The sequence below is a fragment of the Streptomyces alboniger genome, assembly GCF_008704395.1.
Lineage (GTDB): Bacteria > Actinomycetota > Actinomycetes > Streptomycetales > Streptomycetaceae > Streptomyces > Streptomyces alboniger.
The window spans coordinates 2,846,537-2,902,474 of the sequence record NZ_CP023695.1; the positions used below are offsets into that span (position 1 = coordinate 2,846,537).

53 protein-coding genes and 4 tRNA genes (1 of these 57 running past the window's edge) are annotated in these 55,938 nt (G+C 71.8%); 38 read left to right on the plus strand and 19 right to left on the minus strand.

Features of this window, described 5'->3' with window-relative positions:
- The 3 genes in view from CP975_RS12445 to CP975_RS12455 are tightly spaced (each overlapping or abutting the next) and all read left to right on the plus strand, a layout consistent with a single transcriptional unit that may run on beyond the window.
- Positions 1–1,118, plus strand: partial view of a lysine N(6)-hydroxylase/L-ornithine N(5)-oxygenase family protein gene (locus CP975_RS12445; RefSeq protein ID WP_055529095.1) — the 3' portion only. It extends 190 nt beyond the left edge of the window; the window shows 1,118 of its 1,308 coding nt (coding positions 191–1,308); its start codon lies beyond the left edge, outside the window; it ends in the stop codon at positions 1,116–1,118.
- Positions 1,115–1,696 carry a GNAT family N-acetyltransferase gene (locus CP975_RS12450; protein WP_246201482.1) on the plus strand — a complete coding sequence of 194 codons (582 nt, stop codon included), beginning with the start codon at positions 1,115–1,117 and terminating at the stop codon, positions 1,694–1,696. The genes CP975_RS12445 and CP975_RS12450 overlap by 4 nt, the downstream gene beginning before the upstream one ends.
- Positions 1,693–3,459 carry an IucA/IucC family protein gene (locus CP975_RS12455; RefSeq protein WP_055529093.1) on the plus strand — a complete coding sequence of 589 codons (1,767 nt, stop codon included), beginning with the start codon at positions 1,693–1,695 and terminating at the stop codon, positions 3,457–3,459. Before CP975_RS12450 ends, CP975_RS12455 begins: the two co-directional genes overlap by 4 nt.
- A 59-nt stretch (positions 3,460–3,518) precedes the next feature.
- Here the strand turns inward: CP975_RS12455 and CP975_RS12460 are convergent, their stop codons facing one another.
- Positions 3,519–5,081, minus strand: coding sequence for a beta-N-acetylhexosaminidase (locus tag CP975_RS12460; RefSeq protein WP_281292883.1), 1,563 nt, complete (start codon positions 5,079–5,081; stop codon positions 3,519–3,521).
- Positions 5,082–5,311: 230 nt separating this feature from the next.
- Here CP975_RS12460 and CP975_RS12465 point away from each other — a divergent pair, with 230 nt between their 5' ends.
- From CP975_RS12465 to glmS, 3 genes are all read left to right on the plus strand, one after another.
- Complete coding sequence (locus tag CP975_RS12465) at positions 5,312–6,205, plus strand: DUF4429 domain-containing protein (protein WP_150476870.1); 894 nt, start codon at positions 5,312–5,314, stop codon at positions 6,203–6,205.
- Positions 6,206–6,326: 121 nt separating this feature from the next.
- Positions 6,327–6,584 (plus strand): hypothetical protein, encoded by a 258-nt coding sequence (locus CP975_RS12470; RefSeq protein WP_030790077.1) that lies wholly within the window; start codon positions 6,327–6,329, stop codon positions 6,582–6,584.
- A gap of 10 nt (positions 6,585–6,594) precedes the next feature.
- Complete coding sequence (gene glmS / locus CP975_RS12475; protein WP_055536422.1) at positions 6,595–8,412, plus strand: glutamine--fructose-6-phosphate transaminase (isomerizing); 1,818 nt, start codon at positions 6,595–6,597, stop codon at positions 8,410–8,412.
- 105 nt (positions 8,413–8,517) lie between these two features.
- Here glmS and CP975_RS12480 read toward each other — a convergent pair whose 3' ends face one another.
- A complete protein-coding gene (locus CP975_RS12480; protein ID WP_055536423.1) occupies positions 8,518–9,042 on the minus strand; it encodes a universal stress protein in 525 nt (174 codons plus the stop codon).
- A 355-nt stretch (positions 9,043–9,397) separates the two neighbouring features.
- Here CP975_RS12480 and CP975_RS12485 point away from each other — a divergent pair, with 355 nt between their 5' ends.
- From CP975_RS12485 to CP975_RS12500, 4 genes are all read left to right on the plus strand, one after another.
- Positions 9,398–9,769, plus strand: a complete 372-nt coding sequence (locus CP975_RS12485) for a hypothetical protein (protein ID WP_425474248.1) — start codon at positions 9,398–9,400, stop codon at positions 9,767–9,769.
- A gap of 424 nt (positions 9,770–10,193) precedes the next feature.
- Positions 10,194–11,423: a helix-turn-helix domain-containing protein gene (locus CP975_RS12490; protein ID WP_055535332.1), complete on the plus strand. Its 1,230-nt coding sequence runs from the start codon at positions 10,194–10,196 to the stop codon at positions 11,421–11,423.
- A gap of 10 nt (positions 11,424–11,433) precedes the next feature.
- Entirely contained in the window at positions 11,434–12,036 is a 603-nt protein-coding gene (gene orn / locus CP975_RS12495) for an oligoribonuclease (RefSeq protein ID WP_055535330.1), read from the plus strand.
- A gap of 122 nt (positions 12,037–12,158) precedes the next feature.
- Positions 12,159–12,231, plus strand: a tRNA-His gene (locus CP975_RS12500).
- 66 nt (positions 12,232–12,297) lie between these two features.
- Here the strand turns inward: CP975_RS12500 and CP975_RS12505 are convergent.
- Entirely contained in the window at positions 12,298–13,353 is a 1,056-nt protein-coding gene (locus CP975_RS12505) for a LacI family DNA-binding transcriptional regulator (protein WP_055535327.1), read from the minus strand.
- A gap of 299 nt (positions 13,354–13,652) precedes the next feature.
- Here CP975_RS12505 and CP975_RS12510 point away from each other — a divergent pair, with 299 nt between their 5' ends.
- The 4 genes from CP975_RS12510 (at position 13,653) to CP975_RS12525 (ending at position 18,363) form a co-directional block, all read left to right on the plus strand.
- Positions 13,653–14,960 (plus strand): ABC transporter substrate-binding protein, encoded by a 1,308-nt coding sequence (locus CP975_RS12510; RefSeq protein ID WP_055535324.1) that lies wholly within the window; start codon positions 13,653–13,655, stop codon positions 14,958–14,960.
- Between the two features lie 5 nt (positions 14,961–14,965).
- The gene (locus CP975_RS12515; protein ID WP_055535322.1) at positions 14,966–15,982 is read left to right on the plus strand and encodes a carbohydrate ABC transporter permease; all 1,017 of its coding nucleotides are present in this window, start codon (positions 14,966–14,968) and stop codon (positions 15,980–15,982) included.
- Positions 15,979–16,836, plus strand: coding sequence for a carbohydrate ABC transporter permease (locus CP975_RS12520; RefSeq protein ID WP_055535320.1), 858 nt, complete (start codon positions 15,979–15,981; stop codon positions 16,834–16,836). The genes CP975_RS12515 and CP975_RS12520 overlap by 4 nt, the downstream gene beginning before the upstream one ends.
- A 120-nt stretch (positions 16,837–16,956) precedes the next feature.
- Positions 16,957–18,363, plus strand: a complete 1,407-nt coding sequence (locus tag CP975_RS12525; RefSeq protein ID WP_055528016.1) for a GH1 family beta-glucosidase — start codon at positions 16,957–16,959, stop codon at positions 18,361–18,363.
- Positions 18,364–18,485: 122 nt separating this feature from the next.
- Here the strand turns inward: CP975_RS12525 and CP975_RS12530 are convergent, their stop codons facing one another.
- Both CP975_RS12530 and CP975_RS12535 read right to left on the minus strand, forming a co-directional pair.
- On the minus strand, positions 18,486–19,862 hold the full coding sequence (locus CP975_RS12530) for a sensor histidine kinase (RefSeq protein ID WP_055528014.1): 1,377 nt from the start codon (positions 19,860–19,862) through the stop codon (positions 18,486–18,488).
- A complete protein-coding gene (locus tag CP975_RS12535) occupies positions 19,859–20,563 on the minus strand; it encodes a response regulator transcription factor (RefSeq protein WP_055528012.1) in 705 nt (234 codons plus the stop codon). Before CP975_RS12535 ends, CP975_RS12530 begins: the two co-directional genes overlap by 4 nt.
- 121 nt (positions 20,564–20,684) lie before the next feature.
- On the opposite strand from CP975_RS12535, the gene CP975_RS12540 reads away from it, so the two are divergent.
- Positions 20,685–21,236: a hypothetical protein gene (locus tag CP975_RS12540; protein WP_150476871.1), complete on the plus strand. Its 552-nt coding sequence runs from the start codon at positions 20,685–20,687 to the stop codon at positions 21,234–21,236.
- 9 nt (positions 21,237–21,245) lie between these two features.
- On the opposite strand, the gene CP975_RS12545 is transcribed toward CP975_RS12540, so the two are convergent.
- Together CP975_RS12545 and CP975_RS12550 are read right to left on the minus strand one after the other, a co-directional pair.
- Positions 21,246–22,106, minus strand: a complete 861-nt coding sequence (locus CP975_RS12545) for a spermidine synthase (protein ID WP_055536465.1) — start codon at positions 22,104–22,106, stop codon at positions 21,246–21,248.
- A gap of 55 nt (positions 22,107–22,161) precedes the next feature.
- Positions 22,162–22,674 carry a hypothetical protein gene (locus CP975_RS12550; protein ID WP_167532689.1) on the minus strand — a complete coding sequence of 171 codons (513 nt, stop codon included), beginning with the start codon at positions 22,672–22,674 and terminating at the stop codon, positions 22,162–22,164.
- Between the two features lie 334 nt (positions 22,675–23,008).
- Here CP975_RS12550 and CP975_RS12555 point away from each other — a divergent pair, with 334 nt between their 5' ends.
- Entirely contained in the window at positions 23,009–24,487 is a 1,479-nt protein-coding gene (locus tag CP975_RS12555) for an NsdA family TPR-like regulatory protein (protein ID WP_150476872.1), read from the plus strand.
- A 70-nt stretch (positions 24,488–24,557) separates the two neighbouring features.
- Here the strand turns inward: CP975_RS12555 and CP975_RS12560 are convergent, their stop codons facing one another.
- On the minus strand, positions 24,558–25,151 hold the full coding sequence (locus CP975_RS12560) for a histidine phosphatase family protein (protein WP_150476873.1): 594 nt from the start codon (positions 25,149–25,151) through the stop codon (positions 24,558–24,560).
- A 339-nt stretch (positions 25,152–25,490) separates the two neighbouring features.
- Between CP975_RS12560 and CP975_RS12565 the strand changes: the two genes are divergently transcribed.
- The 7 genes from CP975_RS12565 to CP975_RS12595 all read left to right on the plus strand — a co-directional run bounded on the left by CP975_RS12565 (position 25,491) and on the right by CP975_RS12595 (position 32,268).
- On the plus strand, positions 25,491–26,510 hold the full coding sequence (locus CP975_RS12565; protein WP_055536234.1) for a phosphatase PAP2 family protein: 1,020 nt from the start codon (positions 25,491–25,493) through the stop codon (positions 26,508–26,510).
- Positions 26,437–27,636, plus strand: a complete 1,200-nt coding sequence (locus CP975_RS12570) for a hypothetical protein (protein WP_150477868.1) — start codon at positions 26,437–26,439, stop codon at positions 27,634–27,636. Before CP975_RS12565 ends, CP975_RS12570 begins: the two co-directional genes overlap by 74 nt.
- A 199-nt stretch (positions 27,637–27,835) precedes the next feature.
- Positions 27,836–29,431, plus strand: coding sequence for a hypothetical protein (locus tag CP975_RS12575; RefSeq protein ID WP_150476874.1), 1,596 nt, complete (start codon positions 27,836–27,838; stop codon positions 29,429–29,431).
- On the plus strand, positions 29,431–30,792 hold the full coding sequence (locus CP975_RS12580; RefSeq protein ID WP_055536134.1) for an AAA domain-containing protein: 1,362 nt from the start codon (positions 29,431–29,433) through the stop codon (positions 30,790–30,792). The genes CP975_RS12575 and CP975_RS12580 overlap by 1 nt, the downstream gene beginning before the upstream one ends.
- A gap of 293 nt (positions 30,793–31,085) precedes the next feature.
- Complete coding sequence (locus CP975_RS12585; RefSeq protein ID WP_055536133.1) at positions 31,086–31,433, plus strand: hypothetical protein; 348 nt, start codon at positions 31,086–31,088, stop codon at positions 31,431–31,433.
- A 171-nt stretch (positions 31,434–31,604) separates the two neighbouring features.
- On the plus strand, positions 31,605–32,204 hold the full coding sequence (locus tag CP975_RS12590) for a bifunctional DNA primase/polymerase (RefSeq protein ID WP_070321319.1): 600 nt from the start codon (positions 31,605–31,607) through the stop codon (positions 32,202–32,204).
- Positions 32,195–32,268 (plus strand) — tRNA-Lys (locus CP975_RS12595). Before CP975_RS12590 ends, CP975_RS12595 begins: the two co-directional genes overlap by 10 nt.
- Positions 32,269–32,401: 133 nt before the next feature.
- Here CP975_RS12595 and CP975_RS12600 read toward each other — a convergent pair.
- The gene (locus tag CP975_RS12600) at positions 32,402–33,736 is read right to left on the minus strand and encodes a M6 family metalloprotease domain-containing protein (RefSeq protein WP_150476875.1); all 1,335 of its coding nucleotides are present in this window, start codon (positions 33,734–33,736) and stop codon (positions 32,402–32,404) included.
- A gap of 326 nt (positions 33,737–34,062) precedes the next feature.
- Here CP975_RS12600 and CP975_RS12605 point away from each other — a divergent pair, with 326 nt between their 5' ends.
- On the plus strand, positions 34,063–35,880 hold the full coding sequence (locus CP975_RS12605) for a putative bifunctional diguanylate cyclase/phosphodiesterase (RefSeq protein WP_055536130.1): 1,818 nt from the start codon (positions 34,063–34,065) through the stop codon (positions 35,878–35,880).
- A 250-nt stretch (positions 35,881–36,130) separates the two neighbouring features.
- Here CP975_RS12605 and CP975_RS12610 read toward each other — a convergent pair whose 3' ends face one another.
- Positions 36,131–37,246, minus strand: a complete 1,116-nt coding sequence (locus tag CP975_RS12610) for an LLM class flavin-dependent oxidoreductase (RefSeq protein ID WP_246201484.1) — start codon at positions 37,244–37,246, stop codon at positions 36,131–36,133.
- A 94-nt stretch (positions 37,247–37,340) separates the two neighbouring features.
- Here CP975_RS12610 and CP975_RS12615 point away from each other — a divergent pair, with 94 nt between their 5' ends.
- Both CP975_RS12615 and CP975_RS12620 read left to right on the plus strand, forming a co-directional pair.
- Entirely contained in the window at positions 37,341–37,589 is a 249-nt protein-coding gene (locus CP975_RS12615) for a hypothetical protein (RefSeq protein WP_055528039.1), read from the plus strand.
- Between the two features lie 65 nt (positions 37,590–37,654).
- Entirely contained in the window at positions 37,655–37,846 is a 192-nt protein-coding gene (locus tag CP975_RS12620) for a hypothetical protein (protein ID WP_055528055.1), read from the plus strand.
- Here the strand turns inward: CP975_RS12620 and CP975_RS12625 are convergent.
- The gene (locus tag CP975_RS12625; RefSeq protein WP_055528041.1) at positions 37,836–38,573 is read right to left on the minus strand and encodes a maleate cis-trans isomerase family protein; all 738 of its coding nucleotides are present in this window, start codon (positions 38,571–38,573) and stop codon (positions 37,836–37,838) included. The genes CP975_RS12620 and CP975_RS12625 overlap by 11 nt on opposite strands.
- Positions 38,570–39,424, minus strand: a complete 855-nt coding sequence (locus CP975_RS12630; protein WP_055528043.1) for a maleate cis-trans isomerase family protein — start codon at positions 39,422–39,424, stop codon at positions 38,570–38,572. Before CP975_RS12630 ends, CP975_RS12625 begins: the two co-directional genes overlap by 4 nt.
- A gap of 244 nt (positions 39,425–39,668) precedes the next feature.
- Between CP975_RS12630 and CP975_RS12635 the strand changes: the two genes are divergently transcribed.
- The gene (locus CP975_RS12635; protein ID WP_055528044.1) at positions 39,669–40,649 is read left to right on the plus strand and encodes a D-2-hydroxyacid dehydrogenase; all 981 of its coding nucleotides are present in this window, start codon (positions 39,669–39,671) and stop codon (positions 40,647–40,649) included.
- Positions 40,650–40,683: 34 nt separating this feature from the next.
- Positions 40,684–42,087, plus strand: a complete 1,404-nt coding sequence (locus CP975_RS12640; RefSeq protein WP_055528046.1) for an amidase — start codon at positions 40,684–40,686, stop codon at positions 42,085–42,087.
- Positions 42,088–42,089: 2 nt separating this feature from the next.
- Here the strand turns inward: CP975_RS12640 and CP975_RS12645 are convergent, their stop codons facing one another.
- Positions 42,090–42,590 (minus strand): DUF3830 family protein, encoded by a 501-nt coding sequence (locus CP975_RS12645; protein ID WP_030792048.1) that lies wholly within the window; start codon positions 42,588–42,590, stop codon positions 42,090–42,092.
- A 109-nt stretch (positions 42,591–42,699) separates the two neighbouring features.
- On the opposite strand from CP975_RS12645, the gene ehuB reads away from it, so the two are divergent.
- The 9 genes from ehuB (at position 42,700) to CP975_RS12690 (ending at position 49,377) form a co-directional block, all read left to right on the plus strand.
- Positions 42,700–43,632, plus strand: a complete 933-nt coding sequence (ehuB, locus tag CP975_RS12650) for an ectoine/hydroxyectoine ABC transporter substrate-binding protein EhuB (RefSeq protein ID WP_055528047.1) — start codon at positions 42,700–42,702, stop codon at positions 43,630–43,632.
- Positions 43,632–44,363, plus strand: coding sequence for an ectoine/hydroxyectoine ABC transporter permease subunit EhuC (ehuC, locus tag CP975_RS12655; protein ID WP_199782890.1), 732 nt, complete (start codon positions 43,632–43,634; stop codon positions 44,361–44,363). Before ehuB ends, ehuC begins: the two co-directional genes overlap by 1 nt.
- The gene (gene ehuD, locus CP975_RS12660) at positions 44,360–45,007 is read left to right on the plus strand and encodes an ectoine/hydroxyectoine ABC transporter permease subunit EhuD (protein ID WP_055528049.1); all 648 of its coding nucleotides are present in this window, start codon (positions 44,360–44,362) and stop codon (positions 45,005–45,007) included. Before ehuC ends, ehuD begins: the two co-directional genes overlap by 4 nt.
- A 34-nt stretch (positions 45,008–45,041) precedes the next feature.
- Entirely contained in the window at positions 45,042–45,812 is a 771-nt protein-coding gene (gene ehuA, locus CP975_RS12665; RefSeq protein WP_425474315.1) for an ectoine/hydroxyectoine ABC transporter ATP-binding protein EhuA, read from the plus strand.
- A 146-nt stretch (positions 45,813–45,958) separates the two neighbouring features.
- Positions 45,959–46,717, plus strand: a complete 759-nt coding sequence (locus tag CP975_RS12670) for an IclR family transcriptional regulator (protein ID WP_055528052.1) — start codon at positions 45,959–45,961, stop codon at positions 46,715–46,717.
- 49 nt (positions 46,718–46,766) lie between these two features.
- Positions 46,767–46,840 (plus strand) — tRNA-Lys (locus tag CP975_RS12675).
- Positions 46,841–46,908: 68 nt separating this feature from the next.
- A complete protein-coding gene (locus CP975_RS12680) occupies positions 46,909–47,574 on the plus strand; it encodes a DedA family protein (RefSeq protein ID WP_055528053.1) in 666 nt (221 codons plus the stop codon).
- A 22-nt stretch (positions 47,575–47,596) separates the two neighbouring features.
- Positions 47,597–48,742: a sensor histidine kinase gene (locus CP975_RS12685; protein WP_246201486.1), complete on the plus strand. Its 1,146-nt coding sequence runs from the start codon at positions 47,597–47,599 to the stop codon at positions 48,740–48,742.
- The gene (locus CP975_RS12690; protein WP_055528054.1) at positions 48,733–49,377 is read left to right on the plus strand and encodes a response regulator transcription factor; all 645 of its coding nucleotides are present in this window, start codon (positions 48,733–48,735) and stop codon (positions 49,375–49,377) included. Before CP975_RS12685 ends, CP975_RS12690 begins: the two co-directional genes overlap by 10 nt.
- A 41-nt stretch (positions 49,378–49,418) precedes the next feature.
- Here the strand turns inward: CP975_RS12690 and CP975_RS12695 are convergent, their stop codons facing one another.
- From CP975_RS12695 to CP975_RS12720, 6 genes are all read right to left on the minus strand, one after another.
- A complete protein-coding gene (locus tag CP975_RS12695; RefSeq protein ID WP_150476876.1) occupies positions 49,419–49,727 on the minus strand; it encodes a hypothetical protein in 309 nt (102 codons plus the stop codon).
- A gap of 67 nt (positions 49,728–49,794) precedes the next feature.
- Positions 49,795–50,469 carry a LuxR C-terminal-related transcriptional regulator gene (locus CP975_RS12700; protein ID WP_055536500.1) on the minus strand — a complete coding sequence of 225 codons (675 nt, stop codon included), beginning with the start codon at positions 50,467–50,469 and terminating at the stop codon, positions 49,795–49,797.
- On the minus strand, positions 50,433–51,737 hold the full coding sequence (locus tag CP975_RS12705; RefSeq protein WP_150476877.1) for a sensor histidine kinase: 1,305 nt from the start codon (positions 51,735–51,737) through the stop codon (positions 50,433–50,435). Before CP975_RS12705 ends, CP975_RS12700 begins: the two co-directional genes overlap by 37 nt.
- A 101-nt stretch (positions 51,738–51,838) precedes the next feature.
- Positions 51,839–52,441, minus strand: a complete 603-nt coding sequence (locus tag CP975_RS12710; RefSeq protein ID WP_055536408.1) for a lytic polysaccharide monooxygenase auxiliary activity family 9 protein — start codon at positions 52,439–52,441, stop codon at positions 51,839–51,841.
- Positions 52,442–52,650: 209 nt separating this feature from the next.
- Complete coding sequence (locus CP975_RS12715) at positions 52,651–53,982, minus strand: SPFH domain-containing protein (protein ID WP_150476878.1); 1,332 nt, start codon at positions 53,980–53,982, stop codon at positions 52,651–52,653.
- Between the two features lie 165 nt (positions 53,983–54,147).
- Positions 54,148–55,557, minus strand: a complete 1,410-nt coding sequence (locus tag CP975_RS12720) for a peptidoglycan-binding protein (protein WP_055531970.1) — start codon at positions 55,555–55,557, stop codon at positions 54,148–54,150.
- A gap of 229 nt (positions 55,558–55,786) precedes the next feature.
- On the opposite strand from CP975_RS12720, the gene CP975_RS12725 reads away from it, so the two are divergent.
- Positions 55,787–55,860 (plus strand) — tRNA-Lys (locus CP975_RS12725).
- Positions 55,861–55,938: the final 78 nt, after the last annotated feature.

Below are 55,938 nucleotides of genomic sequence, written 5' to 3' on the forward strand. Positions count from 1 at the left end.
CCCCGTTCATGTCGGACCTGGTCACGCTGGCCGACCCGACATCGCCGTACTCCTTCCTCAACTACCTGAAGGAATCGGGACGGCTGTACTCCTTCTACATCCGCGAGAACTTCTACCCCCTGCGGACCGAGTACAACGACTACTGCCGCTGGGCCGCCGCCCGGCTCTCCTCGATCCGCTTCAGCACGACGGTCGATGAGGTCACCTACGAGGACGACCTCTACGTCGTACGGACCACCGACGGCGACCTCTTCCGCGCCCGCCGCCTCGTCCTCGGCACCGGCACCCCGCCGCACCTGCCCGCAGCCTGCGACGGCCTGGGCGGAGACGCGATCCACAACTCCCGCTACCTCCAGAGCAAGGCGCAGCTCCAGAAGAAGGAGTCGATCACGCTCGTCGGCAGCGGCCAGTCCGCCGCCGAGATCTACTACGACCTCCTGAGCGAGATCGACGTCCACGGCTACCGGCTCAACTGGGTGACCCGCTCCCCGCGCTTCTTCCCCCTCGAGTACACCAAGCTGACGCTGGAGATGACCTCTCCGGAGTACATCGACTACTTCCACGCGCTGCCCGAGGCGACCCGCTACCGCCTGGAGACGGCGCAGAAGGGTCTGTTCAAGGGCATCGACGGCGAGCTGATCAACGCCATCTTCGACCTGCTCTACCAGAAGAACCTCACCGGGCCCGTCCAGACCCGGCTGCTGACCAACACCGCACTGACCGAGGCGACGTACGACAGCGAGAGCCGCACGTACACGCTGGGACTGCGCCAGGAGGAGCAGGAGAAGGACTTCCGGCTCCGCACCCAGGGTCTGATCCTCGCCACCGGCTACCGGTACCAGGTCCCCGAGTTCCTCGCGCCGGTCCGCGACCGCATCCGCTGGGACGGCCGGGGCCGCTACGACGTGGCGCGCAACTACAGCATCGACACCACCGGGAGCGGCATCTACCTCCAGAACGCCTCGGTCCACACCCACTCGATCACCAGCCCCGACCTCGGCATGGGCGCGTACCGCAACGCGTCCATCGTCCGCGAGCTGGCCGGGCGCGAGGTCTACCCGGTCGAGAAGTCCATCGCGTTCCAGGAGTTCGCGGCCCCGGAGGGAGTCCTCATATGACCACCGATCGCGATATGACCACCGATCGCGGCGCGGGCGGCGACTTCACGTTCCGCCCCCTCGATCCCCTGACCGACGCCGAGATGCTGCACGGCTGGGTCACCCACCCCAAGGCCTCCTTCTGGATGATGCAGGACGCCTCGCTGCCCGACGTCGAGCGCGAGTACATGGCGATCGCGGCCGCCGAGCACCACGACGCGTTCATCGGCCTGCACAAGGGCGTCCCCACGTTCCTGATGGAGCGGTACGACCCCGCGCACGTCGAACTCGTCGGCCTGTACGAGCCGCTCCCCGGCGACGTCGGCATGCACTTCCTCACCGCGCCCTCCGACGTCCGCATCCCCGGCTTCACCCGCGGCGTGATCACCGCGGTGATGCGGGAGCTGTTCGCCGACCCGGCGACCGAGCGCGTCGTCGTCGAGCCGGACGTGCGCAACACGGCGGTGCACGCCCTCAACGAAGCCGTCGGATTCCGCCCCGAGCGCGTCATCCACAAGCCGGAGAAGGAAGCACTGCTGAGCTTCTGCACCCGCGAACAGTTCGAAGCAGCAGTACGTGAAAGGGAACTGGCGATATGACCCTGTCCGACGCCGTGGCGCACCTGTCCCCGGAGCGCTGGGCCACAGCCGACCGCCTGCTCATCCGCAAGGCGCTCGCCGAGTTCGCCCACGAGCGGCTGCTCACGCCCGAGCCGCTGGGCGAGGGCGCGTACGTGGTCCGCAGCGACGACGGCCTCACCCGTTACCGCTTCACCGCCGCCGTGCTGCGCCTGGACCACTGGCAGATCGACGCCGAGTCGATCACCCGTCACCGCGACGGCACCGAACTCCCGCTGAACGCCCTGGAGTTCTTCACCGAACTGCGCGGCGCCCTCGGCCTGAGCGACGCGATCCTGCCGGTCTACCTGGAGGAGATCTCCTCCACCCTCTCCGGCATCTGCTACAAGCTCACCAAGCCCGCGGTCCCCGCCGCCGAGCTGTCCCGCTCCGGCTTCCAGGAGATCGAGACGGGCATGACCGAGGGCCACCCCTGCTTCGTCGCGAACAACGGGCGGCTCGGCTTCGGCGTGCACGAGTACCTCTCGTACGCGCCCGAGACGGCGAGCCCCGTACGCCTGATCTGGCTGGCGGCGCGCAAGGACCGGGCCGCCTTCACCGCGGGCGCCGGCCTCGACTACGAGTCGTTCCTCCGCGCCGAACTGGGCGAGGAGACCCTGGCCCGCTTCGACCGCGTCCTGCGCGACAAGGGCCTGGACCCGGCGGAGTACCTGCTCATCCCCGCCCACCCCTGGCAGTGGTGGAACAAGCTGTCGGTGACCTTCGCCGCCGAGGTCGCCCAGGGCCGCCTCGTCTGCCTCGGCGAGGGCGACGACGAGTACCTCGCGCAGCAGTCGATCCGCACCTTCTTCAACCGGACCTCCCCGGAGAAGCACTATGTGAAGACGGCCCTGTCCGTCATCAACATGGGCTTCATGCGCGGTCTGTCGGCCGCCTACATGGAGGCGACCCCGGCGATCAACGACTGGCTCGCGAACCTCATCGAGACCGACGAGACGCTGCGCGGGACCGGCCTGACGATCATCCGCGAGCGCGCGGCCGTCGGCTATCGCCACCTGGAGTACGAGGCCGCCACCGACCGCTACTCCCCCTACCGCAAGATGCTCGCCGCCCTGTGGCGGGAGAGCCCCGTGCCGTCCCTCGAAGAGGGCGAGCAGCTGGCGACGATGGCCTCGTTGCTGCACGTCGACCGCGACGGCGGGAGCTTCGCCGGGGCGCTCATCGAGCGCTCGGGCCTCGCTCCCACCGAGTGGCTGCGCCGCTATCTGCACGCGTACCTGACGCCGCTGCTGCACAGCTTCTACGCGTACGACCTGGTCTTCATGCCGCACGGCGAGAACGTGATCCTCGTCCTGAAGGACGGCGTCGTCCAGCGCGCGATCTTCAAGGACATCGCCGAGGAGATCGCGGTGATGGACCCGGACGCCGTCCTGCCGCCGGTCGTCGAGCGCATCCGCGTGGAGGTCCCGGAGGACAAGAAGCTCCTGTCGATCTTCACGGACGTCTTCGACTGCTTCTTCCGCTTCCTGTCGGCGAACCTCGTCACCGAGGGCCTCATCGACGAGGACGCCTTCTGGGGATCCGTCGCCGCGTGCGTGACGGCCTACCAGGAGGCGACCCCGCACCTGGCCGACAAGTTCAAGCAGTACGACATGTTCGCCCCGGAGTTCGCGCTGTCCTGCCTGAACCGGCTCCAGCTGCGCAACAACGAGCAGATGGTGGACCTCGCGGACCCCTCGGGGGCGCTGCAACTGATCGGGACGCTGAAGAACCCGATCGCCTGAGCCGGGCGGGGCTCCCGGGACGGTCCCCGGGAGCCCCGCCTTCCTGCCCGCCTCCGTGTCTACCGGGCGGGCCAGGGCACCTGCGGCGACCTGTAGAAGCCGATGCCGAGCGCGTCCCAGCGCGGGGCCTGCGCGGCGAGCCGCCCCTTGTACTGCTCCCAGTCGTGCGTGGCCGCGGGCGACCAGCCGAGTTCGGCGATGCCGGGGAGCCGCGGGAACGCCATGTAGTCGAGGTGCGCGGAGGTCGACAGGGTCTCCGTCCATAGCGGTGCCTCGACACCCATGACCGCGTCGGCGGGCACCCCCTGGAGATACGTCCCCGGGTCCCAGTCGTAGGAGCGCCGCACCTCGACGAGGCCCGCCCAGGACAGGCCGAGCGGCGTGTCCGCGGTGTACTTCATGTCGAGGTAGGAGCGGTCGGCCGGGGAGAGGACCAGCTTGGTGCCGTTCCTCGCGGCGTTCACGACCTGCTCGCGCTCGGCGGCGCCGGTCCTGTCGTAGCCCCAGTACTGGGCGACGGCGCCCTCGGCGGGCTCGGCGCCGGCGAGCTGGTGCCAGCCCATGACCTTCTTGCCGTACTTGGCGACCACCGGCTGCACCTTGTCCATGAAGGCGACGAAGTCCTCGTGGCTGGTCGAGTGCGCCTCGTCGCCGCCGATGTGGAGGTACTCGCCGGGCGTCATGGCGGCCAGCTCCCGGACCACGTCGTCCACGAAGTCGTACGTCACGTCCTTCTTCACGCACAGCGAGCTGAATCCGACCGCGGTACCGGTGTAGAGCGGCGGGGCGACGCCGTCGCAGTTCAGTTCGGCGTACGAGGCGAGCGCGGCGTTGGTGTGCCCCGGCATGTCGATCTCGGGGACGACCTCCAGATGCCGCGAGGCGGCGTAGGCGACGATCTCCTTGTACTGCGCCTTCGTGTAGTAGCCGCCCTTGCCGCCGCCGACCTGTGTGGAGCCGCCGTACGTGGCCAGGCGCGGCCAGGAGTCGATGGCGATGCGCCAGCCCTGGTCGTCGCTCAGGTGCAGGTGCAGCTTGTTCATCTTGTAGAGCGCCGCCTGGTCGATATAGTGCTTGACCTGGTCGACGGTGAAGAAGTGCCGCGAGACGTCGAGCATCGTGGAGCGGTAGCCGTAGCGCGGCATGTCCTTGATGGTGCCGCCCGCGACGCGCCACGGGCCGCGCTGCTTCGTCTTCTTCTCCACGGCCGCGGGCAGTTGCTGGCGCACCGTCTGGACGCCGTGGAAGAGCCCGGCGTCCGACCAGGAGGTGATGGTGAGGGAGCCGCGCGTCGAGATGACCCGGTAGCCCTCGCCGCCGAGGACCTTGTTCTCCGGCTCGGCGCTGATCCGCAGCCGGATGCCGTCGCCGCCCTCACCGGTGGTGACCGGGAGTTCGTAGCCGGTGGAGGGGCGCAGCACCTTCGCGAGGTACTCGCCCACGCGCCGCTCCTCGGGGCTGCCGACGCGGATCCGGGTCCTTGCGGTGATCTCGTAACCGGCGCCGCCCGCCTCGGCCTTCATCGGCGCGGGCACGATCCGGCCGAGCGGGGTGAGCGGGGCTTCGGCCGCGCCCGAGGGGGCGGGGGCGGCGGCGAACGAGGAGACTCCGGCGGCCGCCACGAGCAGCAGCGAGCCGAGGAGGCGTGCCGTTCGTACCGGCCGTGCGCTTCGTACCGGCCGTGTGGTTCGTACCGGCCGTGTGGTTCTGTGGCGCGTTCTCACAAGCGGATCCCTTCGACGGGGGCGCAACTGAGGTGCATCGCATGCGAACGGTCCTCTTGGTAACCCGGCCCGTACAAGGGGTCAAGGGGTGTAGACCGACCGTCCCGGGGCGGTGCGAGAATCCCCGCATGGCGGAAATCATCCAGCGTGACGGCACCTGGACCTTCGACGGAGAGACACTGCGGCTCGTTCCGGGCCACGACAAGAGCGTGTCCCTGCTGCGCAAGACGCTGGGCGAACTGGCCATACCGGTCGGCGCGTTGGCGGGCATAGCCTTCGAGCAGGGCAAGAAGTCGGGCCGGTTGCGGCTGCGCCTGCGGGACGGCGCCGACCCGCTGCTCCAGGCGGCCGGCGGACAGCTGACGGACGCCGCCGACCCCTACCAGCTGGTGGTGGAGCCGGACCGGTACGGCGTGGCGGAGTACCTGGTCGACGAGGTGCGCAACGCCCATCTGATCGAACAGGTACCGGCCGCGCCCTGCACCGCCTACCTCCTCGCGGGCCCGGCCGTGCCGCTGTCCGTCTCCGCGGGGGACGGCACGGTGAGCTTCGACGGGGAGCGCGTCCGGCTGGAGTGGAACTGGAAGACGGAGGACGCGAAGTCCGCGTCCGGCACGAGGTCGCTGGCGCTCGCCGATGTCGCCGCGGTGGAGTGGCAGCCCGCGGTCGGCCTGGAGAACGGCTATCTGCGGTTCACCGTGAAGAACGCGCCGACCAAGGCGCCGCCGAAGTACGACCCGAACTCGGTCGAGCTGTGGGGCTTCAAGAAGGACCCGCTGATGGCCCTGGTCGCCGCCGCGGTCCAGGCCCGCCTCCCCCACCCCTCGGCCCCCGTGCCCCCGGCCGCCCCGGTGGACACGCCGCCCGACGGCCCCAAGAGCCTCACCCCGGCACCGGCCCCGGCCGACGACCACGACGCCCTGCTGCGCCGCCTGCGCGAGCTGGGCGAACTCCACCGGTCCGGCATCCTCACGGACGAGGAGTTCGCGGCGGCCAAGCAGGCGGTCCTGCGCCGCATGTGAACGCCGATCGCGGCCGCATGTGAACACTGTTCGCGCCACGCATTGGCCCGTTCCGACACGACCCTGCCCGATTTCGGGCAGGATTCTTGCGAAAGCGTATGCGATACCCCAGGATCATCGAGTGCACGACGACCTGGTGGACCACCTCACCCGCAGCACCCCGCTCCAGCGGGGCGAAGCGCTGCGGGTCATCCAGGACGTGCTCGCCTACTTCGACGAGACGACCGAGGAGTTCGTCCGTCGCCGCCACCGCGAGTTGCAGGGTCAGGGCCTGCTGAACGCGGCGATCTTCGAACAGATCTCGGCGGATCTCGCATACCGCGCGGTCGCGCCGCCGGAGCTGAGCCTCCGGCAACTGCGCCGCATCATCTACGGCTAGGACACCCTCTATGTGTGGAATCGTCGGTTATATCGGCAAGCGTGACGTCGCCCCGCTGCTCCTCGAAGGCCTCCAGCGCCTGGAGTACCGCGGCTACGACTCGGCGGGCATCGCCGTCACCAGCCCCAAGGCCTCGGGCCTGAGGACGGTCAAGGCCAAGGGTCGCGTCCGCGACCTGGAGGCCAGGGTCCCCGCCCGCTTCAAGGGCACCACCGGCATCGCCCACACCCGCTGGGCCACCCACGGCGCCCCCTCCGACGAGAACGCCCACCCGCACCTGTCCCAGGACGAGAAGGTCGCGGTCGTCCACAACGGCATCATCGACAACGCCTCGGAGCTGCGCGCCAAGCTCACCGCCGACGGCGTCGAGTTCCTCTCCGAGACCGACACCGAGGTCCTCACCCACCTCATCGCCCGCTCCCAGGCGGACACCCTGGAGGAGAAGGTCCGCGAGGCGCTGCGGCACATCGAGGGCACGTACGGCATCGCCGTCCTGCACGCCGACTTCCACGACCGCATCGTCGTCGCCCGCAACGGCTCCCCGGTCGTCCTCGGCATCGGCGAGAAGGAGATGTTCGTCGCCTCGGACGTCGCCGCGCTCGTCTCGCACACCCGCCAGGTCGTCACCCTCGACGACGGCGAGATGGCCACCATCAAGGCCGACGACTACCGCACGTACACCACCGAGGGCTCCCGCACGACCGCCTCGCCGACCACCGTGGAGTGGGAGGCCGAGTCGTACGACATGGGCGGCCACGACACGTACATGCACAAGGAGATCTTCGAGCAGCCCGACGCGGTGGACCGCGTCCTGCGCGGCCGCATCGACGACCGCTTCTCCACCGTGCATCTCGGCGGCCTGAACCTCGACGCGCACGACGCCCGCAAGGTGCGCCGCGTCAAGATCCTCGGCTGCGGCACCTCGTACCACGCGGGCATGATCGGCGCCCAGATGATCGAGGAGCTGGCCCGTATCCCCGCCGACGCCGAGCCGGCGTCCGAGTTCCGCTACCGCAACGCGGTCGTGGACCCCGACACCCTCTACATCGCGGTCTCCCAGTCCGGTGAGACGTACGACGTACTGGCCGCCGTCCAGGAGCTGAAGCGCAAGGGCGCCCGCGTCCTCGGCGTCGTGAACGTCGTCGGCTCCGCGATCGCGCGTGAGGCGGACGCGGGCGTGTACGTCCACGCGGGCCCGGAGGTCTGCGTCGTCTCCACCAAGTGCTTCACCAACACCACCGTCGCCTTCGGCCTGCTCGCCCTGCACCTGGGCCGCATCCGTGACCTGTCGGTCTCCGACGGCAAGCGGATCATCGAGGGCCTGCGCAAGCTGCCCGGCCAGATCTCGGAGATCCTCAAGCAGGAGGACGAGATCAAGAAGATCGCCAAGAGCTACGCGGACGCCCGTTCGATGCTCTTCATCGGCCGTGTACGGGGCTACCCCGTCGCCCGTGAGGCCTCCCTCAAGCTCAAGGAGGTCTCGTACATCCACGCCGAGGCCTACCCCGCCTCCGAGCTGAAGCACGGCCCGCTCGCGCTCATCGAGCCCGCGCTCCCCACCGTCGCGATCGTCCCGAACGACGACCTCCTGGAGAAGAACCGCGCGGCCCTGGAGGAGATCAAGGCCCGCAGCGGCAAGATCCTCGCGGTCGCGCACCAGGAGCAGGAGAAGGCCGACCAGACGATCATCGTCCCGAAGAACGAGAACGAGCTGGACCCGATCCTGATGGGCATCCCGCTCCAACTCCTCGCCTACCACACGGCGTTGGCGCTCGGCCGGGACATCGACAAGCCGCGCAACCTGGCGAAGTCCGTCACCGTGGAGTAGCCCCTGCCCAGCGGCGGATGACAGATGAACGGCCCCCTGCGCGTGCCACCAGCACACAGGGGGCCGTTCCTCAGGGGCCGGGGTCGCCCATTACCCCGACCCGCGCTACGGAATGACGATGACGGGCCGCTGCGCCCGCCGCGCCAACCGCCCGGCGACGGAGCCGAAGATGCGGCCGACGATGCCTTGCGTGGAGCCGACGACGATCGCGTCCGCGCTGTACTCGCGGCCGACCTCCTCCAGCTCGTGGCAGATGTCGCCGCCGCGCTCGACGAGGATCCACGGCACCTCGGTCAGATAGTCCGCGCAGGCCAGTTCGAGTCCGAGCACCTCGGTGCGGTGGTCCGGCACGTCGACGAAGACCGGTGGCTCGCAGCCCGCCCACACGGTGGTGGGCAGCCGGTTGGCGACATGCACGATGATCAGGCCCGATCCCGAGCGATGGGCCATGCCGATGGCATATGCGAGAGCCCGCTCACTGGAGGTCGAGCCGTCGAAGCCGACGACGACGCCGTGCCGGAAGGCCGGATCGCAGGGATGACGTGGTTCTTCCGCCGCGCGGGGGGTCGTCGTCGGATCGGCGACCTGCCGCTTGCGGTCCGCGGGTTCGGAGAATTCGTGACCGGCCATGGGTGTCTCGGCGAAGGAGTCCTCTGTGGGAGGGTCTGCGTTTTCAGGTGAGGCGAAAGTTCAGGACCTGGAAGGTCGTCCGGGAATCATCTTCCCAAGCCCATACCCCCAAGGGTACGGCGACACTCCCCTCCTGCCCAGAGCCCGCGAAGAGCCCGTGCGGGTTCGCACCGGGCCGCACACAGGGCATCCCGGCGTTCACCGGAGCATGCATGAGCCTCGCCCGTATGGCAATGGTTGCTGCCTCCTACAGGCGGTTTGCGCACCCGTCCGGCGGCCACCCGGCACCTCGCCAGTGACCGGCCGCCCGACCGCGCGTTGAACCCCCGTACGCCACCGCCACAGGGAGCACGCCGTGCCTGGATCCTCGACCGCGTCCCCACCCGCCCGCAAGCGCCGTCCGGCCCCCGGCCCCGGCCCACGGGAGCCACGGCGGGCGGCCCCGCAGGACTCGGCGGGCGATGTGGTCCGCTGGGCCGCGTTCAGCTGCGTGCTGGTTCCCGTCGTCCTTGTGGGGTACGGGATCTCCCTGGCGGGGGCCGGCGGCGCGGCCCTCGGCCTCGCGGCCGTCACCGGGGTCTGCCGGGTGCTCCTTCGCCAGTCCGAGCGGGGCGCCGCGCGGCTGATCGCGGAACAGAACAGCGGGCACCGGGGGCGGCACGGCAGAACGGGCACGGGGGCGCACCGGGGCACGCGGCACAGCGCCGAGAGAGCGCCGGTCGACTGACTGATTCGCACACACGCTCCCGTAGCTTTTCAGCCAACTTCCGAGAACCGGGCATTCCTTGGCCGAACGGGCCCCCAACCCCCGTCCGACCAGGGCTGAAAGGTGCTCCGATGGCGTGCGCACCCTACGGGGACCGGCCATGGAGCGCAGGCGCACTTCCCTGCACCGGCCCACGAGTGCAACGCTTCGTGATCGAATGCTTCACGCCAAGTTGCCATGTCGACAATCTGCCGGGTGCTGAACTGGTCACCCCGGCAGCACGGGACACAGTAGATTCGATCTTGACTGTAGTACGGCGGGGGACTGGTGGAGGACCGAGGGGAAACGTGCAGGAGCGACAGGCCCAGCAAGCACGTCAAGAACACCAAGCTCACCAAGCACGCCAGGAACGGGGAGCCGCTACGACCGAGGGGGGTTTAGCACCATGAGCCACGACTCCACTGCCGCGCCGGAGACCACGGCCCGGAAGCTCTCCGGACGCCGCCGCCGGGAGATCGTAGCGGTGCTGCTCTTCAGCGGTGGCCCCATCTTCGAGAGTTCCATACCGCTCTCCGTCTTCGGCATCGACCGGCAGGACGCCGGGGTGCCCCGCTACCGGCTGCTCGTGTGCGCCGGCGAGGACGGCCCGCTGCGGACCACCGGCGGGCTCGAACTCACCGCGCCGCACGGCCTGGAGGCCATCGGCAGGGCGGGCACGGTCGTCGTACCGGCCTGGCGGTCGATCACGTCTCCACCGCCACCGGAGGCACTCGACGCGCTGCGCCGCGCGCACGAGGAGGGTGCCCGCATCGTCGGGCTCTGCACCGGCGCGTTCGTACTGGCCGCGGCGGGACTGCTCGACGGCCGGCCCGCGACCACCCACTGGATGTACGCGCCGACGCTCGCGAAGCGCTACCCGTCCGTCCACGTGGATCCGCGCGAGCTGTTCGTCGACGACGGGGACGTCCTGACGAGCGCCGGCACCGCGGCCGGAATCGATCTCTGTCTGCACATCGTGCGCACGGACCACGGCAACGAGGCGGCGGGCGCGCTCGCCCGCAGGCTCGTGGTGCCGCCGCGCCGCGCCGGCGGTCAGGAGCGCTATCTCGACAGGTCTTTACCAGAGGAGATCGGCGCCGACCCGCTCGCCGAGGTCGTCGCCTGGGCGCTCGAACACCTCCACGAGCAGTTCGACGTGGAGACGCTGGCCGCGCGCGCGTACATGAGCAGGCGGACCTTCGACCGCAGGTTCCGCTCGCTCACCGGGAGCGCTCCCCTCCAGTGGCTGATCACTCAGCGGGTGCTCCAGGCGCAGCGTCTCCTGGAGACGTCCGACTACTCCGTCGACGAGGTGGCGGGCCGCTGCGGCTTCCGCTCGCCGGTCGCGCTGCGGGGCCACTTCCGGCGCCAGCTGGGCTCGTCCCCCGCCGCGTACCGGGCGGCCTACCGCGCCCGCAGGCCGCAGGGCGAGCGCACGCTGGAGTCCGCTCCGGCGGCCTCGCAGGCCATGCCCGCGCTGGTGGAGGCGGGCCCGGTGCCGACCCAGACCCGGCGGACGGCGGCGGCCAGCGCGCTCGGCCCCTCGGCCTCCATGTCCGCCGACCCGGGCAAGCCGCACTCGGACGTGTACGCACCGGGACGTGCGCCCCTGCCCGGCCAGAGGAGCGCGCCGTAGGGTAAGACGCATGAACGACCGCATGGTGTGGATCGACTGCGAGATGACCGGGCTCTCGTTGACGGACGACGCACTTATCGAGGTGGCCGCACTGGTCACCGACTCGGAACTGAACGTGCTCGGCGAAGGGGTGGACATCGTGATCCGCCCGCCGGACGCGGCCCTGGAGACCATGCCCGAGGTGGTGCGCGCCATGCACACCGCCTCGGGGCTCCTCGACGAACTGGCCGGCGGCACCACGCTGGCCGACGCCGAGGAGCAGGTCCTGGCGTACGTACGTGAGCACGTCAAGGAGCCGCGGAAGGCTCCGCTGTGCGGAAACTCGGTCGGCACCGACCGCGGCTTCCTGGCGCGGGACATGGGGACCCTGGAGCAGTACCTCCACTACCGGATCGTCGACGTCTCCTCCATCAAGGAGCTGGCGCGGCGCTGGTACCCCCGGGCGTACTTCAACAGCCCGGACAAGAACGGCAACCACCGCGCCCTCGCCGACATCCGCGAGTCCATCGCCGAGCTGCGCTACTACCGCGAGGCGATCTTCGTCCCGCAGCCGGGCCCGGACTCGGACACCGCGAAGTCGATCGCCGCCAAGCACGTGCTGTCCGCGGAGTAGCCTCCGCGGCGGCTCCACGAGCGCCCTGTGTACGGGGTCCGGAAAACGCGTGCGCGAGCACCCCTTCGGACCCTGTACACTTTTTCTCGGCCGGTCGGAAGAACGCAGAACGACCGGACATGGTGGGTGTAGCTCAGTTGGTAGAGCACCTGGTTGTGGTCCAGGTGGCCGCGGGTTCAAGTCCCGTCACTCACCCTGAAGAAAGGGCCCCGGTTCGAGAGAGCCGGGGCCCTTTCGCCTTCTCGGAACGCGCGAGGCGCCTCAGGAAGAATCCCGCTCGACCAGTTCCGTCGGGAGCACCAGCTGGCGCCGCTCCAGGCGCCGGGCGGCGGCCGGGCGGCTGTCCGCGATCTCCGCGAGCAGCAGATCGATCATCGCCCGCCCCATCTCCTCGATGGGCTGGCGGACGCTGGTGAGCGGCGGATCCATGTGGCGCGCGATCGCCGAGTCGTCGAAGCCGACCAGCGCCACGTCGTCCGGTATCCGGCGTCCGGCCTCCCGCAGCGCCTGCCGGGCACCCGCCGCCATCACGTCCGAGCCCGCGAAGACCGCGTCGAGGTCGGGGCGGGCCGCGAGCAGCTCCCGCATGGCGCGGCGCCCGCCCTCCTCCGTGAAGTCGCCCTGCGCGATCAGCCGCTCGTCCACCGTGCGGCCCGCGTCCTCCAGGGCGGCGCGATAGCCGTCCAGGCGGCGCTGGGCCCCGTACACGTCGAGGCGGCCGGTGATGGTGGCTATGGCCGTGCGGCCGCGGGCCATGAGGTGCCGCATGGCCGAGCACGCCCCGGCGAAGTTGTCGGAGTCGACCGACGGCAGCGCCTCCTCAGCCGAGCGCCGACCGCTGATCACGGCGGGGATCTCCAGCTGGGCCAGCAGGTCGGGCAGCGGGTCGTCGGCGTGCACCGAGACCAGCAGGACGCCGTCGACGCGGTGGGCCGCGAGGTACTGGGCCAGGCGCTGACGCCGCTGGTCGTTGCCCGCGAAGATCAGCAGCAGCTGCATCTCGGTCTCGCTGAGCTGGGCGCCCACGCCGCGCAGCACATCGGAGAAGTACGGCTCGGCGAAGAAGCGGGTCTCGGGCTCGGGCACGACCAGGGCGATCGCGTCCGTGCGGTTGGCGGCCAGGGCGCGGGCCGCCGTATTGGGCACGTACCCCAGCTCGGCCACGGCGGCCTCGACGGCCGTGCGGGTCGCGGCGCTCACCCTCGGCGAGCCGTTGATCACGCGGGACACCGTCCCCCGGCCTACTCCCGCCCGGGCGGCGACCTCCTCCAGAGTGGGCCGTCCGCCGCTGCGGCCGCGCGCTGCGTGAGCTGCCATTGTCCGCCTCCCGTCGCCTTCCCCCGGCGAGGAATGTAACAGCCGGATCTTCGCCGGGCCGAGGGGCGAAAGCGCGAGGGTCCCGTAACGGCCCGATAACCGAAGACGCAACTCCCTGTCCGGTCCCTTGACACCCCCGGCCCCAGCCACGAGTCTTCAAGCAATCATCAGTGGGAGCGCTCCCACAGTACCTGACCCGTACACATCCCGCACGTTCCCCGCCCGCGCCGCAGAGTGAACCATCAGGCCCAGCACAGCAGTTGGCCGGGGGTGGGCACGTCAGGCAACAGGAGGACGTCATGCACACGAGTTCCGGCCGGTCCCGCCGAGTGGTGACCTACGCGGCCGTGACCGCCCTGGCCGCGAGTCTGCTGGCCGCTTGTTCCAGCGACGACGACGGATCGGCGGGCGACGGCAAGATCACGCTCAACGTGGGTACGTTCGGCGTGCTGGGCCTCAAGCAGGCGGGCCTGTACGAGGAGTACGAGAAGGCCCACCCGGACATCAGGATCAAAGAGAACGTCATCGAGCGGAACGACGCCTATTACCCGAAGCTGCTCACCCAGCTCCAGTCCGGCGCGGGTGTCAACGACGTGGCGGCCATCGAGGTCAGCAACATCACGGAGATCGTGCAGACCCAGGGCGCCAAGTTCGAGGACCTGGGCAAGGCGGAGGGCGTGGAGAAGTCCGCGTACCTCGACTGGAAGTGGAAGCAGGCGACGACCGAGGACGGGAAGACGGTCGGCCTCGGGGTCGACATCGGCCCCACCGCGCTCTGCTACCGCAAGGACCTCTTCGAGAAGGCGGACCTGCCCACCGACCGCGAGCAGCTCGCGAAGGAGTGGGCGGGCGACTGGGACAAGTACGTCGCGCTCGGCGAGAAGTACATGAAGAAGGCGCCGAAGGGCACCAAGTTCGTCGACTCCGCCTCCAGCGTCTACAACGCCGTCTTCGCGGGCGCCACCGAGCGCTACTACGACGAGAACGGCGAGGAGATCTACGAGAAGAGCCAGGGCCGCAAGGACGCCTGGGACGCGGCGATGAAGGTCGCCCGGGGCGGCATGTCCGCCAAGCTCAAGCAGTTCGACCCGACGTGGGACCAGGGCTTTGCCAACGCCAGGTTCGCCACGGTGGCCTGCCCCGCCTGGATGGCCGGTTACATCCAGGAGAAGACGGGACCGGGCGGCAAGGGCAAGTGGGACATGGCCAAGGCGCCCACGGACGGCAACTGGGGCGGGGCCTTCCTCGGGGTGCCGAGCGCGGGCAAGCACAAGAAGGAGGCGACCGAGCTGGCCGTCTGGCTGACCCGGCCCGAGCAGCTCGCGAAGATCTTCGCCAAGCAGGCCAGCTTCCCCTCCACCCCGTCGGTCTACGACGAGCTGAAGCCGTCGGCGGCCACCAAGGCGTACTTCAGCGACGCGCCCATCACCCGGATCTACGCCGGCGTCGCCAAGAACATCCCCTCGGCCGTCTACGGCGTCAAGGACGCCCAGATCGGCCAGTCCATCACGGACATCGGTGTGCTCCAGGTGGAGCAGCAGGGCAAGTCTCCCGAGGAGGGCTGGGAGGCGGCCCAGAAGGAGATCAAGGATGTTCTGGGACAGTGACGCCCATGTCCGAGACGACTGAGTACGCCGAGACTCCCCTCCCCGGGCCCTCCGGGGAGGGGGGCGCGGCCCGGCCCGCGACGGCCGGCCGCGCGTCCTCCCCCACGACGTCCTCGTGGCGCAGCCGCCTGTACCGCTGGGACACAAAGGCGTCGCCGTACGTCTTCGTCGCGCCGTTCTTCCTCTTCTTCGGCGCCTTCGGCCTCTTCCCGCTCCTCTACACCGGCTGGGCCTCGCTGCACCGCCTGGAGCTGACCAACCTCAACGACAGCACCTGGCTCGGCCTGGAGAACTACACCAACCTCTTGCAGAGCGACTACTTCTGGAACGCGCTCGGCAACACCTTCACCATCGGCGTCATCTCCACCGTCCCTCAGCTGGCCATGGCACTCGGCATCGCGCACCTGCTCAACTACAAGCTGCGCGGCTCCACGCTGTGGCGGGTGGCGATGCTCGCGCCGTACGCCACCTCGGTGGCGAGCGCCTCGCTGGTCTTCACGCTGCTCTTCGCGTGGGACGGCGGGATGGTCAACTGGATGATCGGGTCGGTGGGCTTCGACCCTGTCAACTGGCGTGAGTCGTCCTGGGGTTCGCAGTTCGCCGTGTCGTCGATCGTCATCTGGCGCTGGACCGGCTACAACGCCCTCATCTATCTGGCGGCGATGCAGGCCGTACCGCACGACCTGTACGAGTCGGCCTCGCTGGACGGCGCCTCGCGCTGGCAGCAGTTCCGGCACGTGACGATCCCGATGCTGCGCCCGACGATCCTGTTCACCGTGGTCGTCTCCACGATCGGCGCGACCCAGCTCTTCGGCGAGCCCCTGCTGTTCGGCGGGACCGCCGGGTCCAAGGGCGGCGCCGACCACCAGTTCCAGACCCTCGGGCTCTATCTGTACGACCAGGGCTGGATCAACGGCCACCTGGGCAGGGCGTCGGCCGTCGCCTGGCTGATGCTCCTGATCCTGCTGCTCATCGCCGCGGTCAACCTGCTGATCGCCCGACGCCTGAGGAAGGACCGATGAAGACCCGCGCCCGCACCATGGGCCTCAAGGCCGGCCGCACGATGCACGCGGGGCCCCTCACCTACGCCGTCCTCTCGCTGTTCACCGCCATCTCGCTGGCGCCGCTGGTCTGGACGGCGATCGCGGCCTCACGGACCCAGGGGCGGCTCGCCCGGACACCGCCGCCCCTGTGGTTCGGCGGGAACCTCTTCAAGAACCTCGAAAGGGCGTGGAAGGAGGCGAGCCTCGGCGACGCGATGCTGAACACCACGATCGTGGCGGGCAGCATCACCCTCGGCACCGTCCTGTTCTCCACGATCGCCGGATTCGCCTTCGCCAAGCTGAAGTTCAGGTTCAGCGGGGCGCTGCTCGTCCTGACCATCGGCACGATGATGGTGCCGCCGCAGCTGAGCGTCGTACCGCTGTATCTGTGGATCGCCGACCTCCAGTGGACCAACCAGCTCCAGGCCGTGATCCTGCCGACGTTCGTGAGCGCCTTCGGGGTGTTCTTCATGCGGCAGTACCTGGTGCAGGCCCTGCCCAGCGAGCTGATCGAGGCGGCGCGGATGGACGGGGCGAGCAGTCTGCGCATCATCTGGCACGTGGTGTTCCCCGCGGCGCGGCCCGCGATGGCCGTCCTCGGTCTGCTGACGTTCGTGATGGCCTGGAACGACTTCCTGTGGCCGATCATCGCCCTGAACCAGTCGAACCCCACCGTGCAGGTGGCGCTCAACTCCCTCGGCACGGGGTACATCCCCGACCGGGCGGTGATCATGGCGGGCGCGCTGCTCGGCACGCTGCCGCTGCTCCTGGCGTTCATCCTGTTCGGCAAGCAGATCGTGAGCGGGATCATGCAGGGGGCGGTCAAGGGCTGAGTCCCCGGGAGCCTCCGAGGGCCCCGGCCCCTCGGAGGCTCCCGGGGACTCCCTCCCCCTCCTCCCTCGTGGTCCCCGTGGCCCTCTTCCCTCTTCCCCCCTTCCGATGGGAGCGCTTCCATGCCTGAATCCCTCACCTTTCCGGCCGGTTTCCTCTGGGGCGCCGCCACCTCCGCGTACCAGATCGAGGGCGCCGTACGCGAGGACGGCCGCACCCCCTCCATCTGGGACACCTTCAGCCACACGCCGGGCCGCACGCACGGCGGCGACACCGGTGACGTCGCCGCCGAGCACTACCACCGCTACCGCGACGACGTGGCGCTCATGGCACGCCTCGGTCTGACCGCCTACCGGTTCTCCGTCTCCTGGTCCCGGGTGCAGCCCACCGGACGCGGCCCGGCCGTCCAGCGCGGCCTGGACTTCTACCGCCGCCTGGTCGACGAGCTGCTCTCCCAGGGCATCGAGCCCGCCCTGACCCTCTACCACTGGGACCTGCCCCAGGAGCTGGAGGACGCGGGCGGCTGGCCCGCGCGGGAGACCGCGTACCGCTTCGCCGAGTACGCGGGTCTGGTGGCCGAGGCGCTGGGCGACCGCGTCGAGTCCTGGATCACGCTCAACGAACCGTGGTGCAGCGCCTTCCTGGGCTACGGCTCAGGGGTGCACGCCCCCGGGCGCACCGACCCCGCGGCCGCCCTCCACGCCGCGCACCACCTCAACCTCGCGCACGGCCTCGGCACCCAGGCACTGCGCGCCGCTCTGCCGGCCCGCGCCCGGGTCGCGGTGAGCCTCAACTCCGCGGTGGTCAGGGCGGTTTCCCAGGACCCCCGGGACCTGGACGCGCGGCGGCGCATCGACAACCTCGCCAACGGCGTCTTCCACGGCCCGATGCTGCACGGCGCCTACCCGGCCGACCTGCTGGCCGACACCGCCCGGATCACCGACTGGTCCTGCGTCCGCGAGGGGGATCTGGCCGCCATCCACCAGCCGCTGGACGCGCTGGGCCTCAACTACTACACGCCCGCGCTGGTGTCTGCCGCACCGGAGGCCCCGGGCGACGCCCGCGCCGACGGGCACGGCGCCAGCGACCACTCGCCCTGGCCGGGGGCCGCGGACGTCGCCTTCCACCAGACGCCGGGCGAGTGCACCGAGATGGGCTGGACCATCGACCCGACGGGGCTGCACGAGCTGATCATGCGGTACACCCGGGAGGCGTCGGGGCTTCCGCTGTACGTGACGGAGAACGGCGCGGCCTGCGACGACAAGCCCGACGCCGACGGCCGCGTCCACGACCCGGAGCGGATCGCCTACCTCCACGGCCATCTGGCCGCGGTCCGCCGCGCCCTCACCGACGGCGCCGATGTCCGCGGGTACTACCTGTGGTCACTCCTGGACAACTTCGAATGGGCGTACGGCTACAGCAAGCGGTTCGGCGCGGTGTACGTGGACTACGAGACGCAGGTGCGGACTCCGAAGTCCAGCGCGGAGTGGTATGCGGCGGTCGCCAGGACGGGTTCGCTGGCCGAGTGACATCTGCGACCCGGTGGGGGCTGGTCGCGCAGTTCCCCGCGCCCCTGAGGGGCGCTAAGCCGGGCCCCGTAAGGGGCGCGGGGAACGGCGAGCAACCACGACGCACCCGCAGGGAGCCACGCCTAGCCGACGGCACGTCTCCGGGCCCGGTGCCCACGGCGGCCCAACGCCCCCCGGCGAGCCCCCCTCTGGAGCCAGAGGCGGACCTCCGCACCGCCGAGGACCGAGCTGCCGACACGGACGTCGCCGCCCGTCGACTCGGCGAGGCGGCGCACGATGTCCAGGCCGAGCCCCGTGGACCCGTCCGCCCCGGACCCCGCGCCCCGCGCCAACGCGGCCTCGGGGTCGGCGATCCCGGGCCCCGCGTCGGAGACGAGGACGATCACCGCGTCCTCGCCGCTGTGCACGTCCACCGAGAAGGCCGTCCCCTCACCGGTGTGCCGGAAGACGTTGCCGAGCAAGGCGTCCATCGCGGCGACCAGTTCCGCCCGGGCCACCGGCACCCGCACCGGCCGCTCCACCCCCGCCACACGCACCTCACGGCCCTCGTCCTCGGCGAGCGCCGACCAGAACGCCATCCGCTCGCGGATCACCTCCGCGGCGTCGCAGCCCGCGCCGGGCCCGGCCGCCGTCGCCGCCGCCGTCCGGGGCTTGGCGTCCCGTGCCGTGCGGATGATCGTGTCGACCTCGCGTTCCAGGCGTTCGACGGCGACGCGGGTCTGCTCGGCCGCGGGACCGTCGCCGAGCGAGGCGGTGTTCAGCCGCAGCACGGTCAGCGGCGTACGCAGCCGGTGGGACAGGTCGGCCGCCAGCTCCCGTTCGTTGGCGAGGAGCTGCACGACCTGGTCGGCCATGGAGTTGAAGGCGACCGCCGCGAGCCGCAGCTCCGTCGGGCCCTCCTCGGGCACCCGCGCCCCGAGCTTCCCCTCCCCGAGGTCGTGCGCGGCGCCCGCCAGCCGCTTGGCGGGCCGGACCATGCGTACGCCGAGACGGTCCGCGACCGCCACCGATCCGATGACGAGCGCGATGCCGACGCCCGCGAGCACCAGCCACGCGGTCGTCACGCCGTTGCTGACCTCGGCCTCCGGCACGAAGATCTCCACGACCGCCGTGCCCGAGCTGAGCGCGGTCGGCTGGAGCACCACGAAGCCACCGGGCACCTCGGCGGTCCTCGCGCGGCCCTCCGCGCGGGTGGCCTCGACGGCCCGCGCGCCCGCCCGCGGATCACCGACCTCGAAGGCAGGGGCACCGTCGACCTCCGGTACGTACACGGCCATCCGCCCGTTGCCGCCCGCCTCGGACGTGGCGACGGCCCGGGTCAGCTCCTCGCGGTCGGTGGTGATGGAGAGCGTGGGGCCCATGCCCGCGCCGTGCCGCTCCGCGTTCGAGACGGCGCGGTCCCTGGCCATCTCCTTGACGACGAGGCCGAGCGGCACCGCGAAGGCCACCACGACCATTGCCGTGACGGCCAGGCACACCTTGACGAGGGCCCATCTCACCGCGGTGGCTCCGCCGCCGGCGGCTCCAGCTTCACGCCGACCCCGCGCAGGGTGTGCAGGTAACGCGGCCGCGCGGCGGTCTCGCCCAGCTTCCGCCGCAGCCACGACAGATGGACGTCGATGGTCTGGTCGTCCCCGTAGCTCTGCTGCCACACCTCGGCGAGCAGTTCCCTGCGGGGCACGACGACACCGGGCCGCCCGGCGAGGAAGGCGAGCAGGTCGAACTCGCGGCGGGTCAGGTCGAGCCGCGCCCCGTCGAGATCGGCCTGGCGCCGCAGCGGGTCGATGGAGAGCCCGCCGACCTGGAGCACGTTGCTCGGCGGCGCCTCACCGGCCGTACCGCGCGCGCGGCGCAGCACGGCGGCCATCCGCGCCGACAGGTGTTCGACGGAGAACGGCTTGGTGAGGTAGTCGTCGGCGCCGTCGTTGAGGAGCCGTACGATCTCCGCCTCGTCGTCCCGCGCGGTGGCGATGATCACGGGTACGTCCGTGATGCCGCGCAGCATCTTGAGCGCCTCCGACCCGTCGAGGTCGGGCAGGCCGAGATCCAGGATCACCAGGTCAAAGCGGAAATGGGCGACCTCACGCAGCGCCTCCAGGGCCGTGCCGACGCTGCGCACGGTGTGCGACGCCTCGGTCAGGTGCCGGATGAGGGCGGAGCGTACGAACTGGTCGTCCTCGACGACGAGCACACTTGCCATGGGCGGCACCGTACGCCATACGGAGGAACGTGGTCCGCCGTGCACCGCCCGCCCCCCGTCGAACGCGAGAGCGAATGCCCTACGGGACACGGCGTCGCCGCGTGGTGCAGTATGGCCCGCGATGCACAGAGGACTCGTACACGCCGTCGCATGGTCGCTCGCCACGGGCGCGGCGGTCACGCTGTCGTGGTGGGGCGTCCACACGGTGATGGCGGGCACCGCCTACGACCCGCCGCGCGCCCTGCCGCTCACGGCCGACGACGACGGCAGCGCCGACCGCGCGGAGCCGCTGGCCTCCTCGACGCGCCGCCCCGAGTCGCCGCCGGCCGAGAAGCCGCCGAAGCCCCGTGGATCCACGAAGACCCCCCACCCGCCGAAGTCCCCCGAACCGTCCAAGTCCCGCATCAGGTCCCCGGACGCCGCCCCACCCGCGCGTTCCGGCACGGGCACGGGCACGGTGAAGAGCTACGGCACCCGGGGCGGCCGGGTCGTCCTCGATCTCGGCACGGAGTCCGCGACGCTGGTCTCGGCGACACCGGCGGCAGGCTGGTCGGTGCAGACGTGGAAGCAGGACACGTGGATCCGGGTGGAGTTCACGGCGGGCGCGGACAAGTTGTCCGTCTTCTGCACCTGGCACGACACCGCGCCCCGGGTCGAGATCAACACGTACTGACGCGCGCCGTCAGCGGAACACCGAGGGCGGCGGCGCCGGCGAGGCGACCGCGGCGGCGTCCGTGACCGCGGCCGCTCCCCCGCTGAAGTCCCTCAGCCCCCGCCCGTGTTCGACCCGGCCCGGGTGCGGGTCGCTCGCGCTGCGCCGGGTCAGCTCCGCGACGGGCAGCGCCTGGCCACCGGCGAGGAGCACGGCGTTACCGAACCGCTTGCCGCGCAGTACGGCGGGGTCGGCGACGAGCGCGAGTTCGGGGAAGAGCACGGCGGCGGTGGCGAGCTGTCCGCGCAGATGTGCGAGCGGCGGCCCGTCGGCGAGGTTGGCGGCGTAGTAACCACCGGGTGCGAGGACCCTGGCCACGTCGGTGAGGAACTCCGTGCTGGTGAGGTGCGCGGGGGTGCGCGCGCCGCTGAAGACGTCGGCGATCACGAGGTCCGCCCATCCGTCGGCGATCTTCGCGAGCCCTTCGCGGGCGTCGGCGCCGCGCACCCGTATCCGGGCCTGCGGGTCCAACGGCAGCTCGCGGCGGACGAGTTGGATGAGCGCGGTGTCGCGCTCGACTATCTGCTGGGTGGAGCGCGGGCGGGTCGCCGCTATGTAGCGGGCGAGGGTGAAGGCGCCGCCGCCGAGGTGCACGGCGCGTATCGGCTTGCCGGCGGGCGCGACGAGGTCGGCGATGTGGCCGAGCCTGCGCTGGTACTCGAAGTCGAGGTACGCGGGGTCGTCGAGGTCCACGTGGGACTGCGGGGCGCCGTCCACGAGCAGCGTCCACGCGCGCGGCCTGTCCCGGTCCGGTATCAGCTCGGCGAGCCCGCCGTCCACCTTCTCGACGACGGCCTCGGACCCGTCCCGGGATCGCCTGTTCCTTGCCATCGGACCATTATCGGCGTACGCGGACGACACGGCCCGGCGGCGGTGCGGGGACCGCTCAGCGGCAGTTGTCCGCGGCCTCGATGGTGCGCGCGGCCTGGCCGAGCGCGGCCCGCAGGACGGCGGGGTCCGTGACGGGGCCGCTCTCGCCGTCCGGCGGCAGCAGCCACCCGGTGCCCGCGACCGGCGGCTCGGGGACGGCGGGCCCCGGGTCCGGCTCCGCGGACCGGCGCGGGCCGCGCCCGAAGGTCTGGGTACAGGCGCTGCCCGGGAGGTCCCAGGCGTCGGCGGTGCCGGGCGGCACGAGGAAGCCGAGGGTGTCGCAGCTCCCGTCGTGCAGCACGGGGCCGATGGTGTCGCCCGCGCCGCGGCGCAGGATGTCGACGGCTTCCAGGCCCTGTCTGGCGGGGACGGTGACGAGGTCGCAGCACTCGTCGTCGCAGGGTGCCGTGGCGCGTGGCGGAGTGCTGCCGTCCTGGGTGGGCCGGTGCCGTGCCGTGGTCAGTGAGGCCGGGGGCGCGTCGCCGTTCGCACGGGCGTCGCTGTTCGTACGGGAGTCGCTGTTCTGCATGCCGATCTCCAACAAGGGGACCTCTCCTCGCGAGTGCGGGAGCTTTTCCGGTCTCCCACTCCGCATGGTTCAACGCGATCCGGCGTCAACAGGCACTGCGGCACGCCGCCGCAAAGGATGGCAGTTCATGGCGGATCGTGGGTGAGATATCCGGTTTGTAGCCAAACCCCGTGTGTCGACCCCGTCACAGCGGGTACGTTCGTGCTCCGCCGGAACAGGGGGCAGCCCCGCGAGGTCCCGTGCGCGGGCGCGGCGTCCAGTGCGCCAGCGTGTGCACGCTCCGGCACGCTCCGCACGAGAGGGTCCGGCCATGGCGTCCTCACCGTCCTCACCGATGGCATCGTCCACTCGGTCCCCACGACCGAACCTCGCCTTCCGGCAGCTGCGCGGGCACCGCTCGCCCGGTGAGTTCGCCGCCGCGGTCCGGCGGGCCGCTCGCGAGATCGGCGAGCGGGTCAGCTGCGACGCGCGGTACGTGGGACGCGTGGAGGCGGGGGAGATCCGCTGCCCCAACTACGCCTACGAGCGGGTGTTCCTGCACATGTTCCCCGGCCGGACGCTGGCCGACCTGGGGTTCGCGCCCCGCGCGCAGGTCCGGGGGAGGGCGGCGCGCACGGACTCCGAAGCACCGCCCTCCCCCACCGTGATCCGCCCCCGGGGAACCCGTCAGCCCAGCACTACGAACAAGCCGCACACCACGATCCAGTTGTACGAGTCCCATCCGTCCGGGTCCGACCCCCGCGCCTGCGATCCGTACGCGATCCAGACTCACGAGGAGAGCGACGTGCAACGTCGCGCATTCATGACCGGCTCGACCGCCACCGTGGCCGTCGCGTCCCTCGGCCCCATCGGGCTCGCCCTGGGCGGCCCCGCCGAGGCCACCACCCGGCACGGCCGCAGGATCGGCGAGGCCGAGGTGGACGCGGTCGAGGAGGCCGTGCGCAAGATCAGGCTGCTCGACGACCGGCACGGCGCCGACGGCCTCTACCGCCGCGCGGCCGCCCCGCTGCGCACCGCCTACGCCCTGCTCGACGCGGGCACGACCCGGCAGTCCACCTCGGACCGGCTGCACTCGGGCGCCGGTGAACTGGCCATCTCGGTCGGCTGGCTGGCGCACGACTCGGGCCGCTTCGACGACGCCCGTTCGCACTACGCCGAGGCCCTCGCCACGGCGCGGGTCGCCGGGGACCCGGCCCTGGAGGCGCACGCCTTCTGCAACACCGCCTTCCTCGCGCGGGACGCGGGCCGGCCCCGGGAGGCGGTGCGGGCGGCGCAGGCGGCCACCCGGGCGGCCCGCCACCACGGCTCGCAGCGACTGCTCTCGCTGCTCGCGCTGCGGGAGGCCGGGGGCTGGGCGGGGCTCGGCGACCGGGCGGGGTGCGAGCAGTCGCTGACCCGCGCGCACGCCCTCTTCGACCGCGGGGGCTCGGACGCCGACCCGGAGTGGATGAGCTTCTACGGCCGGGCCGAGCTGGAGGGCCTTGAGGCGCAGTGCTGGTCGGCGCTCGGCGACTGGGCGCGGGCGGCCCGGCACGCGCGGCGCGCGGCGGCCACGGCGTCCTCGCAGACCCCCCAGTTCACCCGGAACATCGCGCTCTACACCGCCGAGCTGGCCGACGACCTGGCCCGCGCGGGCCGCCCCGACGAGGCGGCGACGGCGGGCCTGCGGGTCCTCGCGCTCCTCGACGAGGTGCAGTCCTCCCGCATCCAGGCCATGCTCGCCACGACGGCGCGGGTGCTGCTGCCGCACCGCAGGGCCCCGGGGGTGGGGGGCTTCCTGGAGCGCCACGCCTCGCTGCCACGGGCGGTGTAGACGTACGTACGTAGCGCTGTGGACGTACGTACATAGCGGTGTGGACGTACGTATGCATGGGCCTGGACCGCTAGGCCAGGTGGCCCGTCTCGTTCCACGATTCGATGGCGGGCTCTCCGTAGGCCCAGCCCAGGACCGAGAGGGACGTCGGGTTGAGGCGGATGCGGGCCGCGAAGTCGATGCCCTGGCCGAGCCAGCGCGCGCCGAGGACGCGCAGGATGTGGCCGTGCGCGAAGACCAGGACATCGCGGTCGGCGCTCCTGGCCCACTCCACCACCTCGTCCGCGCGCGCGGAGACCTCCGCGAGCGTCTCGCCCCCCGGGACGCCGTCCCGCCAGATCATCCAGCCGGGGCGGACCGCCCGGATGTCGTCCGGGGTCATGCCGTCGTAGTCGCCGTAGTCGAACTCCATGAGCATGTCCCACGGCTCGGCGCGCTCTCCGAAGCCGGCGATCTCGCAGGTCTCCCGCGCGCGGGAGAGCGGGCTCGTGCGCACCTCGACGTCCGGCAGGCCGTCGTAGGGCGCGCGGTGCAGCCGCTCGCCCAGGAGCTTCGCGCCGCGGCGGCCCTCGTCGAGGAGCGGGATGTCCGTCCTGCCGGTGTGCTTCCCGGACAGTGACCATTCCGTCTGTCCGTGCCGGGCCAGCAGGATGCGGGGTGCCATGGGCGTGACCTCTCCACGTTGTCGCTTCTCGCGGTTGCTGCTTTTCGCTGCTCTGATGCTGCTTTTTGCTGCTCTGGTGCTGCGTTATTGCTGTGCGATTGTCGAGTACTTGCTGTGCTTTTACGGCCTTTTTGCCGCCTTGTACGGATACGAAGCGTCCGTCACTCCATCATCACCCACCCTTGATCGGACACTCACACGGCCTGGCAACCCGACGGCCGATCTGAGCGTCCCCTACCAGCGGGGGACGCCTCGGCGACCTTCGCGTACGCCGTAAAGTGATGCGGCGGCCGACGCCGAGTCAGCCGAGTGAACAGACACGATGGGGGAACGAACCGGATGCCGAAGACCGACGTGCCAGGCACCGGGCGCATACCCGAACACCCGCTCCGGTGGTGGACGGAGCTGCCCTTGATCGTGCTGGTGTACGCCGCCTACTCGGCGGGGCGGCTGCTCGCCCGGGGGGACGTCGCCGGCGCCGTCGACAACGGCATCGGCATCCTCAGGGCCGAGCAGTTCCTGCGGCTCGACGCGGAGAGCCCGCTGAACCGTCTCTTCACCGCCCACGCCTGGATCGGCGTCCCCGCCGACTTCTGGTACGCCTCGCTGCACTACCTCGTCACGCCCGCCGTCCTGATCTGGCTCTTCCGCAGCCGCGCGGTGCACTACCGCGCCGCACGCGCGTGGCTGATGATCTCCACCATGATCGGCCTGGTCGGCTTCACGCTCATGCCGACCTGCCCGCCGCGACTGCTCAGCGCGGGCCACGGCTTCGTCGACACCATGGCCCAGTACAGCGGCTACGGCTGGTGGGGCGCCGAGGCGAGCGCGCCGCGCGGGCTCGGCGGCATGACCAACCAGTACGCGGCCATGCCCAGCCTGCACGTGGGGTGGGCGCTGTGGTGCGGGGTGATGCTGTGGCGGCACGGGCGCTCGCCGTTGATGCGGGTCGCCGCGGTCGGCTATCCGCTCATCACCACGCTCGTGGTGATGGGCACCGCCAACCACTACTTCTTCGACGCGGTCGCGGGCGGCGTCGTGATGGGCATCGGGCTGCTGCTCGTACGGCCTGTGCGGCGGCTCGCGGAGCCGGTCATGGCACGGCTGCGGGCGCGATTCGCAGGGGGTTCCGGGGGCTCGTCGGCCGCTGAGTCTTCCGTTTCCGGTGCCTCGTCCGCCACAGAGTCTTCCGTTTCCGGGGCCTCCTCCGCCACAGACTCCTCAATTGTCAGTGGCGGGTGCCAGACTTCGACGGGTGAGCGACTTCCCCGACAGCGCAAGCACAGTGCCGGCCCAAGCGCCGAGCCGAGCGCCGGCCCCGCCGAGGCGGCGGACAGCGCTGCGGCACCGGCTCGCTGAGCTGCGCGGCGCCGACGTCCCCGCACAGCCGCTGGACGCCCGGGCGCTCGCCGCGCTCGCGGCCAACCCCGGGTGCAGACGGCGGGCGTTGCTGGACGGGGCGGGCGTGGACAAGACGGCGCTCGCCCGGTCGCTCGGCTCGCCCTCCGGTTTCGGGCAGTCCCAGTTCGCCTTCATGCGGGGGAACGCGTTCGAGGCCCGGGTCAAGGCCGACGGCGGCGCGGAGCTGCTGCGGCTGACGCACGGGCGCCTGGGCGGCGGGCCCGAGCCCGCCCCCGGCGAATCCGCCGTGCCCGAGCTGGCGGCGGCGGGCCCCGAGGGGCGGGCGGCCCGCACGGCGCTCGCGCTGCGTGAGGCGACGGAGTCCGGGGGCTGGACGCTCCTCGACCATCCCATGCTGGCGCTCGACGTCGCGGGGACGCTCGCCTTCCTGGAGCCGGACGCGGTGGTCGTCCATCCCGACGGCGGCTGGACGGTCGTCGAGATCAAGTCCTTCCCGATGATCGACGGTTCGGCGGACGCGGCGAAGGTGGGGGCGGCGGCGCGCCAGGCCGCGGTGTACGCACTGGCGCTGGAGCGGGTGGCGGAGCGCCTCGACCCGGCCCCGCCGGTCCGGCACCACGTCCTGCTGGTCTGCCCCAAGGACTTCTCGAACCTCCCCACGGCGTCGGCGATCGACGTCCGCAAGCAGCTGTCGGTGACCCGGCGCCAGCTGGCCCGCCTCACCCGCGTCGAGGACATCGCGGCGGAGCTTCCCGAGGGCGTCACCTTCGACGTCCGCCGCCCCGCCGCCGAACTGACGGCGGCCGTGGAGGCGGTCCCCGCGACCTACGCCCCCGAGTGCCTGTCCGCCTGCGAGCTGGCCTTCCACTGCCGTGCGCGCGCCCGCGAGGAGGGCGAGGTGACGTCCCTGGGCCGCGCGATCCGCGGCGAGCTGGGGGGTCTCACCACGGTCAGCGCCGTCTTGGCGGCGGCCGGGGTGGGTTCCGAGGGGGCGGGGGGCCGGGAGGACCCGGGGGATCCGGCGGTGGCGGCGCTGCGGAGGGCGGCGGGGTTGCGGGCGGAGGCGTTGGCCGGCGGGAGCGCGTTGACTGGCGGGGGCGCCTTGGGGGGTGCGTCTTGCTGAGCCCCCTGACGACAGGCGCACGTCACTTCCCCACCCACCCGCCCTTCTACCCATCGGCGACCGCCCCGTGCCGAGAAGCCCCACCGCGCAGCGGCGGGGCAGGAGATGGCGCCCCGCGCGCGAAGGCGGCCGGAGGGCCCCGCGCCCCCCGCGCAGGGGACGCCCCGGGGCCCCGCGGCCCACTGGAAGGAGAGCACCCGTGTCGCTGATCGACAGCCTCGCCCGACTGGAAGCGGTCACCGCGGACCGCGCCCAGCCGAGAGCGACGACCCGGCACCGGCACATCTCCGACCGCCCCCTCGTCCTCGTCCCGCTCACCACCGCCGGCGAGGCGGGCGCCCCCCTCGGCGCCCTCGTGGGGACGGAGCGCACCTCGCCCCGTCTCCTCGTCGTGCCCCAGCCCCGCGACCGCGACCTCCGCTTCGCGTTCCTCGCGCAGCTCGCCGAGATCGTCCTGCCGTACATCGAGTCGTACGCGGACGACGTCGAGGCCGCCGAGCGCAGCGAGACCGACCCGGAGACCGGAAAGCGCGTCAAGGTGGAGGTCGAACTCTGCGCGGACGCCCCGCAGTTGATCGTCCCGAGCCGCGCCGGCATCGAGTACGTACGGCTCCTCGGCCGCTCCATGCGCTTTCGCCGCACCGCCGAGCAGGACCCCGACACGCCCTACCCCGCGCCTCCCCGCGTGCCGCTCCTCGGCCGCTGGCTGACGCACTTCGGGGAGCGCGCCCGCGTCCCCGGCTCATCGCTGCTGGTGGCCATGACCGAGCTGCTGTCGCGGCACTGGGCCACCGGCCAGTCCAGCCTGGAGGACCAGCACCTGGGCGCCCTGCTCGCCTGGATCGAGGCCCCGGAGGGCGCCTCGGGCTCCGCGGCCGCGCTCCGCGCCGAACTGGCGCGCGACAAGGACGGCCAGCTGCTGTGCCCGCCCGCGGGCCCGGCCACGGACCCGGCGTTCGACAACGACCTGCTCGCCCCGGCCATCGAGCGCTACGACCGCGCCCGCACCGCCCTGGCCGCCGCCGAGGACGGCATCGAGGCGGACGAGCGGCTGGCGGCGCTCACGGCCGCCGAGCGGGAGATCCACGCCCTGGTCGAGAGCAGGACCCGCCCCACCTGGGACGCCGTGTGGCGCGGCCTCGACGCCCTGTGCACCCTGCCCGTCGCCGCGCACGACGCGGACCGGTGGACCCGCGACCGCTGGTCGTTCACCGGGCACCGCGACCGCGTGACGGCGGGCGAACCCCCGCAGCCCCGCGTCGACGACGCGATCACCGCGGCGAACAAGTTGGCCACGCGGGAGCGCGAGCAGGCCCGCCTCGACGCCCAAGAAGCCCTGGACGACCCGCTGGTGATGGCGGGCCGCCGCCTCGCGGGCGAGGCCTTCGCGGGCGAGGTGACGGAGGTCGTGATGGCGTACAGCGAGGCCAGGACGCCGAGGCCGCGCCCCCTGGTCAGCGTCCGCACGGAGGACCGCCCCCACCTCGGCGAGCGCACGAAGGTGTACCGCTCGCTCCAGGGCAAGCCGCAGACGGCCGAGTTCGTGGCGTACGAGAGCGTGGGCGGCGAGGAGACGGTCGTACTGCGTCTCACCGACAAGATGGGCCGCGGCAAGGAGCCCGAGCCCGGGTCCGTTCCCGAGAAGGGTGAGCGGATCTGCTGGACGCTCTTCGAGCACGAGCAGCGCGGCGGCCCCAAGCTGCCCGACCCCGAGGCCACCCCGTGGACGCACGGCGGGCCGCCGTCGGACGCCGCGGAGTCCCCTGACCCCGTGACCGCGGAGGACGCCCTGTGATGCAGCTCGCCCCGCCCGCGGGCGGCACCTTCGACCCCGGCGCCGAGGCCGCGCGCGCCACGGACGCGATCCTCCACGACACGCTGCACGGCACGCACCGCGGCGTCGTCGTCGACTCCCCGCCGGGCGCGGGAAAGTCGACGCTGGTGGTCCGCGCGGCGCGTGAACTGGCCGCGGCCGGCCGCCCGCTGATGGTGATCGCGCAGACGAACGCGCAGGTGGACGACCTGGTCCTGCGGCTCGCCGAGAAGGACCCGGAGCTTCCGGTGGGCCGTCTGCACAGCAGCGACCCCGACCCGTACGACAAGGCGCTCGACGACCTGCCGAACGTGCGCAAGTCGACCAAGGCGGGCGACCTCGCCGGCCTGGACGTCGTCATCTCGACGGCCGCGAAGTGGGCGCACGTGAAGGTGGACCAGCTCGACGCGCCGTGGGGGCACGCGATCGTCGACGAGGCGTACCAAATGCGTTCGGACGCGCTGCTCGCCGTGGCGGGGCTCTTCGAGCGGGCGCTGTTCGTGGGGGACCCGGGGCAGCTCGACCCGTTCTCGATCGTCGGCGCGGAGCAGTGGGCGGGGCTTTCGTACGACCCGTCGGCCTCCGCCGTCACGACGCTGCTCGCCCACAACCCCGAGCTGCCGCAGCACCGCCTGCCGGTGTCGTGGCGGCTGCCCGCGTCGGCGGCGCCGCTCGTCTCGGGGGCCTTCTACCCGTACACGCCGTTCCGCAGCGGCACGGCCCATGGGGACCGCGCGCTGAACTTCGCGGTGCCGTCGGACGGTTCGGCGCCGGACCAGGTGATCGACGAGGCGGCGCGGGCGGGCTGGGGTCTGCTGGAGCTGCCCGCGCGGAACACACCGCGTACGGACCCCGAGGCGGTCCGCGCGCTGGCCCAGGTGGTCCGGCGCCTACTGGACCGGGGCGGCGCGGCCACCTCGGAGCGCGGCCCCGACCCTGCCCCGCTCACGGCCGACCGCATCGCCGTCGGCACGGCCCACCGCGACCAGGCGGCAGCGGTCCGCGCGGCCCTCGCCGACCTCGGCGTCGCGGACGTCACGGTCGACACCGCGAACCGCCTCCAGGGCCGCGAGTACGACGTCACGGTCGTCCTGCACCCACTGTCAGGACGCCCGGACGCCACGGCCTTCCACCTGGAGACGGGCCGCCTGTGCGTCCTGGCCTCCCGCCACCGGCACGCCTGCATCGTGGTCTGCCGCGCGGGCGTCGAGGCCCTCCTCGACGACCACCCCTCGACGGAGCCGGTCCAGCTGGGCGTCACGGTGAAGTTCCCTGACGGCTGGGAGGCCAACCACTCGGTGCTTGCGCGGCTGTCCGAGCACCGGGTGGTCTGGCGTCCCTGAGTCACGGTGGCGGCCACCCGCCGTACGTGCACGCCCACGCGTTCGGATTGCTGTGGGTCATGCGCTGATCAGGTGACCAACCAGGGCGAAGCGGGTACCTCCACTCCTTCCGCTCGACGCCAGCCCTCGGCGGACGACGCCCCCCCACGTACGGAGCACCTGGGAGGAGGTACGGGGCGCCACCCGCGCCCCTGGCGGGGTCTTATCAGGGCCCACTTGTGCGGCAAGGGAGAATGGAAGACGGTCGGACGCCGTGCAGGCGGCGCGCACGCACGTATGAGGAGGACCCCACCATGGCGGAGCCCGAGCGGCCCCGGACCGAACAGCGCATGCGTCCCGCGCCCCTGCTCTTCGAGCCCGCGGAGGCGGCGGCCGACCCCGAGCACTTCTTCGATCTGGAGTCGATCGAGGACCCCCGTGAGCTGCTCGACCGCGCGACCGAACTGACACACGCGTTCCGTGCCGCGACCGACCGGTCCATCGAGTTCCAGGCGATCGCGGCCGCCCAGCTCGCCGACCCCCGCCGCTTCGACCGGCTGACGCCCGCGCTCATCGCGGAGCGCGCGGAGTGGACCGAGGACTACGCGAAGAAGATGGTCGAGTTCGGCCGCGACCTGCTGCGCGGGGGCGGCGCCCGCTGAGACGCCTAGGCGACCGCTGAGACGCGGTGTACCCGACTGCCGGTCCGACTGCCGGTACGTGATCTTTCGGCATATGCCAGGAGGGGCAAGGTACTCCACGTCCCCTACCCCTGTCCCGGCTTCCCGCAACTCTCGGGAGGGGAACGCTCACTACCGGTACATATTTCCGCCATGAGCATCTCCCGCGTCCGCGACACCTGTGCCGTCACCGCCGAGGGAGCCGCCTGGCTCGCCTCCGCCGAAACGTATCCGCGCAGCGCCCTCGCCCACTGGCGCACCCGGCCCAGCGCCCCCGCCGTGCTCCCCTGCGGCTCCGCCTTCGACGTGGTGAGCGTTCCCGCGGTCTTCGGGCGGCGGATGCTCGACCGGTTATGGGAGGACGGGCCGGGCTCGGGCCCCGTCGCCGCCCATCGCGGCCGCATGCTGCTCTTCGCCGCCCCCGGCACCGCGCCGCGCCTGCCCTCGCTCCTGGAGTGGGAGGAGTGGGGCTCCGCGGTCCCCTCCGTCCTCTGCCACGGCACGGGGGACGCGGTCACCGTGCCGCCGCTCGGCGGCGCCCCCGACGCCCCGGCCGACGGGCCCGCCGCCCGCCTCGAATCGCGCTGGCTGGTGGCCCCGGACACCCGCCACCCCTGGCTGCCGGGCCCCGAGGTGATGCTCTGGGCCTGCGTCCGCGCGGCCCGCTCGGCGGCCTCCTCCGCGGTCCGCATATCGATTTTTCCTGGCGGCGATCAGGGTGCTAAGGTCTACGACGTCAGCAGGCGCCGCTAGCTCAGTTGGTTAGAGCAGCTGACTCTTAATCAGCGGGTCCGGGGTTCGAGTCCCTGGCGGCGCACAGACAGTGAGAAGCCCCTCGTGAGAGCGAGGGGCTTCTTGCATGTGCACCCCCATATGGTGCACCTGTAGTGCACGTATGGTGTACCTGCGGTGCGTGTGTATGAAGGGCGCGCCTGTGTCCTACGCCCGTCTCAGTCCACCGCCACCGTCACCGTCCATGCCCCCGACGCCGTCCGCGCCTCCACCTCCACGCGTACGTCCTCATCCGGCACCGAGAAGGTCTCCCCCACCCGCACCGGAGCGTCCGCCAGCTGCGGGTACACCGAGTCGCCCCAGCAGGACTCCGACTCCGGGTGGGCGTCGAGGACCTTGATGGGGCCGCCGCCCGACGCCGTCCCGCCCCGCACCTCGTAGACGAGTACGCCCTCCGTGCAGGTCGCGTGGTCGTTGCCCGCCGCGCCCCGCGCCTCCAGGGCGATCGCCGTGTCCCGGCCCGTGCGGACCACCGCGAGCCTGGTGCCGCCGAGGGCGCCCCGCACGGCCGGCGACCCCAGCGGCTCCAGGGTCAGCCGCTCGGCGCCCGCCGCCACACAGCGCACCTGCTGCGGCTCCAGCCAGCCCAGCTTCCACTTGTGCCAGCCGAAGAGGTCGGGGGCGAGGCCGAACTGGCTGCCCATGAGGTCCCAGTCCCCCACATGGGTGTCCCAGTCGCCCTTGCCGTCGGTCGGCCGGTGGTAGAGGTCGGGCAGGTCGAAGACGTGACCCGTCTCGTGGGCCAGGACGTTGCGGTCCGGCGGATGCCGCTCGAAGACCGTGACGATGCGCCGGATCTCCGTCCCGTCGGCCCGCATCGGCCGGTCGAAGTTCACGACCTTCGTGGCGTCCGAGTCGACGCCGGGCGCGTCCGGGTCCGCGACGAAGTAGACGACGTCGTACCGGGAGAAGTCCACGTGCGGATCGGCGGCGGCCAGGGCGTCGCGCAGATAGGCGGCGCGGCGCTGGGCGTTCCAGTCGCGCTTTATGTCGTACTCCCTGGACCCCCGCGGCATCTGGACCCACTCCCGCCGCGGGTCCGGTCGCAGCTCGAACTTTCCGTAGGAGGCCCGGTCGAAGAACTGACTGGTGGCGGGGAAGTGGTCGGCGGCCAGTTCCTCGGGCGTGGTCGCCGGCGGGGAGTCCGGGAAGGACAGGAAGACCATGACCGCGTTCAGGGTCCTGACCGGGCGGGGATAGGCGGGGTTCCAGGTGTCGAGTCCTTCCGAGTGGTGCGCGGTGGTGCGGCGCAGCGCGCAGGGGCCGGCGGCGCCCTCAGCGACGGCGGGGGCCGCGACGAGCGAGGTGGCGGCCAGGGCGGTCAGCGAGGTGAGCAGCGCCGCGGTGCTGCGCAACCGGGGGTCCCTCCACGGCTTGGGATCCCCCCATGGCCCGGGATCCCTCCATGGCCTGGGGTTCCTCCCTCCACGGGTGAGTCCCCTACGGGGGAGCTGACGCGGCACGTCGACCTCCGGGTGCGGAATGCGGGACACCCCACCCACCTTGTGTTGATTTGTATAATTTCGCCCTGTTTGTCTGGCCCTTCCGGGTGAGAGGGGTACGGCGGGGCGACACCCCGACCGCTCACGGAACGTCACAAGCGATCGGGCCGTGACGGAACCAGTTCACTGCCGAGCAGAAACGATCTGCCATCGGTGGTGGGCCACCCCGCGTCCCGCGCCATGGCTGGATAGGGCATCTGGTGGACCTCTATGATCGGCACACTTTCCTGCGCGGGCCCGGCCCCACACCGCCGCCCGCCACCTGCCCGCCGCCCGACGAGACCTGTTCGAGAACAACTGCACTGCGGGAGCAAGCGGTGAACGGAACGTCCCAAGGGCCCACCCCCACGGCGGCCACCACACCCGGCCGAGCCCGTCCTGTCGTCACGGAGCGTCGCGCCCCGGAGCGGGCCGATTACCACGGCGCCTTCGTCCACGCCCCCCTCCCCCTCGCCGTCGTCGACAGCGAGGGTCTTGTCGTCAGCGCCAACCACGCCCTGGACGCGCTCCTCGGCGCCGCCCCGGGGACGCTCGGCGGCCGCGTCGCCGCCGACCTCGTCGACCTGGCCTCCGACGCCCGCGCCTGGCACGCGTACCGCGAGGTGCTCCGCGGCCGGCAGGCCAAGCTGCGCTGCACGCGGCGCCTGAAGCACCCCGACGGGCACTCCCTGTGGGTGCAGGTCACGGTCTCGCCGATGCCGGAGTCCGCGGAGCGGGGCGAGGGCAGGACCGTGCTGCTCGCCGCCGCCGACATCAGCGCGCGCCGCGAGTTGCAGGCCCGGCTGCGCCACGTACAGATGCACGACCCCGTGACCCGGCTGCCCAACCGCAACCTCTTCTTCGAGCGGCTCGCCTCAGCGCTCGAAGCGGGCGCCTACGACGACACGAGCACCGGCCGGATCGGCCTCTGCTATCTGGACCTCGACGGCTTCAAGGCGGTCAACGACACCCTCGGCCACCGGATCGGCGACCGGCTGCTCGCCGCCGTCGCGGAGCGGCTCACGCGCTGCGCCGACCAGGCCGGGTACGGCGCGGTGACGGCGCCGCTGGTGGCGCGCCTCGGGGGCGACGAGTTCGCGCTGCTCGTCGAGGACTCGACGGGGACGGAGCAGTTGACGGACCTCGCCGACGCGGCCCTGAAGGCGTTGCAGGAACCCTTCGACCTGGCCGGCCAGCGGCTCTCCGTCTCCGCCTCCATCGGCGTGGTGGAGCGGCGCGCCGCGGGCACCTCCACGACAGGGCTCATGCAGGCCGCCGACACCACGCTGTACTGGGCGAAGACGGACGGCAAGGCCCGCTGGACGCTCTTCGACCCCGAGCGCAACGCGCACCGCATGACCCGTCAGACGCTCTCCAGCTCGCTGCGGCCCGCCGTGGAGCGCGACGAATTCGTCCTGGAATACCAGCCGTTGGTCGGCCTCGACGACGAGCGGGTGCGGGGCGTAGAGGCGCTGGTGCGCTGGCGGCACCCGCAGTTCGGGCTGCTGACGCCGAATCGGTTCATCGGACTGGCCGAGGAGGACGGGTCGATCGTGCAGCTCGGCCGCTGGGTGCTGCGGACCGCCTGCCGGCAGGCTCGGCGGTGGCAGCTGGCGCATCCGGAGCGGGAGCCGGTGTTCGTCAGCGTGAACGTGGCGGTGCGGCAGGTGTGGGACTCCGACCTGGTGGCGGACGTGGCGGAGATCCTCGCCGAGACCGGCCTCCCGGCGCGGCTGCTCCAGCTGGAGCTGACCGAGTCCGCGGTCATGGGCTCGGCGGGCCGGCCGCTTCAGGCCCTCCAGGCGCTCAGCGACATGGGCGTACGGATCGCCATCGACGACTTCGGGACGGGGTATTCGAACCTGGCGTACCTGAGCCGTCTCCCGGTGTCCGTCCTGAAGCTGGACGGGTCCTTCGTACGGGGCTTCCAGTACGAGGAGGGGGAGGCGCACAGCAACCCCGCCGACGCGGTCATCGTCGAGGCCTTGGTCCGGCTCGCCCACCGGCTGGGGATCACGGTGACGGCGGAGTGCGTGGAGACCGCGGCGCAGGCTGCGCGGCTTCGGCGGATCGGCTGCGATACGGGGCAGGGGTGGCTCTACTCCCGGCCGGTGCCGGCGGATCGTATCTCCGCGCGGCTGCGGAGCGCGCCCTAGGGGGCGCGGGGAACTGCGCACTCAGCCCTCTGCGGGCCGCACGGGTCGGTCAACGGCACCCCGCAGACGCGACCGCCCGCACGTGCGGGTCTCACTGGGTTGCTCGCGCAGTTCCCCGCGCCCCTTACGGGGCGCTCCACACACCGCCCACCTCAAACGTGCCCCGAAGGGGCGCGGGGAACTGCGCGCTCAGCCACATACGGCCCGCACCGGCCGAAGGCCAGAACCCCGCAGACGCGACCGGCGGTGCTTATGCCCCCGGCAAGTGATACGCGTCGGCGATGAGTTCGTACGAGCGCAGGCGGACCTCGCCACTGTGCGCGTTGCCGGTGATCATCAGTTCGTCCGCGCCCGTCCGCTTGGCCAGGTCGTCCAGGCCCGTGCGGACCTGATCGGCGGTGCCGTGGATGACGTTGGAGTTCCAGTTGTCGACGAACTCCCGCTCCATCTCGCTGAAGGCGTACGCCTCCGCCTCCTCCGGCGTGGGGACCAGGCCGGGGCGGCCCGTGCGCAGGCGGACCATGTTCAGGGCCGCGGCCCTGACCTGGCGGCGGGCCTCGTTCTCGTCGTCGGTCGCCAGCGCCGATACGCCGATGAGGGCGTAGGGGGCGTCGAGGGCCGCGGAGGGCTTGAACGACTCACGGTAGAGGTCGAGCGCCGGGATGGTGTTCTGCGCGGAGAAGTGGTGCGCGAAGGCGAACGGCAGGCCGAGCACCCCGGCGAGGCGGGCGCTGAAGCCCGAGGAGCCGAGCAGCCACAGCGGCGGGCGGTGCGGGGACTGGACGCCGCCGGGCGAGGTCGCCTGGATGGGGCCGGGCACGGCGTGGATGCGCCGGTAGGGGTGGCCGTCAGGGAAGTCGTCGTCCAGGAAGCGGGTGAGTTCGGCGAGCTGCTGCGGGAAGTCGTCGGCGCCTTCGTTCAGGCGGTCGGTGCGGCGCAGGGCGGCGGCGGTGGCACCGTCCGTGCCGGGCGCTCGGCCGAGGCCCAGGTCGACGCGGCCCGGGGCCATCGCCTCCAGGGTGCCGAACTGCTCGGCGATGACGAGCGGCGCGTGGTTGGGCAGCATGACGCCGCCCGAGCCGAGCCTGATGCGGCCGGTGTGGGCGGCGAGGTGGGCGAGGATCACGGCAGGAGAGGACGAGGCGACGCCCGGCATGGAGTGGTGCTCGGCCACCCAGTAGCGGTGGTAGCCGCGGGCCTCGGTGAGCTTGGCGATCCCGACGCTGGTCCGCAGCGCGTCGGTGGCGGTGCGCCCGGCGCCGACCGTGACGAGGTCGAGCACGGACAGGGGCACGGGCGCGGTGCCCTGCCGCTCGCCGCGGATGCCGTCGTCGCGGTTGCCGTCGCCGGTCGGGTCCACTGTCACTGGGGGTGCCTCCTGCACTGCGTACGTACGTCACGTGGGTACGCAAGCGCCAACAGGAGGCTCACTCCGTTTATTCCCGCGCTACCGTGCCGCCATGGCTGATCCCCTGAAGACCCTCGTCGACGGAGTCGAGGTCGAGGTGCCCAACACCCTCCCGGACATCCGCGCCGCCCTGCCCGAGGAGCGGCGCGCGGAGTTCGACCGGGCCATCAACGAAGCCGGGGTCGACGAGATCCACGCCGTGATGCGCCACTGGATGCTGGAGGCGGTGCCCGATCCCGACGCCGAGGCCCGGCTCGCCCGGCTGGCCTCCGACGAGGCCGAGAGGCGGGGCACGTCGTGAGCCCTCGCCACCGCAGGAGCCACCGCGTCACCTACGCGCCGCCCGCCGACGACACCCTCGCCAAGATGGGCGACGCCGAGGCGTTCCGCGCCGCCCTCGCCCGCACCATCGGCCGGGACCCGTACGGCCACGGCTCGACGCCCGTGCGGGGCGAGCAGGACCGCAGGGAGGTGACGGTCGAGGGCGCCATCGTCCTGTACTACGTCTCCGCGTCGGTCCAGACGTTAACGGTGGTCAGGCTGATCCTCAGCCCCTGACCTGTACCAGTGGTTCCTTCGTGAACAGGGAGCCCAGCTCAGGGGCGTTCACCCGGCGCTCGGCGAGCCGCAGGGCCTCCCAGACGGTGACCTGGTTGGCCGTCAGGACCGGTTTGCCGAGGGCCGCCTCCAGGTCGCGTACGTACGCCGCCGTGTGCAGGGCCGTGTCGGGCAGGAGCACCGCCCGGGCGTCCGGGTGGTCGCCGTCGCGGGCCAGCGCGAGGACCTCGTCGCGGCCCCAGGTGCCGACCTCCGCTGCCGTGATGACGCCGCTCCCCCGCACCGCCACGACCTCCACGCCCGCCGACTTCAGGAACGCCGAGAAGTGCCCGGCCACATCGTCCGGATACGTCGCCGCGATCGCGACGCGGGCCGCGCCCACCTCCCGTACGGCGTGGGCGAAGGCGAACGAGGTCGACGAGGCGGGCAGGCCCGCCGCCCGGGCGAGATCGCGGACCTGGTCGTGCGCGCCCTCCCAGCCGCGGACGAAGCTGCCGCTGGTGCAGGCCCAGACCACCGCCTCCGCGCCGGAGAGCCGCAGCTCCTCGACGCCGGCGGCGAGCCGCGCGGCCGAGCCCATCTCCAGGAGCGCGTCGACCCGGTGCGCGTCCTCGCCGATGTCCGTGTGGACGACCTGGAGCCGGACATCGCTGCCGAGCATCTGCTCCATGCGGGGGTAGTCGTCCTCGGCCGAGTGCCCCGGGTAGAGAAATCCGAGTGCCGTCACGTCCAGCCTCCTCCTTCTGCGGTTGGTCCCGCCGGTGGTCCTGCCGGTGGTCCTGCGGTGGGCCCTTCGGGCAGGCCCTGGGAGGGCGGCGGGTTCAGCGGGCTCGCGCCCGGCCGCGCCCCCGGGTCGATCAGTGCCTGGTAAGGCCCTACCGCACGCGTACCCAGCCGACGCAGCGCCGACCACATCGTCACCTGGTTCGCCGAGATCACCGGCATGCGCAGTTCCGCTTCCAGTTGCGGGATCACGTCGTACGTGGGGAGGTTCGTACAGCTGATGAAGAGGGCGTCCACCCCGTCCCGGACCGCGCGGCGCGCCATGTCGGCCACGTCCCGGTAGGAGACCTTCCAGATGTGCCGGGTCAGGCCGAGGTAGGCGCGGGCGGTGACCGAGACGCCCGCCTCGGCGAGGTACTCCTCCAGGGCCTGCGTCACCGACCAGGTGTAGGGCGTGACGAGCGCGATGTGCCGGGCGCCCAGCTCGTCCAGGGCCTCCAGGAGCGCGCCCGACGTGGTCACCGAGGCGACCGCGCCCTCGCGGGTCATGGCCTCGCACATCGCCCGCTCCCCCGCGGTGCCGCCGACGAAGCTGCCCGACGTACAGGCGTACGCGAGGACTTCGGGCTCGGCGACGGTCAGCGCGCGAACCGCGTCGGCGAGCGTCTCGTGCTCGCTGACCAGGCGCGCCAGGTCCAGGCTGACCTCGACCGGCACGTACGGGGTGCGGGTCAGATGGAGGGAGACCTCGTCCGGGACCCAGCGCCACAGTTCGCGGTCGAGGGCGAAGTCGAAAGGGGCGACGACACCGACACCTCGTTGTGGGTGCGGTCCGCCGAGGAAGGAGACGTCCATGAGCAGGCCCCGAGTTCATGCGTGGTGAGCAGGGACCGGCCGGGGGCCGGGGACGAGCGATGCCGGCGACGCGCCGGGACGTCGGGACGGGGGAGGAGCACTCGGTTGTCGCAATGCCGGTACGGCTGTGCCTCTGTTGACGAAGGTAGGTTCGGGTGCGAGCGTGGTCAATCCGCACATCTCAGACGGCCGAGCCGTACCTCTTCAGGGAAGCGGAACCTCATTGCGAAACGGTTTCCCCACGATGTCCGAATCGACGCCCGGACCACCTCCTGGAACAACCGTTCTCGTCCTGGACGCCGAGCCCCCGGCGCCACCGCCCCGCCTCGGCGGACTGACCGGCCGCGCCCGGATCCTGCACGCGGACGAGGCGTCGCTGGCCGGCCGGCTGCCGCTCGCGGACGTACTGCTGGTGTGGGACTTCACCTCGGACGCGGTGCGCCGGGTCTGGCCCGGCGGCGGCCCGCGGCCGCGCTGGGTGCACACCGCGAGCGCGGGCGTGGACCATCTGATGTGTCCCGAACTCGCCGCCTCCGACACCGTGGTGACGAACGCGCGCGGCGTCTTCGACCAGCCCATCGCGGAGTACGTCGCCGCGCTCGTCCTGGCCCTGGCCAAGGACCTGCCGCGCACCCTGGAACTCCAGCGCGAGCGCTCCTGGCGCCACCGCGAGACCCGGCGGATCGCGGGCACGCGCGCGTGCGTGGTGGGATCGGGGCCGATCGGCCGGGCCGTCGCGCGCACCCTGAAGGCCCTCGGGATCACCACCGCCCTGGTGGGCCGCGCACAGCGGCCCGGCGTGCACGGCGGCGACGACCTCGACCGGCTGCTGGCCCGCGCCGACTGGGTGGTGTGCGCGGCGCCGCTCACCGACGCCACCCGCGGCATGTTCGACGCGCGGCGCTTCGGCGTCATGCAGCCGTCGGCGCACTTCATCAACATCGGGCGGGGGGCCCTCGTCGTCGAGGACGACCTGGTGGCCGCCCTGTCGAAGCGGTGGATCGCGGGCGCGGCCCTCGATGTCTTCGCGCGGGAGCCGCTGGCCGCCGACAGCCCGCTGTGGACGGCGCCCGGTCTGCTCGTGTCGCCGCACATGAGCGGCGACACGGTCGGCTGGCGCGATGAACTGGGCGCCCAGTTCGTCGAGTTGTACGGGGAGTGGGAGGCCGGCCGGCCGCTGCGGAACGTGGTCGACAAGGAACGCGGATATGTCCCGGGGCCCTGATCACGACGGGCACTGATCACCAGTAGGAGGCCGGATGTCCGAGCTCACGGATCTCACCGCCGTACAACTCGTCGAGGGCTACCGCAAGGGCGAATTCAGTCCGGTCGACGCGGTCCGTGCCGTGCTGCGGCGGGCCGAGGAGGTACAGCCCGCGGTGAACGCGTTCGTGCGGATCGAGCCCGAGACCGCCCTGGAGCAGGCCGAGGCCAGCGCCGCGCGATGGCTGCGGGGCGAGCCGCGGGGCCTGGTGGACGGTGTGCCGGTGTCGGTGAAGGACCTGCTGCTGATGCGCGGCGGCCCGACCCTGCGCGGATCGAGGACCATCCGGCCGCAGGGGGCGTGGGACGAGGACGCCCCGTCGGTGGCGCGGCTGCGGGAGCACGGCGCGGTCTTCACCGGCCGCACGACGACCCCGGAGTTCGGCTGGAAGGCCGTGACGGACAGCCCGCAGAGCGGCATCACCCGCAATCCGTACGACACCTCGCGCACCTCGGGCGGCTCCAGCGGAGGCAGCGCGGTGGCCGTGGCGGCCGGCGCGGGCCCGCTGTCGCTGGGCACGGACGGCGGCGGCTCGGTGCGGATCCCGGCGGCGTTCTGCGGGATCTTCGGGCTGAAGCCGACGTACGGCCGGGTGCCGCTGTATCCCGCGAGCCCGTTCGGGACGCTCGCCCACGTGGGGCCGATGACGCGCGACGCGGCGGACGCGGCGCTGATGATGGACGTCATCACGGGCCCCGACGCCCGGGACTGGTCGCAGCTGGCTCCCGGGGCCGGTGATTTCCGCGCGCGTCTCGGCGAGGGGGTACGCGGGCTGCGCGTCGCCTACTCCCCCTCGCTGGGCGGCCAGGTCGCGGTGCGGCCGGCCGTCGCGGCGGCCGTGCGGCGCGCGGTGGAGTGTCTCGCCGCGCAGGGGGCGTACGTCGAGGAGGCCGACCCCGACTTCCCCGAGCCGGTGGAGGCCTTCCAGACCCTGTGGTTCAGCGGGGCGGCACGCGTCGTGCAGCACATGTCGCACGCCCAGCGGGAGTTGCTCGACCCCGGGCTGCGGGAGGTCTGCGCGCAGGGGGCGCGGTACAGCGCCCTCGACTACCTCGCGGCGGTCGACGTACGCATGGATCTCGGGCGCCGCATGGGCCGCTTCCACCAGACGCACGACCTGCTGGTCACGCCGACGCTGCCGATCACCGCGTTCGAGGCGGGCGCGGAGGTCCCGAAGGGCTCGGGGCACCGGCGGTGGACGGGGTGGGCCCCGTTCACGTATCCCTTCAACCTCACGCAGCAGCCCGCCGCGACGGTCCCCTGCGGGGTGGATGGCGACGGCCTGCCCATCGGGGTGCAGATCGTGGGCGCGCGCCACGCCGACACGGTGGTGCTCCGCGCGGCGCACGCGTTGTACGAGGCCGGGGGCGGGGGCATCACGCCGCCCGGCCGGGTCTGAAGCTAGGCGCGCCGGAAGTTCAGCGTCTCGCCCTGGGCGCCCGCGCGCCACAGGTCGTTGCAGGCCTCGGCCATGCGGTCGAGGCCTTCTACGATCTGGCCCCAGACGATGCCGGGGACCCAGCCGACGTCGCCGTTGAGGAGCAGGTTGTTGCGTTCGTAGAAGAGGGCGAGGTCGACGACGGTGGTGCCCGCCCGCACCTCGGCCTCCGGTTCGTAGCCGTACGCCTGTGTCCCCAATTCCGTACCGGAAAAGGAGAAATAGCAGAGATCCCCCGGAATAGGGGTGACTGTCGGATTCTCCAGGGGCGGCTCGCGGTCCGCGAAAGCCGGGAAAAGGGCGTAGATCTCATTGCGCGCGTATTTCGCGTGATAGACGTCCGAGCCGAGCGGAAGCGCCTCCCACACCGCCGCGCAGGTCACCGGGGCCCGGTCGTCGAGCAGCTTCGCCGTGCACTGAACTCCCCGCTTGGCGAGGGAGACTTCGATGAATCGGTCTGCCATGCGTCCCATGCTCCTCCCTGTGCTCCTCCCCGGGTCAAGACCACAACGATCGCATCAGGGGCTGGAATTCACCGGCATATCTCGCGTCGAGTCGGGTAGCCGCGCGCCCATGGCTCCACCACTTGGGAACAACGAGGGATTCACTGGCAGAGCGGTTCGCCGCCGCGCCCTGCTCACCGGAGCGGGCGGGGCGGCTTTCGGCGCGTTCGGGGTCTCGGCATGCAGCCGGGTCCCGGAGGAGGGGAAGGTCGAGGGGGGCGACCTGCTGGACCGCCTGCGCGACAGCGGCACGGTCAGGATCGGTGTCGCGGGCGAGGTCCCGTTCGGATACATCGACGAGAACGGCGAGGTCACCGGCGAGGCACCGGCCATCGCCAAGGTCATCTTCCCCCGCCTCGGCGTGCCCGAGGTCAAGGCGGTGCCCACGAAGTTCGGCGCGCTGATCCCCGGCCTGACACAGGCACGTCAGTTCGACATCGTGTCGGCGGGCATGTACATCAACCCGACGCGGTGCGAGCAGGTCCTCTTCTCCGACCCCGACTACCTCATGCTCGACTCCTTCATCGTGAGGAAGGGCAACCCGCACGGCATCAAGGGCTACGACGACATCGTCAAGAAGGGCCTGAAGCTGGCGAGCGGCACCGCCTACGCGGAGATCGACTACGCCAAGGCCGCGGGGGTGAAGGACGTGCTCGTCCTGCCCGACCAGGTGGCGGGGCTCGACGCCGTGGCCCAGGGCCGCGTCGACGCCTTCGCCGGCACCAACGTCACCGTACGCACGGTGATCAAGAAGAACCCGCGGGTCGAGGCGACGGAGCCCTTCCAGCCCGAGGTCGACGGCAAACCGGCCTACGGCGCGGGCGGCTTCGCCTTCCGGCTGTCCGAGAAGAACCTGCGGGACGCCTTCAACAAGGAGCTGCACAAGCTCAAGAGGAGCGGCGAACTCCTGCGGATCGTCAAGCCGTTCGGATTCACCGAGGCGGAGATGACGGATCTGACCGTGCGGAAACTGTGCCCTCCTGCGAAGGGCGTCTCCTCATGATGTCGTCGGAGTTCTTCGGGAACTGGTTCCTGCCCGGCATCTGGATCACCGTCCAGGTCACCCTCCTCAGCGCGGCCCTCGCCTTCGTGATCGCCTTCCCGATCGGCGTGCTGCGCACGAACCGGCTCTGGATCGTGCGGTTCCTCGCCGGGGCCTACTTCGAGATCTTCCGCAGCACGTCGTCGCTGGTCTTCATGTTCTGGATCGCGTTCACCGTGCCGCCGGTCTTCAACATCAGCTTCCAGCCGATGTTCGCGGGCGTGCTCGCGCTCGGCATCACCTACGGGGCGTACGCGTCCGAGATCGTGCGCGGCGCGCTCGCCGCGGTGCCGCCCGCGCAGCGCGAGGCGGGCATCGCCCTGAACTTCACCCCGACGCAGCGACTGCGCCGCATCGAGCTGCCGCAGGCCTGGCCTGAGATGATCCCGCCGTTCAACAACCTGCTCATCGAGCTGCTCAAGGGCACGTCGCTGGTCTCCCTCATCGCGGTGGGCGACATGACCTTCGCCGGTGACCTGCTGCGCCTCGTCAAGAACGAGAGCGCCCCGATCTACACGCTGCTGCTCGCCCTGTACTTCGTCTTCGCGTTCGTCCTCACCCGCGGCATGCGGCTCCTGGAGCGGCACGCCAAGAAGCGGGTCGGGCAGGCACCCGCGCAGACGGGTCTGTTCGGCGGGATGCGCGCCAAGTCGTCGATCGACGCCGTCGCGGGTACGGGGGCTGCCAAGTGAACTGGAACTGGTCGCACGTCGACGACTTCATGCCGCTCTTCTGGGACGGTGTGGAACTCACCCTCAAGGCGCTGTTCTTCGGCACCCTCATCGCCTTCTCGCTCGGTCTGGTCTGGGCGATCGCCCAGCGCTCGGAGAAGAAGTGGATCCGCTGGCCGGTCACCGTCTTCACCGAGTTCATCCGGAACACCCCACTCCTGGTGCAGCTGTTCTTCCTGTTCTACGTGGTGCCCGAGTGGGGCCCCTCGATGTCCCCGCTCACCACGGGCATCGTCGGGCTCGGGCTGCACTACTCGACGTACACCTCGGAGGTCTACCGGGCCGGCATCGACGGCGTACCCGCCGGCCAGTGGGAGGCGGCGACCGCGCTCAGCCTCTCCAAGCGCCGCACCTGGACGGCCGTGATCCTGCCGCAGGCGGTGCGCCGGGTGATCCCCGCGCTCGGCAACTACGTGATCGTCATGCTCAAGGAGTCGCCGCAGATGGCCGCTATCGGCGCCCTCGACATGCTGGGCCAGGCCCAGGGCTACAGCCAGGCGACCTTCACCTACGAGGCGATCAGCGTGGTCGGTGTCGCCTTCATCGTCATCGCCTACCCGGCCTCCCTTCTTCTGCGAGTTTTGGAGCGTCGCCTTGTCCGCTGACAGCAGCACTTCCCAGGAAATCCCCAACCCGGCCGTGGACGGCAGCGAGCTGATCCGCTTCGACAAGGTCGTCAAGCGCTACGGCTCGAACACCGTCCTGGACGAGCTGGACTTCTCCGTCGCCTCCGGTAAGCACGTGACGCTGATCGGCCCCTCCGGATCCGGGAAGACCACGATCCTGCGGCTCCTCATGACGCTGGTGAGGCCCGACGAGGGCACCATCAAGGTGGGCGCCGACTACCTCACGCACGAGGAGAGGAACGGCAAGCTCGTCCCGGCCGGCGAGAAGCACGTACGCGAGGTCCGCAAGAACATCGGGATGGTCTTCCAGCAGTTCAACCTCTTCCCGAACATGAAGGTGCTCAGGAACATCACCGAGGCGCCCGTCAGCGTCCTCGGCCTGTCCAGGGACGAGGCGGAGCAGCGCGGCCGCGAGCTGCTCGACCTGGTCGGCCTCGGCGACCGCTGCGACGCGTACCCCTCGCAGCTCTCGGGCGGCCAGCAGCAGCGGGTCGCCATCGCGCGCGCCCTGGCGATGCGGCCGCAGGTCCTGCTGCTCGACGAGGTGACGTCCGCGCTCGACCCGGAGCTGGTGGCGGGCGTCCTGGACGTGCTCCGCGACATCGCGCACACCACGGACATCACGATGCTCTGCGTGACCCACGAGATGAACTTCGCCCGGGACATCTCGGACCAGGTGCTCATGTTCGATTCGGGCCGGGTCATCGAGTCCGGCTCCCCGGAGAAGATCTTCACCGAGCCCGAGCACGAACGGACCCGTGAGTTCCTCAGCGCGGTGCTGTGACGCTGGCATATGCCAAGGTGGCGCGTTCCTGCTGACAGGGCCGGAGCGCGCCACCAATGTGGTCAACATCCTCTCCCTATGCACCACTTGACGGCTATCGTGGGGCGAGCCCGACTGTCCGGAACCGTTCCACGCAGGGGGAAGCCGTGGCGTTGAAGCACAAGGCGACCGCGCCGCACGACTCCGTCCAGAGCGCCCTGCGGGTGCTCGAAATCGTCACCCGGCACGGCTCGGGCGTCACCACCGCCGGACTCGCCCGCGAGGCCCGTCTGCCCGCGACCCGCCTCGCACCCCTGCTCCGCACGCTGCGCCGCGAGGGGTACGTCGAGCAGACCGCCGACGGGACGTACACCGCGGGGGAGTCCCTGAGCCGCCTCGGCTCGGCCCACCGCCGCGACGAGGCGCTGCGCGAGAAGCTCCAGCGCACCCTGGACGGTCTGCGCGACTCCATCGGCGCCGCGGTCTACATCAGCCGCTACGTGGACGGCGAGGTCCGCGTCACCGACTTCGCCGCCGGGCCCCGCACCCCCGCGGTCAACGAATGGGTGGACTTCCGCTCCTCCGCCCACGCCAGCGCCATCGGCAAGAGCCTGCTCACCCAGCTCGACGTGAACGGCCGCCGCGACCACCTCTCCCGCCACAAGATGGCCCGCCTCACCTCGCGCACGATCACCAACGAACGCGTCCTGCTCAACCGCCTCGCGGCCCAGCCCGCCACGGTCCCGGTCCTCGACCTCCAGGAGTACGCGGTCGGCACGGTCTGCGCGGCCGTCCCGATCACCGCCGGTTCCTCGGTCGGGTGCCTCGCGCTGTCCCTGCCGGTGGAGCACGCGCACCGGCTGCGGGAGGCGGCGGACACGTTGAATCGCGGGGCGGGACGGGTCTTGCTGTCCCTCGCGATCTAGTCCGGTTCGAAGCACCCTTCGGGACCAGGTATTATTTACGAGTCAGCAGGCGCCGCTAGCTCAGTTGGTTAGAGCAGCTGACTCTTAATCAGCGGGTCCGGGGTTCGAGTCCCTGGCGGCGCACTTGCGAATGCCGAAAGGGCGTTCCCGGTCTTCCGGGGACGCCCTTTCGCGTAGCACCGCACCTTGGCGTGCGTATCACCGCACCTTGGCGTGCGGAAAACGCGGGCTGGGCCGCCGACCTCGTCGACACCCTCGGCGGCCCCGGCGCCGGGCTCGCCATCGCCCTGGAGAACCTCTTCCCGCCCCTGCCCAGCGAGGTGATCCTGCCGCTGACCGGCTTCGCCGCCGGGCAGGGCGTGATCAGCCTGTTCTCCGCGCTGTTCTGGACCACGCTCGGCTCGGTGGTGGGCGCGGCCGCCCTCTACCGGATCGGCGTCCTCTTCGGGCGCGAGCGCGTGCACGCCCTGTGGGGCAAGCTGCCGCTGGTCAAGGCGTCCGACCTGGAGCGCACCGAGGCGTGGTTCGCCAAGCACGGCACGAAGGCCGTCCTCCTCGGCCGGATGGTGCCGATCTTCCGGAGCCTGATCTCCGTACCCGCCGGTGTGGAGCGGATGCGGCTGCCGGTCTTCCTCGCCCTGACCACGCTCGGCAGCCTGATCTGGAACTCCGTGCTCGTCCTGGCCGGCTACTGGCTGGGCGACCAGTGGGACGCGGTCGAGACATACGTGGGGCTCCTCTCCAAGGCCGTCCTGGTGCTCGTCGTCGTGGCCGTCGCCGCGTACGTGGTGGTGCGGGTGAGGTCGCGCAACCGGCCCGAGGCCGACGCCGGGGCCCGCCACCGCCGCGCCGGATAGGGGTCGGCTAGTGTCGGACGGCGTGAAGGAACCCGTGGCCGCCCCGTTCCTGCTGAGGGTCCTCGGCGTCCTCATCGGCTGCCTCACCGCCCTGCTCGGACTCGTCTACTTCCTCGTCGCCGGGGCCGCCCTCGGCGCCTTCCTGCTCTCGCCGTCCACCCGGGGCCGCGCCCACGCGCTGCTCGCCTCGGGCGCGCGCAGGCTCACCGGTCTGGAGCGGCGGCGCCGGTCCGTCTTCTTCCACGACACGTTCCCCGAGCACCACGCCTCCGACCAGCAGATCCTGCGCTACCTCGCGGCCCGTACGTACTCCGGGCTGCTCTGCGGTGTCGTGGTCGGCCTCGTCGACTTCGGCGCGGTCCTCGCGGGGATCTTCGCGGTCTCGCTCGCCACCCACTCCTCGATGACCTGGGTGGACGTCGTCAGCCAGGTCGTCCTCGGCGGCACCCTGCTCTTCCTCGCCGTGCAGGGGCTGCGCGCGCTCACCGACCAGGACGCCCGGCTCGCCCGCGAGTGCTTCGGCCCCTCCGAGCGGGAACTGATGCAGCGGCGCATCGACGAACTGGCCACCAGCCGCGCCGCCGTCGTCCGCGCCGTCGACGACGAGCGGCGCCGCGTCGAGCGCGACCTGCACGACGGCGTCCAGCAACGGCTCGTCGCCCTCGCCATGCTGCTCGGCCGGGCCCGCCGCGGCCGCACTCCGGAACGGGCCGACGCACTCCTGGAGCAGGCCCACAAGGAAGCCCGGGAAGTCCTCACCGAACTGCGCGAAGTGGCCTGGCGGATCTACCCAAGCGCCCTCGACCACCTCGGCCTGCGCGAGGCGCTGGGCGGCGTGTCGGAGCGGTGCGCCCTTCCCGTACGCATGGAGTACGACGTACCGGATCCGCTGCCGTCCACCGTCGAGACCGCCGCCTACTTCGTCGTGTCGGAGGCCGTGACCAACGCCGCCAAGCACTCCTCGGCCGAGGAGGTCTCCGTACGCGTCACTGCGAGCGGGGCCCGCCTGACCGTGCTCGTCCGGGACAGCGGAACCGGCGGCGCCGATCCCGCCGGCAGCGGCCTGACCGGCCTGCGCAGCCGGGTCGCCGCGCTCGACGGCACACTGCACGTCGACAGCCCCCTCGGGGGACCCACCACCATCACCGCGGAGCTGCCGTGCGCGTAATCCTCGCCGAGGACTCGACCCTGCTGCGGGAGGGCCTGGTCCGGCTGCTCGCCGAGGAGGGCCACGAGGTCCTCGCCGCCGTGGGCGACGCCGAAGCGCTGCTCGCGGAGGTCGAGGCGAGGGCGCCGGACGTCGTCGTCACCGACATCCGCATGCCGCCGGACCACACCGACGGGGGCCTGCGCGCCGCGGTGCGGATCCGCGAGCGGCGCCCCGAGATCGGCGTACTCGTCCTCTCCCAGTACGTGGAGCGCAACTACGCGACGCAGCTGCTCACTTCGAGCGCCGAACGGGTCGGCTACCTCCTCAAGGACCGGGTCGCGCAGGTCGAGGAGTTCCTGGAGGCGCTGGAGCGGGTGCATGCGGGCGGTGCCGCCATCGACCCCGAGGTCGTACGGCAGTTGCTGATCCGCACCACGCACAGCGACCCGCTGACCCGCCTCACCCCACGCGAGCGGACCGTCCTAGAGGCACTCGCGGAGGGCCACACCAACGCGGCGATCGGGCAGAAGCTGCACATCTCGCTGAGCGCGGTGGAGAAGAACCTCAACGCGATCTTCGACAAGCTGGGTCTGTCCCGGACCGAGGGGTACAGCAGGCGAGTGCTGGCGGTTCTGCGGTACTTGGAGTCCTGAGGGGGTACTTGGAGTCCTGAGGGGCCGGGTGGCGCGAGCGGCTACGACAATACGACCCCGTCCATGACCAGCGCCGCCGCGAGCCCCGCGGCCAGGAGCCAGGTGCCGAGCCTGGTCCGGCCGCGGCGGCTCAGCTCGATCACACCGCCGCACAGGATGAGCAGCAGCCCGTACACCCCGACGACCAGCACGGACGACCGGCTCGCCAGACGCAGCGCGAGGACCACGGCCGCCGCGGCCATCAGCAACGAGGCCGCCGCGATGCGGGCGCGGCGGGCGCGGGCGGCAGGGGTGGGGCCGGGGGGCGGGGTGTCGCTGCCCGGGGTGTCGGGCTGGTCGGGCGTGCTCATGGTTGTGGATCGTAATCGCTCACGCGAGCGGGGGGGCGGAGACTTGTGTGCGTTCACCACGGATCCCTCACCCCCGCAGATAGGCGAGGACCGCGAGCACCCTGCGGTGGGTTCCGGCCGCCGGAGGGAGGTTCAGCTTCCCGAGGACGTTCCCGATGTGCTTTCCCACGGCCGCTTCCGAGATGACCAGTTCGTCGGCGATCGCCGCGTTCGACCTGCCCTCGGCGACCAGCGCGAGCACCTCGCGCTCGCGCGGCGTCAGCAGCCCCAGCGGATCGCGTCGCCGCCGCAGCAACTGCCGTACGACTTCCGGATCGACGACCGTCCCTCCCTCCGCGACCCGCACGAGCCCCTCGACGAACTGCTCGACCTGTCCCACGCGGTCCTTGAGCAGATAGCCGACGCCGGTGCCGTCGCCGGTGTCCAGCAGCTCGGCGGCGTACGACCGTTGCACGTACTGGCTCAGTACGAGCACCGGCAGCGTCGGCCGCTCCGCCCTGAGCGCGACCGCCGCCCGCAGCCCCTCGTCCTGGAAACCGGGCGGCATCCGCACATCGGTGACGACGATGTCCGGTTCGTACGCCGACACGGCGTCCCGCAGCGCGTCCGCGTCGCCGACCGCGGCGACCGTCTCGTGCCCGAAGCGGCCGAGGACGCCGATCAGACCCTCGCGCAGCAGCACGCTGTCCTCGGCGAGGACAACTCTCAGGCTTCGCGGGCGGACTGGGCTTGGGGTTCGCACGGGATCTCCACGGACAGGGTGGTCGGGCCGCCCTGGGGGCTGGTGACCGTCAGTGTGCCATCGAGGACGGCGAGGCGGTCGGCGAGGCCGGTGAGCCCCGTACCGCGGTCGGGGTCGGCGCCGCCGCGGCCGTCGTCGCACACGTCGACGCGGAGGGCGCCGTCCGTGTGGGCGGCGGTGATGCGGACCCGGGTCGCGCCGCTGTGCTTGCCGACGTTGGCGAGTGCCTCGCGGACGGCGAAGTACCCGGCGGACTCCACGGTTTCGGGCAGGCGCGGCAGTCGGACGCCGGCCGTCTCCACGGGTACGGGGCAGCGGTCCGCCACGTCCTCGATGGCCGCGGCCAGGCCGTAGTCGGCGAGAACCTGCGGGTGGATGCCGTGGATCAGCTCGCGCAGCTCGGCGAGGACGCGGCCCGCCTCGTCGTGGGCGGTGGCCAGCCTGTCGGCGAGGGCACTGCCGGGGGCGGCGTCGAGCCGGGCGAGACCCAGGCTCATCGTGAGCGCGACCAGCCGTTGCTGCGCGCCGTCGTGCAAGTCGCGTTCGATGCGGCGCCGCTCGGCCTCGAAGGCGTCGACGAGGCGGGCCCTGGAGCGGGTGACCTCGGCGAGGCCCGCGGCGAGTTCGGAGTCGCGCGGGGAGAGCAGGAGGCGGGCGAACACGGCGCGGGCGGCGGCGTAGGCGCCGAGGGGGTGGGCCAGTACGAGAAGCAGTGCCAGGCCGAGGAGCGCGGTGGCGCCGGCCGCCGGGTAGGCGTCGACGAGCCACAGCTTGGCGGGGCGGATGCCGTTGCCGGGACCGCCGACGGCGGCGAGGTGGGCGGGGGCGGCGACGAGGAGGGCGGGGAAGGCGACGGTGCAGGCCAGGACGGTGAGGTCCAGGAGCCACAGGACGAGGGCGAACAGGACGGTGTAGGCGAGTTCGCGCCAGGTGGCCTGCTCTTTCAGGCGGAGCCGGAACCAGGCCGGGATGCCGGGGGCTTTGGGGGTGCGGTGGGGAGAGGGGGCGGGGGCGGGGTCGACGAGCAGCAGGCGGCGGCGTTCGAGGGCGGCGACGGGGATGCCGGTGAGGGGAAGGGCGGCGAGGAGGGGGAGCCCGACGAGTACGAGGGTGAGCGCGGCGCCCACGGCGGTCAGGGCGAGGCCCACCACCAAGGTGAGGGCGCCGAGGAGGGCCCCGCCCAGCAGGTACGCGCCGCTGCGCCACGGCGCGGTGCTTGTCAGATACCGCCGCCGCGCCAGCTCGGTCCATACGCTGTGCTGGGGCATGGCTTCTACGGTAGGCGGGGGTGCCCCGCGTACGCCGCGAGATCGTGCACGGCGTACGCGGGTCCTGCCCGCGAGGTGGGGGGAAGTTCCTGGGAGAGCACTCAGAACTTGACGTCCGAGCAGGCGTAGAACGCGTTCGCCGTGTCCGCGATCGTCCAGACCGCGACGATCACGTGGTGCCCGCTGCGGCCGCCGGGGATGGTGCCGCTGTGCGAGAGGGTCGCGGGTGGCTGCTGACTGTTGTACGGAACGCTGAGGAACGGCGTGGTGTCCAGGGCGGCCCTGGTCACCGGCTTGCTGTCGTCCCAACCCTGCTTGGTGATGTAGTACTTGAAGTCCGTGGTGCGGTGGCGCGCGGTGAACTGCCAGCGGAACGTGTAGTTCTGGCCGCCGCTCACCGAAGTCGTGGGCCAGGCCCCGCCCCCTGGTGTCCGGGGCGAGTTGAGCTGGTTGAAGCCGGCTATGCCCGCCGAACAGATCTTGCCGTCCGCGGGGCCGCCCGCCGGGAAGCCCTTGGGGCCCTCGACGCTCTGCGGTTCGTACTGTATGGAACCGCAGTTGGTCACCACGCCCTTGGCGCAGTTGATCTGACGACTGGCCGGCAGATCCGTGTATCCGTGGCTGCTGGCGCCACCGGCGGAGAGCGCGAACGCGCCGACCGTGGTGAGGCCGACCATGGCCGCGTACATCTTCTTGTTTCGCATGTGCCGCTCCTGACCGAACGTGGGGGTTCCGTGGGACGTGCGCGCACTGCGGTCTAGACCAAGTCTCAGATTATTGGCGTTAGTTGAACATGTCCATACCAAGCGGGGAGGGGATCGCCCCGCCTCGTCCGGTGGTCTTTCGCGGGTGTTCACCGTGGGGCGCGACCGCCCTGCCGGGGCCCCCGGCGCATACCGGCGTTTACTTGCGCCTACTGGCGCTCTCCGTGGCCCGTGTAGAACGCCACCGTCAGGTCCTTCACCAACGCCTTGCGCTCGTAGTCGTCCAGTTCCACGAGGCCCCTCGTGGTCAGCCGCGTCACGGTGTCCTCGACCGAGTCGACCACGGAGGTCAGGACGGTGTCGCGGTGCCGCGCGTCGATCGCCGCGACCCGGCGGCGCTGCATCGCGGCGGCCAGCTCGGGCGCGTACTCGATGCGGGTCGGCTGGGCCGAGAAGACCTCGATGCCGACCGCCTCCGCGTCGGCCGCGAGCGTCCGGGTCAGGGCCGCGGCGACGGCGTCGGCGTCGCGCAAGGTGGGAGCATCGCCCGGGGTGGAGGCGGCGCCCACGCCGGGGGTGTCGCCCGAGCCGGGGGTGTCGCCCGAGCCGGGGGTGTCGTCGTGGAACGCGTCGGCGGGCAGCCGCGACAGCACGCGGGCCGTCGTCGCCTCCACGCACTCCCGCAGATACTCCTGGTAATCCTCCACCGCGAGCGTCGCCTTCGCGGCGTCCTTGACCCGCCATACGACGAGGACGACGACGCGGAGCGCGACCCCCGCGCGGTCCACGGCGGGCATCGGCTCGCTCCTCCAGTGCCGCAGGCGCACATCGACGCGGCGACGCAGCAGCAGGGGGTTCACCCACATGAGGCCGGTGCGGCGGACGGTGCCGCGGTAACGGCCGAAGAGGCTGAGCACCCACGCCCTGCCGACCCTCCCCCGCGCCAGCCCGCCGAACCCGAAGAGGGCGAGCGCCCCCGAAGCGGCGAGCGAGACCCACTGCGCGGCTCCGAGCCCGACACCCCCGTACCCGTAGCCGTACGCGCCCGGGTACGCGTACGGGTACCCGCCCCCGTAGCCGGGCGGCGCGGCCAGGCGCAGCAAGGGCTCGGGCAGCGCCCCCGCCCACCACAGCGAGAGCGCGCACCCCGCGACACCCGCGCACCCGCCGAGCACCCCGGCGAGGCCGGGCAGCACCCGGGCCCGCCGCTCGACGAGGGCGGGGTCGACTTCGGGCACGGGGTGCGCCGTGGCCTCGGCGGGGGCGGCGAGCACGGCGGACCCGGATGCAGTCGCGGACGCGGTAGCGGTCGCGGGCCGTCGCGTCGCGCGGGGCTGCTCCCCCGTGCCCTGTCTGCGCCGCACCACGGCGGGCGGCAGGGGAACGCCCGCCGCGTCCTCCGGGTCGTCACGGAAGAGGAGGTGGACGGGGATCTCGGTGGTGGCCTCGCTCTGGATCACCCGCGGCGGCCGCGCGGCGGCCGGCTCGGGCGCCCCGCCGGGCTGCGGGGACTGTGGCTGTGAAGCTGCCGTCGCACTCATTCGTGCCTCCGCCTCATTCGTGCCTCGGTCTCTTTCGCGACTCGGCCTGATTCGTCACTCGGCCTGATTGGTAACTCGGTCTCATTCGTGACTCGGTCTGGTTCGTGGCTCGGTCTCATTCGGCGTGCAGCACCCCCCACGCCCGCACCACACCCAGCCACCCCCTCACCGGAACAACCGCCGCCACGTCTCCGGCCCCGGGTAGCCGTCCGCCGCCGCGCCCCGCCAGCCCTGGGCGCGCTGGAACGCCTCCACGTTCCGGCGGTCGCTCTCGGTCCAGCGCGGGCCGGGGCCCCGCGCGTAGTGCTTGCCGAAACCCTTCCTCACCAGTTGCCTGCCGAGGCGCTCGATCGCCGCGTGCGACTGGCCGGGGCGGAAGACACCCCGGCCGGGGTAGCCGGGCGCCCCCTGCTCGGCGCCCGTGACAGGCCCCGCGCCGGGGCCCGCGCCGGGGCCCGTGCCGGCCCGGGGGATGTTCCGCCCCGTCCCCTTCATCAGGTACGACCACGTCGTCGGGCCCGGCAGGCCGTCCGCGGCGGTGCCCCGCCAGCCCTGCGCCAGCTGGAACGCCTGTGTGGCCCTGCGGTCCGCGTCCGTCCACAGCGGTCCCGGACCCGTCCGGTAGAAGCGCTTGCCGCCGCGGGCGACCAGGGCCTTGCCCAGCTGCGTCACGTACTTGTTGTTCGCCCCGGGGCCAAAGGACCGCGCCCCCGGATACCGCGTCACCGAGGAGCCCGAGCCGGCGACGGGCGCCTCCTCCACTCCCTTGAAGCGATAGGCCACATAGCGGTCCGCATTCTCCCAGTAGGCATAGGGAGTCGCCTGTTTGCGGGCATGCGGGGGAGCCTGTTCGTACGCCACGTATTGCGCGCGCGTGGAGTCCGTCCAGCCCCCGAAAATCGTCACGTGCGATCCCTTGGTGGGGTTCGCCGGATTATGGAAGAGGAGAATGTCGCCGGGCTGGAGCTGGTCCTTGGTAATGGGCACCCCGTACTTGTCGAGGCTGCCCGTCCATTCGTTGCCGGACAGGTTCCAGGCCATCGAGACAAAGCCCGAGCAGTCCTGCCGGTAACCGTCGGTCCAGTACTTCTCCATGCTGTACGGCACCTTCGCGGTGATCCACGTCATGGCCCGCTCGATGATCGCCGTCCGGGTGATGGAGCGGTACGTCGAAGCCGCCGGGACGCCCGCGCCGCCGTGCAGCGGGCTCGCGCTGCCCTGCGGCGTGCCCGGCCCGTCGCTCGCCGGGCGGGGATCGGCCCGCCGGGCCGATGAATGGCCCCCCACCTCGACCGAAGCGACTCCCCCCGAAGCCGACCCAGCCGAAGTCACCCCACCGGACGCCACCCCACCCGACGCCACACCGCCCGCGGCCACCGCCGGCAGACTCTGACCGCCGAGCACCGTACCGGCCGCCGCCGCGAGGACCAGGGCGCGCCGCGTGCCGTGCGCCGCCGGATGGCCCCCGAGGCGCAACGGCAGCGCGTGCGCCATCGAGCGCCGCCAGTGAATACAGCCGGGGCAGTCGCAGTCGCTCTCGGGGTCGAATTCCTCGAATACCGGAGCGTCCTCCATGCGATTCCCCTCACACCCCTGAAAAGAAAGTCCGCGCATCTGCACGTCCGTCAGTTTCTCAACTGTCCGGTGATACCGCATGTTGACGGTCCGAATGATGTATCCGGCCCCCGCGGCACCTCACGGCGCGCGCCTCGCTAGGCACGGGCGGCGCCCGGCAGGCACCCCGGGCGGCACCCGGTGGTCAGAGGCACCCCCGGACATCCGGTAGAGTTATCCAGGTCAGCACGCGCCGCTAGCTCAGTTGGTTAGAGCAGCTGACTCTTAATCAGCGGGTCCGGGGTTCGAGTCCCTGGCGGCGCACAGACAGCGAAGGCCCTCCGTTCACGCGGGGGGCCTTCGTCGTGCTCACGCAAGGTCGACGTACCGCTACGGTTGCGC

Excerpts from the sequence above, each read along its gene's own strand:
- CP975_RS12515 (WP_055535322.1), top strand. The coding sequence starts at position 14,966 with ATGTCCGAGACGACTGAGTACGCCGAGACTCCCCTCCCCGGGCCCTCC.
- CP975_RS12520 (WP_055535320.1), top strand. The coding sequence starts at position 15,979 with ATGAAGACCCGCGCCCGCACCATGGGCCTCAAGGCCGGCCGCACGATG.
- CP975_RS12535 (WP_055528012.1), bottom strand. The coding sequence starts at position 20,563 with ATGGCAAGTGTGCTCGTCGTCGAGGACGACCAGTTCGTACGCTCCGCC.
- CP975_RS12615 (WP_055528039.1), top strand. The coding sequence starts at position 37,341 with ATGGCTGATCCCCTGAAGACCCTCGTCGACGGAGTCGAGGTCGAGGTG.
- CP975_RS12465 (WP_150476870.1), top strand. The coding sequence starts at position 5,312 with ATGGCGGAAATCATCCAGCGTGACGGCACCTGGACCTTCGACGGAGAG.
- CP975_RS12555 (WP_150476872.1), top strand. The coding sequence starts at position 23,009 with ATGGCATCGTCCACTCGGTCCCCACGACCGAACCTCGCCTTCCGGCAG.
- CP975_RS12635 (WP_055528044.1), top strand. The coding sequence starts at position 39,669 with ATGTCCGAATCGACGCCCGGACCACCTCCTGGAACAACCGTTCTCGTC.
- CP975_RS12550 (WP_167532689.1), bottom strand. The coding sequence starts at position 22,674 with ATGCAGAACAGCGACTCCCGTACGAACAGCGACGCCCGTGCGAACGGC.
- CP975_RS12585 (WP_055536133.1), top strand. The coding sequence starts at position 31,086 with ATGGCGGAGCCCGAGCGGCCCCGGACCGAACAGCGCATGCGTCCCGCG.
- CP975_RS12710 (WP_055536408.1), bottom strand. The coding sequence starts at position 52,441 with ATGCGAAACAAGAAGATGTACGCGGCCATGGTCGGCCTCACCACGGTC.
- CP975_RS12560 (WP_150476873.1), bottom strand. The coding sequence starts at position 25,151 with ATGGCACCCCGCATCCTGCTGGCCCGGCACGGACAGACGGAATGGTCA.
- CP975_RS12695 (WP_150476876.1), bottom strand. The coding sequence starts at position 49,727 with ATGAGCACGCCCGACCAGCCCGACACCCCGGGCAGCGACACCCCGCCC.
- CP975_RS12565 (WP_055536234.1), top strand. The coding sequence starts at position 25,491 with ATGCCGAAGACCGACGTGCCAGGCACCGGGCGCATACCCGAACACCCG.
- CP975_RS12510 (WP_055535324.1), top strand. The coding sequence starts at position 13,653 with ATGCACACGAGTTCCGGCCGGTCCCGCCGAGTGGTGACCTACGCGGCC.
- CP975_RS12590 (WP_070321319.1), top strand. The coding sequence starts at position 31,605 with ATGAGCATCTCCCGCGTCCGCGACACCTGTGCCGTCACCGCCGAGGGA.
- CP975_RS12450 (WP_246201482.1), top strand. The coding sequence starts at position 1,115 with ATGACCACCGATCGCGATATGACCACCGATCGCGGCGCGGGCGGCGAC.
- CP975_RS12620 (WP_055528055.1), top strand. The coding sequence starts at position 37,655 with ATGGGCGACGCCGAGGCGTTCCGCGCCGCCCTCGCCCGCACCATCGGC.
- CP975_RS12540 (WP_150476871.1), top strand. The coding sequence starts at position 20,685 with ATGCACAGAGGACTCGTACACGCCGTCGCATGGTCGCTCGCCACGGGC.
- CP975_RS12705 (WP_150476877.1), bottom strand. The coding sequence starts at position 51,737 with ATGCCCCAGCACAGCGTATGGACCGAGCTGGCGCGGCGGCGGTATCTG.
- CP975_RS12480 (WP_055536423.1), bottom strand. The coding sequence starts at position 9,042 with ATGGCCGGTCACGAATTCTCCGAACCCGCGGACCGCAAGCGGCAGGTC.
- CP975_RS12645 (WP_030792048.1), bottom strand. The coding sequence starts at position 42,590 with ATGGCAGACCGATTCATCGAAGTCTCCCTCGCCAAGCGGGGAGTTCAG.
- CP975_RS12715 (WP_150476878.1), bottom strand. The coding sequence starts at position 53,982 with ATGAGTGCGACGGCAGCTTCACAGCCACAGTCCCCGCAGCCCGGCGGG.
- CP975_RS12505 (WP_055535327.1), bottom strand. The coding sequence starts at position 13,353 with ATGGCAGCTCACGCAGCGCGCGGCCGCAGCGGCGGACGGCCCACTCTG.
- CP975_RS12525 (WP_055528016.1), top strand. The coding sequence starts at position 16,957 with ATGCCTGAATCCCTCACCTTTCCGGCCGGTTTCCTCTGGGGCGCCGCC.
- CP975_RS12455 (WP_055529093.1), top strand. The coding sequence starts at position 1,693 with ATGACCCTGTCCGACGCCGTGGCGCACCTGTCCCCGGAGCGCTGGGCC.
- CP975_RS12490 (WP_055535332.1), top strand. The coding sequence starts at position 10,194 with ATGAGCCACGACTCCACTGCCGCGCCGGAGACCACGGCCCGGAAGCTC.
- CP975_RS12720 (WP_055531970.1), bottom strand. The coding sequence starts at position 55,557 with ATGGAGGACGCTCCGGTATTCGAGGAATTCGACCCCGAGAGCGACTGC.
- glmS (WP_055536422.1), top strand. The coding sequence starts at position 6,595 with ATGTGTGGAATCGTCGGTTATATCGGCAAGCGTGACGTCGCCCCGCTG.
- ehuB (WP_055528047.1), top strand. The coding sequence starts at position 42,700 with ATGGCTCCACCACTTGGGAACAACGAGGGATTCACTGGCAGAGCGGTT.
- CP975_RS12630 (WP_055528043.1), bottom strand. The coding sequence starts at position 39,424 with ATGGACGTCTCCTTCCTCGGCGGACCGCACCCACAACGAGGTGTCGGT.
- orn (WP_055535330.1), top strand. The coding sequence starts at position 11,434 with ATGAACGACCGCATGGTGTGGATCGACTGCGAGATGACCGGGCTCTCG.
- CP975_RS12545 (WP_055536465.1), bottom strand. The coding sequence starts at position 22,106 with ATGGCAAGGAACAGGCGATCCCGGGACGGGTCCGAGGCCGTCGTCGAG.
- CP975_RS12640 (WP_055528046.1), top strand. The coding sequence starts at position 40,684 with ATGTCCGAGCTCACGGATCTCACCGCCGTACAACTCGTCGAGGGCTAC.
- ehuC (WP_199782890.1), top strand. The coding sequence starts at position 43,632 with ATGTCGTCGGAGTTCTTCGGGAACTGGTTCCTGCCCGGCATCTGGATC.
- CP975_RS12580 (WP_055536134.1), top strand. The coding sequence starts at position 29,431 with ATGCAGCTCGCCCCGCCCGCGGGCGGCACCTTCGACCCCGGCGCCGAG.